This window comes from Herbidospora sp. NBRC 101105, assembly GCF_030269205.1.
GTDB classification, from domain to species: Bacteria; Actinomycetota; Actinomycetes; order Streptosporangiales; family Streptosporangiaceae; genus Herbidospora; species Herbidospora solisilvae.
The window spans coordinates 485,403-541,298 of the sequence record NZ_BSSX01000002.1 but is presented as its reverse complement, the minus strand read 5'-3'; the positions used below and the strand labels follow the sequence as shown (position 1 = coordinate 541,298).

Here is a 55,896-nt window from a genome sequence, read left to right as displayed (position 1 = left end):
TGGATCTCCCGCTCGATGTCCATGATCTCGCCGATCTTCTCGGCCTTGGTGAGCAGCGTGCGGAACTGCGCCACCGCGGCCTCGGCCGACTTCACCCGGGCCGCGACGTCGGCGACCTCGCCGGTGACGTCCTGGGTGCCCTGGTGCAGCTGCTCGGTCTCGCCGAGTTCTCTGCCCAGGCGGCTCAGCGTCCCCGGGTACTGGCCCGGCGGGATCTTGAACGTGATCGTCGACTCCTGGCGGGAGGCGAAGGAGTTGGAACGCTCCTCCGCGACGTAGCCGCCGGCCTCGGTGACCATGCGCTTGGCCGATTCGGTGGCGGCGGCCACGTCCTTGGCCCGGACCGTCATCTCGGCCTTGTAGATGATCGCCCGGTCGACGGGGGCGACCGTCACGTTGGAGCCGGTGTCGGCCGCCTTGGCCTCCTCGCCGGCCGCGTCTTCGGCTTGGGGCTCGGCGGCGGGAGCGGCCGCCTCCCTGCTGAGTGAGGGCGCGTCGGCCGCGCCGCCCACCGCGGGGGCGCTCGTCGACTCGACGCCGCCGCCCGCACACGCCGTCAGGAGGAACGCCGCCACCACAAGCGGCAGTACCGCGCGTGAGCGCAAAGTGTTCATGACCCATTGACGTTCTCCGAGCGTGAACGGTTTTGGGCGGCGCGTCACGACTCAGTCACGGCCTTAGGGTGATGGTCATGGAGCGTTTTCACGTCGTCGTCGTGGGCGGCGGCATCGCCGGGCTCGCCGCCGCATGGCACCTGAGGAACGACCGCATCAGGGTGACCGTGCTCGACGGCGCGGGCCGCGTCGGGGGCAAGCTGGTCGCCACCGAGGTGGCCGGGGTGCCGGTCGACGCGGGCGCCGAGGCGCTGCTGGCCCGCCGTCCCGAGGGCGTCGAGCTCGCCCGCCTGGCCGGGCTGGGCGGCGACCTGGTCGACCCCGGCACGACCAGCGCCTCCGTCCTGTCCAGGGGCGAGCTGCGGCCGATGCCGAAGGGCCAGGTCATGGGCGTGCCGTCCGATCTGGTGGCGCTGGCCCGCTCGGGCGTGTTGTCGGCCGCCGGGCTGGCGCGGGTGCCGCTCGACCAGGTGCTGCCCGCGACCCTCGTGACGACCGACGTGTCGGTCGGCTCCTACGTCCGGGCCCGGATGGGCGACGAGGTGGTCGACCGGCTGGTCGAGCCGCTGCTCGGCGGCGTCTACGCCGGGTTCGCCGACCGGCTCTCGCTGGAGGCGACCATGCCGGCGGTGGCCGCGGCGGCCCGGTCCGAGGCGTCGCTGCTGCGGGCCGTGCGGGAGATCGCCGGCGCCGCGCCCGCCAACGCCGGTCCCGTGTTCACGTCGCTGAAGAACGGGATGGGCAGCCTGCCGCCCGCGCTGGCCGCCGCGTCCGGCGCCGAGGTCCGCACCGGGGTGATGGTGCGCGAGCTGGCCCGTACGCCCACCGGCTGGCGGCTGACCACCGGCCCCACCCGCGACGAGCACACCCTCGACGCCGACGCGGTCGTGGTGGCCGTGCCGGCGACCCCGGCCGCCCGCCTCCTCGAACGTGAGGTGCCCAAGGCCGCCGCCGAACTGGCCCGCATCGAGTACGCCAGCATGGCGATCGTCACCCTCGCCTACCCGATCGAGGCCTTCCCGCAGCTGCCGAGCGGCAGCGGCTACCTGACCCCGCCCGTCGAGGGCCGCGCGGTCAAGGCGGTCACCTTCTCCAGCGTGAAGTGGCCCCACCTGGCCGGTCACGGCTACGTCTTCGCCCGTTGCTCGCTCGGCCGCCTGGGCGAGGAGCGCCTGCTCCAGCGCGACGACACCGAGCTGGTCGCCCTGGCCATGAACGAGATGACCGAGATCATGGGGGTACGCGGCCTCCCGGCCGACACCCGGGTCACCCGCTGGGGCGGCGCCCTGCCGCAGTACGACGTCGGCCACAACGACCGGGTCGCCCGCGTCCGCGCGGCCGTGGCCGCGGTCCCCGGCCTGGCCGTCTGCGGGGCGGCCTACGACGGCGTCGGCATCCCCGCCACGGCCGCGACCGCCCGCGCGGCGGCCGCCCGGATTCTCGACCACCTGGATCCCCGGGCAGAATGGCGGCATGACGGACGGCACCCCGCGGCTCAAGGCGCGTGACCTCAACAATGTGATCCGCTACACCATGTGGTCGGTCTTCCGGCTGCGCGAGGGCCTCCCGGCCGAACGCGACGCCGTGGCCGAAGAGGTGGCCGAGCTGCTCGACCAGCTCGGGCAGAAAGACGTGGTGACCCGCGGCGCCTACGACGTGGCCGGGTTCCGCGCCGACGCCGACTACATGTTCTGGTGGCACGCCCCGACCCCCGAAGACCTCCAGGAGGTCTACGCCCGGTTCCGCCGCACCGCCCTCGGGCGGGCCAGCGAGCCGGTCTGGTCGGCGATGGCGCTGCACCGCCCGGCCGAGTTCAACAAGTCCCACATCCCGGCGTTCCTGGCCGAGGAGGAGCCGCGCGGCTTCGTGTGCGTCTACCCGTTCGTGCGGTCGCTGGAGTGGTATCTGCTCGACGACTCCGAGCGCCGGGCGATGCTGGCCGAGCACGGCCAGATGGCCCGCGACTACCCCGACGTGCGCGCCAACACGGTCGCCTGCTTCGCGCTGAACGACTACGAGTGGATGCTCGCCTTCGAGGCCGACGAGCTGCACCGCATCGTCGACCTGATGCGTCACCTGCGGGGCGCGAAGGCCCGTGAGCACACCCGGGTGGAGATCCCCTTCTACACGGGATCACGCAAACCCGTCACCGAACTGGTCAACGCCCTGCCTTAACCAGGCAGTTGTTGGCATACTCGTGGGCAAATGATGAAAATGGCACGATCCACCGGGAAACGTCGTAGGTCGCGATCGCGCACGGCCGAAGTGGTCGTCGGCGTCTCGTGCCTGGGGCTCGGAGTGACGGCCGTCGTGGTGCCGCTCCTGGCGGCGCGAGGGGAACAGGCCCCCGTACGCACCGCCTCGATCGAGGAGCCCACGGCGGCGGCGCTCGCCCCGGCGGCGCAGGCCCCGCCGCCTGCGGAGAAAACGGAGAAGAAGGCGAAGCGCAAGGAGTCGAAGTACTCCGACAAGGAGGCGCTGGCCTACTTCGACGAACGCTGGGACGACGCGACCCACCGCCACATCACCGACATCCGCACCACCGGCACCTACCTGCGCATCTACACCGACTTACCGGAGACGTCCGACAACTCCCCGGCCTCGCTGCGCCTGTGCGAGCGCGGGATGCGCTATCTGGCGGAGCTCGGCGTCAAGAAGCGGGTGGTGTTCGTGCAGGCCCGCACCGGGGGCAACGGCAACCCGGTGCTGGCCAACGTGCTCGGCCCGAAGGACGACGACTGCCGGGTCACTTATCCGAAGCCGAAGTCCTGAGCGTGAGCGCGACGGAGTTGATGCAGTAGCGGTCGTCGGTGGGCGTCGGGTAGCCCTCGCCGTGGAAGACGTGGCCCAGGTGGGAGTCGCAGGAGGCGCAGCGCACCTCGACCCGCACCATGCCGAGGCTGCGGTCCTCGATCAGGGTCACGTGGTCGCCCGCGCTGGGCTCGTAGAACGAGGGCCAGCCGCAGTGCGACTCGAACTTGGCGTCCGAGGTGAACAACTCCGCGCCGCAGGCGCGGCAGGAGTAGACGCCCTCGGTCTTGGTGTCGACGTACTCCCCGGTGAAGGGCCGCTCGGTGCCGGCCTGGCGCAGCACCCGATACTCCTCGGGGCTGAGCTGGGCGCGCCACTCGGCGTCCGTCTTCATGACCTTGTTCATCAGCCACCAGCCTTCTCTGGACGGGATTCCACCTGATCCAACCCACAGGAGAGGTGGAAGCTTCCCGATGGGTAGGGTTCGAACATGCCTTCGCCGTTCATCGAAATCGAGGCCGGGGGACGGACCGTCAAGGTCACCAACCCCGACAAGGTCTACTTCCCGGGCATCGGCGCCACCAAGCGCGACCTCGTCGAGTACTACCTGAGCGTCGGCGACGGCATCATGCGCGCGGTCCGCGACCGGCCGACGTACATCAAGCGGCATCCCGACGGGGTGCAGACCGACGCGATCTACCAGAAGCGCATGCCCAAGCACCCCGACTGGCTGGAGACCGCCGAGGTCCACTTCCCCAGCGGGCGCACCGCCGACGCGTTCCGCCCGACCGAGGTGGCCGGCATCGCCTGGTGCGCCAATCTGGGCACGATCGACTTCCACCCGTGGGCGGCCCGCGTCCCCGACCTCCACCACCCCGACGAGCTGCGCATCGACATCGACCCGCAGCCCGGCACCGGCTTCGACGAGGCCAGGAAGGTCGCCTTCACGGCCCGCGAGGTGCTGGCCGACCTGGGGCTGACCGGCTTCCCGAAGACGTCGGGCAACCGGGGCGTGCACATCTCGGTGCGGATCCAGCCACGCTGGACGTTCACCGAGGTCAGATATGCCGGAATCGGGTTCGCCCGCGAGGTCGAGAAGCGCGTCCCCGCCCTCGCCACCACGGCGTGGTGGAAGGAGGAGCGCGGCGAGCGCGTCTTCATCGACTTCAACCAGAACGCCCTCGACCGGACCGTCGTGGCGGCATACTCGGTGCGGGCCCGGCCCGACGGGCAGGTCTCGGCCCCGGTGACGTGGGAGGAACTGGAGTCGTGCGACCCCGCCGACTTCACGCTCCGCACCTTGCCCGCGCGGTTCGCCGAGATCGGCGACCCCCACGAGGCGATCGACGAGGTGGCCTGCGACCTGACGGGCCTCCTGGAGCTCTACGAGAAGGACGGCCGGGGCGACCTGCCCTATCCGCCCAACTACCCGAAGATGCCGGGCGAGCCCAAACGGGTGCAGCCGTCGAAGGACCGCGACCGATGATCCGCTCTTGTGACCTTCCCGGCTCCTTTTGGGCTGGGCTCCCACCTGTGTTAAATCGGATGAACGGGTAGGGAAAATCCCGGGAAGCGAGAATGGGACCTGCATGCGCGACGTCTGGCCAGGAGAGCCTTATCCGCTCGGCGCCACCTGGGATGGTGTGGGCACCAATTTCTCGGTGTTCAGCGAAGTGGCCGAGCGGGTCGAGCTGTGCCTCTTCGACGACGCGGGCGAGGAGTCCCGTGTCGACCTCTCCGAGATGGACGGCTTCGTCTGGCACGGCTACCTGCCCGGAGTCACCCCAGGCCAGCGCTACGGCTACCGGGTCCACGGCCCCTACAGCCCGCGCCAGGGCCACCGGAGCAACGCCGCCAAACTCCTCCTCGACCCCTACGCCAAGGCGATCGAGGGCGAGGTCAAATGGAACGAGGCGCTTTTCTCTTACGACTTCGCCGACCCCCGCCGGCTGAATCTCGGCGATTCGGCGCCCTACATGCCGAAGAACGTCGTCGTGTCGCCCTTCTTCGACTGGGGCAACGACCGGCCGCCGCGTATTCCCTACCACCAGACGGTCATCTACGAGGCCCACGTGAAGGGGCTGACCCGGCTCCACCCTGACGTGCCCGAAGACCAGCGGGGCACCTACGCGGGGCTGGCCCATCCGGCCGTCGTCGACCACCTGAAGTCGATCGGGGTCACCGCGGTCGAGCTGCTGCCGATCCACCAGTACGTGCCGGAGCACTTCCTGGTCGCCCGGGGGCTGACCAACTACTGGGGCTACAACACGATGGCCTACCTGGCCCCCCACAACACCTACTCCTCCTCCGGGCAGCGCGGGGAGCAGGTGCTGGAGTTCAAGGCGATGGTCAAGTCGCTCCACGAGGCGGGCATCGAGGTGATCCTCGACGTGGTCTACAACCACACCGCCGAGGGCGACCACATGGGCCCGACGCTGGGCTTCCGCGGCATCGACAACAGCTCCTACTACCGGCTGCAGGACGCCGACCGCCGCTACCACCTCGACTACACCGGCTGCGGCAACTCGCTCAACGTCCGAAGCCCCCACGCGCTCCAGCTGATCATGGACTCGCTGCGTTACTGGGTGCTGGAGATGCACGTCGACGGCTTCCGCTTCGACCTGGCCGCCGCGCTGGCCCGCGAGCTCCACGACGTCGACCGGCTCTCGGCCTTCTTCGACCTGATCCAGCAGGACCCGGTGATCTCCCAGGTCAAGCTGATCGCCGAGCCGTGGGACGTCGGCCCCGGCGGCTACCAGGTCGGCAACTTCCCGCCCCTGTGGACCGAGTGGAACGGCAAGTACCGCGACACGGTCCGCGACTTCTGGCGCGGCTCCTCCGCCACGCTGCCCGACTTCGCCTCCCGGCTGACCGGCTCCTCCGACCTGTACGCCACCTCCGGCCGCCGCCCCATCGCCAGCATCAACTTCGTGACCGCCCACGACGGCTTCACCCTCACCGACCTGGTCTCCTACGACCGCAAGCACAACGACGACAACCTCGAGGGCAACCGCGACGGCTCCGACGACAACCGCTCCTGGAACTGCGGGGTCGAGGGGCCGACCGACGACCCCGACATCACCGCGTTGCGCCACCGCCAGCGCCGCAACTTCCTGGCCACCCTGTTCCTGTCGCAGGGCGTGCCGATGCTGACCGCCGGCGACGAGTTCGGCCGCACCCAGGGCGGCAACAACAACGCCTACTGCCAGGACAACGAGGTCTCCTGGATCGACTGGTCGCTGGCCGAGACCGAGTCGGAGCTGCTGGGGTTCGTGCGGGAGATCGCCGCCTTCCGGCGCGACCACCCGGTGTTCCGGCGCCGCCGCTTCTTCTCGGGGCGGGAGCAGTCCGACGGGGTGCGCGACATCGTCTGGCTCACCCCGGCGGGCAAGGAGATGGACGACTCCGACTGGCACGCCGGCTACTCCAAGGCCGTGGCGGTGTTCGTCAACGGCGACGCGATCAGCGAGCCCGGCCCGCGCGGCGAGCGCATCACCGACGACTCGTTCCTGCTGCTGATCAACGCCCACCACGAGAGCCTGACGTTCACCCTCCCGGGGCGCGACTTCGCGGTGAGCTGGAAGTCCCTGTTCGACACCGCCGTGCCCTCGGGCGGCACCGCGCAGCCCCCCGCCGACGTCCGGCACACGGGGGCCGACATCGAGGTCGCGGCGCGGTCGTTCCGGGTGCTGCGGGCGGTCCGCCGCTAGCGGGTCAGCTCGGCCGCGGTCAGCAGGGCCAGCACGAAGGTGCAGACCCCCGCCAGGCCGTGCAGCCCCACCGCGACGGCCGGGAAGTGGGTCTCGGCGCCGCGGGCGTGCCGTCCGCCCCCGAGCCAGCGGGTGAACATCACGAACCCCAGGAACGCCACCAGGCAGAGCGCGCCGAACGATCCCCAGGCGTACGCGCCGGCGCCCGTGACCATGAAGGCGGCCCACAAGCCCAGCCCGGTCACCGCCAGGAGCGGATGGCTGAAGATCAGCGCCTTGGGGAAGCGGGTCACCTTGGTGGCCTGCTGGCGCAGCCCCCCGCCGCGTAACCACAGGTAGAGCAGGTAGACCCCGACGGATGCGGCGATCAACCACACGATCAACACGACAAGCGGCACGAAAACCCCCTCCGACCACATCTGGTTCGATCCAACACCGAACCTGACAATCGGCGACCGCTTGACATCAAACCGTTACCCCCCGGGAGGCTCTCCTCGGTTGTCGGACCGCTGTGACAGGGTGGGGTCGTGCGCCAGATACATCCCGAGCCGGCCGACGACCCCGACCTCCCGTCGGTCTACGCCTATCCTCAGGCCGAGTGGCTGCGCCTCAACATGGTGGCCAGCGCCGACGGCGGGGCCTGGCTGAAGGGCCTGTCCAAGGGGTTGTCCTCGCCGGGCGACCGGCGGATCTTCATGGTCCTGCGCGGGCTCGCCGACGTCGTGGTGGCGGGCGGCGCGACCGTCCGGATCGAGGGCTACGGCCCCTCCAAGCCCCGCGACACCTGGCGTCCGCTGCGCGAGGGCCGATCGGCCGCCCCACCCGTGGCCGTGATCACCCGCAAGATCGACCTCGACCTCGGCGGCGCCCTGTTCACCGAGTGCGCCCCCGAGTCCCGCACCATCGTGATCACCACCGAGTCGGCCCCCGCCGACCGCAGGGCCGAGGCGGCCCGCCGCGCCGACGTGATCGTGGCCGGTGAGCAGCGGGTCGACCTGGCCGAGGCGGTCGCCCAGCTGCGCGCCCGAGGGCTCGGCCGCATCCTCTGCGAGGGCGGCCCGCGCCTCAACGCCCACCTCGCGGCGGCCTCCCTGGTCGACGAGCTCTGCCTGACCGTCTCCCCCCTGATGATCGGCGGCGACGCCGCCCGCGTGCTCAACGGCACCGCCTCCCACACCCGGTTCACGCTGGCCGGGGTGCTGGAAGAGGAGGGCTCGCTGTTCTGCCGCTATGTCCGCGACCCACACCAGGAGGAGGCTCGATGACCACGCGCGAGCCCAAAGAAGCCAAGGCGGCCGAGCCCGATCCCGCCGCGCTCGACCTGCCCGTCCGGCCGCCCGTCTCGCCCATGCTGGCCAAGGCGGTCAAGAAGATGCCGGAGCAGGACGGCACCCTGTTCTACGAGCCCAAATGGGACGGCTTCCGGTGCATCGTGTTCCGCGACGGCGACAAGGTGTTCCTCGGCAGCCGCAACGAGCGCCCGTTCACCCGCTACTTCCCCGAGGTCATCGAGGCGGTCAGGCGCGAGCTGCCCGAGCGGTGCGTGCTCGACGGCGAGATCGTGGTCATGCGCGGCCCCGCCCTCGACTTCGACCAGCTCCAGCAGCGCATCCACCCCGCCGCCTCCCGGGTGAAGCTGCTGTCGGAGACCACGCCCGCCTCGTTCATCGCCTTCGACCTGCTCGCCCTGGGCGACGAGAGCCTGATCGACCGGCCGTTCGCCGAACGGCGGCGGCTGCTCGTCGAGGCGACCGCCAAGGCGGGCGACTCGATCCGGCTCACCCCGATCACGACCAACCACGAGCAGGCGCTCGAATGGTTCGAGATGTTCGAGGGCGCCGGGCTCGACGGCATCATCGTCAAACCCGGCGGGCTGCCCTATGAGCAGGACAAACGTGTCATGTTCAAGGTCAAGCACGAACGCACCTGCGACGTGGTGGTGGCCGGCTACCGCGAGCACAAGTCCGGGCCGATCGTCGGCTCCCTCCTGCTGGGCCTCTACGGCGACGACGGCAAGCTCCACCACGTGGGGGTCTCGGCGTCGTTCCCGATGAAGCGGCGCGAGGAACTGGTGGCCGAACTGGCCCCCTACCGGGTGACCGACCCCGCCGACCACCCGTGGGGCGAGTGGGCGTCGTGGGCTTCGGCCGGGGTCGGCGGCGGCCCCGAGGGGCAGCGGCTGCCCGGGGCGATCTCCCGGTGGAACGCGAAGAAGGACCTGTCGTTCATCCCGCTGCGGCCCGAGCTGGTGATCGAGGTGGCCTACGACCACATGGAGGGCGTGCGCTTCCGGCACACCGCGCAGTTCCGCCGCTGGCGGCCCGACCGCACCCCCGAGTCGTGCACGTATGAGCAGCTCGACGTGCCGGTGGCCTACAACCTCGACGACATCCTGGCCCGATGAGGCTGATCGCCGCGTGGAGTTCGCCGTGCACCCGGTGGAAGGCCAGATCTTGCGCTTCCGGTTCTGGTGATCCGGCGTCGCGGCGAGGAGCTGGAGCGGGTGCTCGGCGCCGGATGCGGCGCGGTGGGGAGACGGCGGGCAGGGCCGGGGTGGGCGGAGCCGTAACGGAGCAGAAAAAAGGCCTCCGCCTGGTGGGGGAGGCCTTCGTTCTCGAACGGTCTAGCTGAGGAGCTCGGCGTTCAGGGTGATCTCGGTGCCGGTGAGGGCCTTGCTGACCGGGCAGTTGGCCTTGGCGTTCTCGGCGGCGGCCTGGAACTCCTCGGCGGTGATGCCGGGGACCTGGGCCTTGACCGACAGGACGATGCCGGTGATGCCCTGGCCGGGCTGGAAGGTCACGTCGGCCTTGGTCTCGACCGTCTGCGGCGGGGTGCCCGCCTGGGCGAGGCCGTGCGAGAGGGCCATCGAGAAGCACGAGGAGTGCGCGGCCGCGATGAGCTCTTCGGGGCTGGTCTTACCGTTGGCCGCCTCGGCGCGCGACGGCCAGCTGACGTCGAACGTGCCGACGCCGGACGTGTCCAGCGACACCGAGCCGGAGCCGTCGAGGAGCGCGCCCTTCCACTGGGTCGTCGCGGTACGAGTGGTCGCCATAGCGATATCCCTTCGATAACGGTGATGCCACCGACGAACATAACGCCTCAGGCGCGCGCGGCTGCCAGGTGGGCACGGTGTTCGCGCCGGACCAGGTCTTCGACCTGCGCCCGGACCGCCAGGAACTCGGGGGTGCGCTTCACCTCCAGGCCGTCGCCGAGCGGCTCGACCCGCAGGTCACGGGCCACCCGGCCGGGGTCGCTGGCCAGCACCAGCACCCGCCGCCCCAGGAACACCGCCTCCTCGACGTCGTGGGTGACCATGACGACCGTGGTGCCGAGATCCTGCCAGACCTGGCGGATGAACAGCTGCATGTCCTCCTTCGTCTGGACGTCCAGGGCCCCGAACGGCTCGTCGAGGAGCAGGACCTTGGGGGAGCGGGCCAGCGCCCGCGCGATCGAGACCCGCTGCTGCTGGCCGCCGGACAGGCTGCCGGGCAGTTTCGCGGCGTGCTCGGTGAGGCCGACCTCCTCCAGCAGCCAGGCGACGCGCTCCTGCCTGGCCTGGCGGGAGAAACCCCGCGTCTCCAGGGCGAACGCGACGTTCCGCGCCACCGTGCGCCACGGGTAGAGGCTGGGCGTCTGGAAGGCCATGCCCCGGTCGGGGCCCGGCCCCTCGACGGTCCGGCCGTCGAGGACGATCCGGCCCTTCGTGGCTCTGGTCAGGCCCGCGACCAGCGACAACAGGGTCGACTTGCCCGAGCCGCTGGCTCCGACGATCGTGACGAACTCGCCGGGCGGGATCTCCAGGTCGATGTCCTCCAGGACGGGGGTGCCGGGCGTGTAGGCCATCGACACGCCCTCGAAGCGCAGGCTCACACCGACCACCTGCCGACCCGGGCCCGGACGACTCTGAGCGTGACGTCGATGGTCAGGCCGATGAGGCCGATGACGATGAGGATGGCGAAGATCTTGTCGGTCTGGAGGAACCGCTGGGCCCGGGTGATCCGGTAGCCCAGGCCGGAGGTCGCCGCGATCAGCTCGGCCACGACGACGAGGTTGTAGGCCACGGCGGCGTTGACGCGGAGGGCGTCCAGGATGCCGGGGAGCGAGTGCGGGAACACCACCCGCGCGGCGACGCGCGCCCGCCCGGCCCCGAGCGTCGCCGAGACGTCGAGCAGCCTTCTCGGGACCTGCCGGACGACGTCGGCCGTCATGAGCGTGTTGAAGAACACCACGCCCAGCACCAGCAGCGCGATCTTGGACGTCTCCCCGATGCCGAGCCAGATGATCAGCAACGGGATGAACGCCGAGGCCGGCAGGTAGCGCAGGATCCCGATGATCGGCTCGAACAGGGGTTGCGCCCAGCTGACCGTGCCCATCAGGAACCCCAGCGGGACGGAGATCAGGATCGCCAGCCCGAACCCGGCCCCGATCCGGCCGAGGCTGGCCAGGAGGTCGTTCTGCAGGTCGCCGCTGGCGACCATGTCCGTGAACGCGGCCCAGACCTGCGGCGGCGCGGGCAGGAACCGGTCGGGCACGATCCCCGAGCCGCTGACCGCCCACCAGATCGCGAACGGCACCGCGACCGAGGCGACCCGCAGGATCCAGGCGGTCCGGCGCGAGACCTCGGTCTTGAGCAGCTTCACACGGGGGGCGGGAGCGGCGGCCCGCTCGACCGGAGGCGACTCCACGCTCACCATGACCTACCTCCTGCGGGAACAGCTGGTTCAGCCATCGTTCACCCCGCCCGACGGCTCGACCTGCCACGATCCGTCGGTCACGGCCACGACCACCCGGCGGGCCGCGTTGGCGACCGGGCCCGCGGGCAGGGCGTCGGCGAACTCGTGGACGACGGCCGGAGCCTCGGCCGGGGTGGTCAACCGGCTGCGGTCCCGGCCCGCGAGGGCGGTCGTGCCGTGGTTCCGGTCGGCCTCGGGGGCTTCACCGCGGGTGCGGGCGGTCGTCCCGGACGAGGTCACGCGGACGCGGTGGCGGTTGGCGAGGGTCATGGCTGGACGGCCTCCACGAATTTGGATATGAACAGGCCCTCGAGCGGCGGGGCCGCGTCGACGAGTTCGGTCGAGACCAGGAAGTCGGAGATGCGCTTGGCCTGCTGGTCGAGCGCGCCGGTGAAGGCGGTCCGGTTCTGGTCGAGGGTGAAGATCGTGGTGCCCTTGTCGTACGTCTCGTACTCCGCCGGCGTCACCCCGCCCCGCTTGGCCATGATCTCCACGGCCTTCGCGCGGTTGGCCCCGATCCACTCGATCGTGTCGAACCACGTGTTCACCAGGCCCTGGACGGCCTTCTCGTCGCGCGACAGCAGGTCGCGGGTGACCACCAGGTGGTCGGGGATCGCGCCGGGGAAGTCGGCCGAGGTCGCGATGGCCGTGCTGCCCTCGCGCTCCAGCGCCGTCGAGGTGAAGGGCGCGAACGCGCCGACCGCGTCGACCTGGCCCGCGACGAAGGCCGCGGCGGCGGCGTCGGTCAGCATCGGGGTGAACTGCACGTCGGCCTCCGACAGGCCGGCCTTCTCCAGGGCGAGCAGCAGCAGGTAGTGGTCGACCGTGCCCTGCTCGGCGGCCACCGTCCTGCCCTTGAGGTCGGCCAGGGTCTTTATCCCGGGAGCGGCGATGATCTGGTCGTTGCCGGTCGAGTTGTCGTTGACCAGGACGATGCTCTGCTGCGCGCCGCCCGCCACCGAGGCCAGCGTGTCGTTGAGGGTCTGGCTGTTGGCGTCGATCGTGCCGGTGGCCAGAGCGTTCAGGGAGTCGGTGTAGCTGTCGAAGTACTTCAGCTCGACCGTCACCCCGTTCTTCTCGAACAGGCCCTGCTCCTGGGCCACCTGCCAGGGGAACCAGCCGGGCCAGGCGCTGAAACCGAGGGTGATGGGCGCGGCCGTCGGGGCGGCCGGTTCTCCGGCCGGGGCGGCGGCGCAGGCCGTACAGAGCAGTAAGACCAAGAGCACGCGACGGAACATCACGCCGCTCCCTTCTTCTTGGGGAGGTGACCCGCGCGGACCAGGCACCCGAGGGTGTCGCAGATCACGCGGGTGGCGATGAGGGAGGTGATCTCGGCGTTGTCGTAGGGCGGCGCGCACTCGACCACCTCGATGCCGGCCAGCGGCCGGGCGTCGGCGATGAGCTGGATGAACTTCAGCACCTCACGCGGCAGGAAACCGCCCGGCTCGGGCCAGCCGGTGCCGGGCACGAACGCGGCGTCCAGGCAGTCGACGTCGAACGACAACCACACGGCCTCGGCCCCGTCCCAGGCCACCTCCAGGGCCCGCTCGGCCGCCGCCTCGATGCCCATCTCCACGCAGTCGGTGACGGTCATGATCGTGGTGCCGCGCTCGCGGCCGACCTTCACACCCGGCCTCGGCGCCTGCCAGCCGCCGATCCCGATCTGGACGAGGTTCTTCGGCGGCACGTTCGGCAGATCGGTGGCGTGGAACCAGGGTGTGGTGTGCATGCGCTCGTCGAGGTCGGTCTCCTGGGTGTCGACGTGGCGGTCGAAGTGGATGATCCCGACGTTCCCCGTGTGGTGCTCGGCCACCGCCCGGACGGTCGGGTAGCCGATCGAGTGGTCCCCGCCCAGCACGACCGGGAACGCCCCCGACGCGTAGACGTGGGAGACGCCCTTGCTGATCTGGTCGAAGGTCTTCTCGATGTTGGCCGGGATGGTGAAGATGTCGCCCAGGTCGCAGATCGTGATCGACTCGCGCAGGTCGACGCCCAGCTCGAAGCTGTAGGGGCCGTAGAGGGCGCTGATCTTGCGGATGCCCTGGGGGCCGAACCGGGTCCCCGACCGGTAGGTGGTGCCGCCGTCGAAGGGCGCGCCGATCACCGCCACGTCGTAGTCGCCGCAGGTGCGCACGTCCTCGACGTAGGGGGCCTTGAGGAAGGTGTTGATCCCGGCGAAGTGCGGCAGCTCGCCGCGGGAGAAGGTGGGGATGGTCCGGTCGACGATCGAGTCGGCGCCCGGCAACCCGAGTTCCAGGCCGCGCGCGATCTCGCGCTGGTGCATGGTCGTGGGCAGCGCGGCCTCGCGTTCCACGGCCGACCGGGCCTCGGGGCCGTAGTTGTTGTGGAGGTGTCCCACGGGCACTCCTTTTCGGGGAAAAGCCTCAGGTGGAGAGGCAGCCGTCGTGACTGTCTCCCGGGCTTTTCCCCCGCCGTGGAACGGCCTTTCGGCCGTCTGCACCTCTCGGACCAGGCCTCACGACGAGCGGAACCCTAGGTGCGCCTCACCCTCCGGTGAGTCCCCTTCATGAGAGCGCCGGGCCGTTTCCTCCGTGTTTCCGGCCGGTAGCGGTCCGGTGACTCAGATCCGGGCCAGGATGCCGTCGAGGTCCGGGCCGGGCCCCAGGGCGCCGTAGGCGCGGCCCGAGCCGCCGCCGAGCCGGGAGGCGCAGAACGCGTCGGACACGCTCGCCGGGGCGAACCTGATCAGCAGCGAGGCCTGCAGCACCAGCGCCATCTCCTCGGCGAGCCGCCGCGCGTCGGCCTCGGTGGCGTGGGCGAGCGTCTTGCGCACCCGGCTCACCGACTCGGAGATCCTCGGGTCGGTGGCGAGCTCGACCTCGGTGAAGTAGGCCTCCGCCGCCTCGGGCTCGCGGGTGAGGGCCCGCATCAGGTCGAGGGCGGCGACGTTGCCCGACCCCTCCCAGATGCCGTTCAGCGGCGACTCGCGGAACAGCCGCGGCAGGCCCGACTCCTCGACGTAGCCGTTGCCGCCCAGGCATTCGAGCGCCTCGGCGGCGTGCCCGGCGGCGCGCTTGCAGACCCAGTACTTCCCGGCCGCCAGCGCCACCCGCCGGAACAGCCCCTCCTGCGCCTGGCCGGTGACGGCCCGGTCGGTGGCGCCGGCGAGGCGCATCATCAGCACCGTCGCCGCCTCGGACTCCAGGGCCAGGTCGGCCAGCACGTTCCGCATCAGCGGCTGGTCGAAGAGCGCTCTGCCGAAGGCCCTGCGGTGCCGGGTGTGGTGGACGGCCTGGGTCAGCCCCAGCCGCATGCCCGCCGCCGACCCGATCACGCAGTCGAGCCGGGTCATGTTGACCATCTCGATGATCGTCCGGACGCCGCGCCCCTCCTCGCCGACCAGCCAGGCGACCGCGTTGTCGTACTCGACCTCGGCCGAGGCGTTCGACCGGTTGCCGAGCTTGTCCTTCAGCCGCATGAGCCGGACGGCGTTGCGGGTCCCGTCGGGGAGCACCCGGGGGAGCAGGAAGCAGGAGAGCCCGCCCGGCGCCTGGGCCAGCACCAGGAACACGTCGCACATCGGCGCGGAGTTGAACCACTTGTGGCCGTTCAGGGCATAGGTCCCGTCGCCGAGCGGCTCGGCGGTCGTCGCGTTGGCCCGGACGTCGCTCCCGCCCTGCTTCTCGGTCATGGCCATCCCGGCGAGCACCCCGCGCTTGTCGGCCAGGGGACGCAGGCCGGGGTCATAGGTGCGGGAGGCGAGCGCCGGCTCCCACTCGGCCGCGAGCGCGGGGGCGTGCCGCAGCGCCGCCACCGAGGCGTAGGTCATAGAGATCGGGCACCCGTGCCCCGCCTCGACCTGCGACCACACGTAGAACTTGGCCGCCCGCGCGACGTGGGCGCCCGGCCGGGCCTGCGTCCAGGGCGCGGCGTGCAGGCCGTGCTCCACGGCGACGGTCATCAGCTCGTGCCACGCCGGGTGGAACTCGACCTCGTCGATCCGGTGGCCGTAGCGGTCGTGCGTCCGCAGGACCGGCTCGTGCTCGTTGGCCAGCCGCCCCCACTCCTGCGCCTTCGCGGTGCCCGCCAGCGTGCCGAGCTGCCGCAACTCGCCCTCGGCCCAGTCGGCGCCCTCCCGCGTCAGCGCCGCCGCCAGCGCAGGGTCGGCCGCCACGTCGTGACCGGACAGCGGCGGCACCTGGTTCATCACTTCATGGCTCATGTCATCCATCTGACCATCCCGGGCGAATAATGCGATGCTCGGGTCGACGAGTGGGGAGCCGCCGTGGACGACCACCTGTTCCACCGCCGGGTCGTGAGCGGCGACGAGTCGGCGCTGGGGGAGCTGTACGACCGCTTCTCCGCCCTCCTCTACGGTCTGGCGCTCAAGGTGACCCGCGACCGGGTCGCCGCCGAGGACATCACCCAGGAGGTCTTCGCCACCTTCTGGGAGCGTCCGCTGGGCTTCGACCCGTCCCGGGGCAGCCTGCGCACCTTCCTGGCGACCGTCGCCCACCGCCGCTCGGTCGACCACGTCAGGTCGGAGGAGCGCCGCCGCGTCGGCGCCCTCGCCCCCCGCCTGTTCGAACGCCCCCACGACCTCGAAGAGGGCGTCGTCGCCGCCGACGAGGTCGAACGGGTCAGGGAGGCCGTCGTGGGATTGCCCGAGTCGCTGCGCCAGGTGATCGAGCTGGCCTACTACGGGGGCCGCACCTACCGCGAGGTGGCGGTGGAGATCGGCGTACCGGAGGGCACCGCCAAGTCCCGCATCCGGCTGGCCCTGCGCCGCCTGGCCGAGACGCTGAACGAGGAGGCGCCGTGAGCCTCGACCGCCTCTACCTCGACCTGCTCGACGAGGCCCCCGTCGCCCCGCCCCCAGGCGGGCGGGCCCGCCTGCTCGCCACGGCCGCCGCCCGCCGCCGTCCAGCCGTCGACTGCGTCTCCTGGGCCCGCCCCTACGCCGGCCGGGTCGCCGCCATGGACGCCGTCCTCGCCTCGGCGACCGCGTGGGACGTGGAGATCGTCGAAGGCTGGCACCTGCAAGAGCTGCTGGGCCATCTGACGGCCAAGGACGGCCTGGTCGCGGCGGCGGTCGGCGCCCCCGTCCACGGCCCCCCGATCACCGACGACGAGCCCATGGCCCGCACCGCCGCCCTGCACGCCCACGAACGCTCCCGCTCCCTGCTGGAGACCCGCCGGTCGTGGCGCGACCAGGCCGACGCGCTCTGCCACGCCCTGGCGGGCGCGGACCCCGCCCGGGTGATCACCGCCGGCGACCTCCGCCTGCCCGTCGGCGACCAGGTCCTCGGCCGCGCGCTGGAGACGTGGATCCACACCCACGACGCCGCCGTGTCCGAGGGCCTGAACCTGCCGAGGCCGACGGCGGCGGAACTCCACCCGATGGCCGACCTGTGCGCCCGGCTGCTGCCGGTGACGGCCCTGCTGAGCGGCCTCGACGCGGGCGACCGGTCCGTCCGCCTGACGCTGACCGGCGACGGGGGAGGGGACTGGCACATCCCCCTGCTCCCCACGAGGCGCGCCGCCGGGTACGAGGGCCAGGAGGTCGCCCTGTCCGTCCGCGCCGACGCGGCCGAGTACTGCTTCGTGCTCGGCGGCCGGGGAGCCGGCCACGAGTGGGAGGCCGAAGGCGACCTGGCCCTGGCGGCCGACCTGAGGGCGGCGGCCCCGGTGTTGTCCGGGCCCTGAGCTATAGGTCCAGGCCGAGCGTGCCCGCCGCCTGCAGCGCCAGGTCGCGCGCGTAGGGGTCGGCGCTCTCCGACAACACCCTGTGCACCCCCCGCATCGCCCGGTCGTCGCCCCGGATCGCCAGCCCGCGGGTCGCCTCGGCCGCCGTGACCAGGTCGGGGTCGGTCAGCCGGTCGAGCAGGGCGGCGCGGAGGTCGTCGTTGTCCGCGTCGAGGGCCGCCAGGCCGAACGTCGCGTAGTCGCGCACGTCGGCCGAGGGGTCGCGCGACAGCGTGATCAGCGTGGCCAGGCCGTCCTTGTCCTCGCCGGGCAGCACCGCCGACAAGGCGACCGGGTCGCGCATCGTGTGCACCCGTCCCGGCCGCTCGATCAGGGCCAGCACGTCGGGCAGCGCCCGGGGGTCGCCCTGCTGCCCGAGGGCACGCAGGATCGAGTCGATCACCCGGGGGTCCTCCTCCCGTTCGGCCAGGTCGCGCAGGACGGGCAGGGTCCGGTCGAGGTAGGGGCGGGCGCCCGCGGTGAAGCCGAACTGGGACAGGACGTCCACGCCGAAGTCGCGCTCCATCGGGTCGTCGTGTTCGACCAGGGCGACCGCCGAGGCGAAGGTCTCGTCGTCGGCGCGGCGCTGGATGGCGTGCACGGCCGCCCACCAGGTCTCCCCGTCCTCGTCCACGTCGCGGTAGGGCACCGCGCGCCGCATCAGCTCCTCGACCGGGGGGCGCTCGCCGAGGGCGTCCTCCAGGAGGGTCGCGATGGCGGCGTGGCCGCGCTGCGAGACCTCCCGGCCCTCGGGGGAGGGTGTGCACACCAGGGTCGTGCCGTCGGCCGCGAGCGACACCTCGGCCGGGGGGTCGCAGCCCTCGGCCAGTTCGGCCAGGTCCCGGGCCGCGAGGGTGCGGGCGACCTCCAGGGCCTCGTACAGGGGGGTGGCGCCGTGTTCCAGCAGGCTCCAGACCACTCCGTAGGCCCCGAACCGGGCGGCGGCGACCAGGGGGGAGCACAGGTCGGGGTCGGCGCCGAAGTCGAGCAGCAGGTCGGCGGTCTCCAAGTGGCCGAGGGTGGCGGCCCACATCAGCGGGGTCCACTCGTCGCACTCGATCAGGTCGGGATCGGCGCCGCCCTCCAGCAGGGCGCGGAGCGCCTCCTCGTGGTTCCAGCAGGCCGCCGCGCACAGCGGGAGGCCCTCCTCCTCGCCGTGGGAGGCCTGGTTCGGGTCGGCGCCGTGTTCGAGCAGCAGCGTCACCATGGCGGCGTTGCCCTTCTGGGCCGCGCGGTAGAGCGGCAGGGTGCCCCGGCCGCGGTTCAGGTCGGGCCCGTGCCGCAGGGCCGCGCGGGCGCGCTCCAGGTCGTCGTGCGCCACGGCGAGCATCAGCTCACTGATCGTCACCTCTCCAGGGTACTTTATGGTGATATGTCCAGAATGTGGGCTGGCGGGATGGGGCTGTCCCCCGGTCGAAACGGTGGCTTTCCGGCTCAATCGGGCGAACGGATCTCCCTACGGTGATCGCCATGGACAAACTTGACGGAATCGCCGGTTGGGTCGTCGGTCTGATGGAGACCCTGGGCGCGCCCGGCGCGGGCCTGGCCACCGCGATCGAGAACCTGGCGCCGCCGATCCCCAGCGAGCTCATCCTGCCGCTGGCCGGGTTCACCGCCAGCCAGGGCGACATGAGCCTGGTCGCCGCCATCGCCTGGACCACGGCCGGATCGGTGGCGGGGGCTCTGGTCCTGTACGGCCTGGGCGCCCTCCTCGGCCGGAACCGCACCGTCGCCCTGCTGGGCAGAGTCCCGTTCGTCACGGCCGACGACGTCGAGAGGACCGAGGCCTGGTTCGCCCGCCACGGGCGCAAGACCGTCTTCTTCGGCCGGATGGTCCCGGTCTTCCGCAGCCTCATCTCCATCCCGGCCGGGGTCGAGCGCATGCCGATCGGGACGTTCACCCTGCTCACCGCACTCGGCAGCCTCATCTGGAACTCCCTATTCGTGCTGGCGGGCTATGCCCTCGGGGAGAACTGGGAGATCGTCCAGCGCTACTCCGGCTGGTTCACGAACGGGGTGATCGTGCTCTGCGCCGTCGCCGTGGTGGTCTTCGTGGCCAGGAGGATGAGGGCCAGGGTGAGGTAGGAATCGTCCCCAGGGAGGATCGAGCGGGAGCTCCCGGAGCGTTAGATTCGTAGCCATGACCGAACCAGCCGGCATGCGCGCGTCCGACAGCGAGCGCGAGGCCGTCGTCGAGCGCCTGCGGGTCGCCTCCACCGAAGGCCGGCTGACGCTCGCCGAACTGACCGACCGCACCGAGGCCGCCTACCTGGCCCAGACGCAGGGCGAGCTGGCCCAGCTGACGGCCGACCTCCCCGGCGGCGCCGCCGCCCCCTCCTACGCCCCCGCCAAGCCGCCGGGCAAGGCCCGGCAGTGGTTCGTCGCCGTGATGGGCGACACCAAGCGCAAGGGCAAGTGGCGCGTCGACACCGAGATCGGCGCGGTGGCCGTCATGGGCGACGTGACCATCGACCTGCGCGAGGCCGAGGTGCGCTCCAACGAGATCGACATCGTGGCGACCTGCGTGATGGGCGACATCAAGATCATCGTCCCCGACGGCGTCGACGTGCAGCTCAGCGGTGTGACGATCATGGGCGACAAGAAGGTCAAGGTGGTCGAGGCGCCGGTCGGCCAGCACGCCCCGATCGTCCGCGTGCGCGGCTACGTCGTCATGGGCGACATCAAGATCCTCGGCGACTCCCACGCCGCGCCCATCCGGCGCAACGCCCTGGCCTGGACCGAATGGTGGCTCCACCGCCGCGGCCTCGGCCACGGCTCCGTGCACCGGGCCGTCAACCAGGCGGTCAACGACTCGATCCGGGAGACGAACCGGATGGTCAACGAGTCGATCCGCGAGGCCGTCCACGAGTCCAAGAGGGCCTGGAAGCACAGAGACCGCTGAGATCCGGTGCAACGGATCGGCGCTGCCGTCGCGTCATCGTCGGTGACATGATTTCTCCGACGGTGAGGACCCCGACATGCGCGACCGGGCCGACTTCGAGCGGTACGTCGAGCAGCGGTCGGCCCGGTTGCTGCGCACGGCCTACCTGCTGTGCCGCGACTGGGCCACGGCCGAGGACCTGACGCAGACCGCCCTGGCCAAGGCCTGGCTCGCCTGGCGACGGGTCGGCGACAACCCCGACGCGTACGTCTACCGCATCCTCGTCAACACCCACAACTCCTGGTGGCGCCGCATGTGGCGGCGCGAGGTCGCCACGGGTGAGCTGCCCGACGTGGCGGCCCCCGACGGCCACGGGTCGTGCGACGACCGCGACCTGCTGCGGGCCGCGCTGGCGGGCCTGCCGCCGGGCATGCGGGCGGTGCTGGTGCTGCGGTACTTCGAGGACCTCTCCGACGCCGAGATCGCCGCGATCCTCGGCTGCTCGGAGGTCACCGTCCGGAGCCAGGCCAGTCGCGCCCTGGCGAAACTGCGCGTCGACTCCGCCATGGACTGGAGCAGGCGATGATCCGTGAGCTTTTCGAGGACGACACCTTCAATGCCCCCACCCACCGGATCTCCCTGAAGGAGATCGACCGGCGGGCCGGCCGGATCAGGCGGCGCCGCACCGCCCTGGCCACCGCCGCCGCGACCGCCGTGGTGGCCGCCGGGTTCGTGCTGTTGCCGATGGAGAGCCCCGGTGGCTCGGACGTCACCATGGCCCAGCAGGCCCCGGCCCCGCAGACCGTCTACATGCTGGCCGAACGGTCGGTGGCCACGCCGGGCCACCTGCAGGGCCTGTTCTATCCGGGCAGCGAGGGCCCGGTGCAGATCTACGTGAACTGCCCCGGCTTCACCGCCCACGCCGGAGTGTGGATGAACGACAAGCTGGTCGCCCAGGGCCCGTGCGGACCCGTCACCGCGCTGACCTACGACGACCACGCCGACCCCGACCGGCCCATCGGTGACGACGGCATGGTCCACGTTCAGGTCCGCGCCTTCCCCTACGAGGAGGGGGGCCTGCTCACTGAGGCGGAGCTGCTGGCGCGGGCGGAGGAGGCGAAGGACTACCGGATGGGCGTCCTGGTGCACGTCTACCGCTACCCCGGCCTCTTCAACCCGCCCGCCGACTGCGCGGAGCCCCTCGTGCTTCAGCGCCCCGACGGGACGCAGGAGACGCTCAAGCCGGTCCGCTGCGACATCGACTGAGCCGCCGCCGCGGCCGCGTCGTAGCGGTCGAGCACGATCCGGACCAGTTCCGGCGCCGGTCCGAGGCTGTCGGCCACCAGGTCGGCGCCGGCCGCCAGGGCCTCGCGGGCCACCTTGTCGGCGAAGAAGCCGGGCGCCAGCAGGTAGGGCGCGACCACCACCCGGGGCGCCCCGGCCGCGCGGAGCATCGCCACCGCCTCCGCCGGACGGGGGCCCGAGGCGCTGGCGAACGCCGTCGTGACCGCCCACCACGGCCGGGCGCGCGCCCAGTCGCGGGCGATCCTGCGGACCGTCGTGTTGGCGGTCGGGTCGCTCGACCCGGCCGACACCAGCACCACGGCCGTGCCCGGGTCGCCGACGGCGGTCCCGGCCTCGGCCAGGCGGCGTTCCAGGGCGGCCGTCAGCAGCGGGTCGGGGCCCAGCGTCGGGCTGACCTCGACCCGGGCGCCGATCCCGGCCAGCGCGCCCGGGATGTCGACCTTGCTGTGGTAGGCCGCCGTCAGCAGCAGCGGCACCACGACCGCCTCGGCGAGCGGGGCCAGGGCCTCGGTCAGCGCGGGTCTCACGTGGTCGAGATAGCTGACCCGGACGTCCAGGCCGGGACGCGCCAGGCGTACCCGATGGAGCAGGGCCTCGGCCACGGCGGCGGCGCGCGGGTCGCGGGACCCGTGCGCCACGGCCACCAGAGGCGTCAAAGGTGGATACCGCACTCGATCTTGCCCAGTCCGGCCCAGCGGCCCGACCGCGCGTCTTCGCCGTCGGCGACCCTGCGGGTGCAGGGGGCGCAGCCGATCGAGGGGTAGTTGTCGTAGTGAAGCGGGTTGATCAGCACGCCGTTGTCGGCGATGTAGTTGTCGACGTCCTCCTGGGTCCACCGCGCGATCGGGTTGACCTTGACCATCTGGCGCTTGGCGTCCCACTCGACGACCTTCGTGCCGGTCCGGGTCGGCGACTCGTCGCGGCGGATGCCGGAGATCCACGCCAGGTAGGGCTCCAGCGCCCGGTTCAGCGGCTCGACCTTGCGCAGGAAGCAGCACAGGTCGGGGTTGCGGCCGTGCAGGCGCGGCCCGAGGTCGCGGTCCTGCTCGGCGACGGTCCGCGACGGGGTGATGTTGATCAGGTTGACGTCGTAGACGGCCTCGACCGCGTCGCGGGTGCCGATCGTCTCGGCGAAGTGGTAGCCGGTGTCGATGAACAGCACGTCGACGCCCGGCTTGACCCGGCTCACCAGGTCGATCAGCAGCGCGTCGGACATCGAGGAGGTGAGACACATACGGTCGCCGAAGGTCGCCGCCGCCCAGCGGATGATCTCTCGGGCGGGGGCGTCCTCAAGGAACTCGGCCGCCGACTCGACGATGCTCTGGAGGTCGAGCACGCCGCGTCGGCGCTCTAGCTCAACCTCGATGTCCACCAGGGTCATCACGCTCTCCTCACGGGGGGTCACGATCGAACGCCTATCCCCAGGAACTTCACCCGGAAGGCCCGGGCGCAGCTCCGGCAGTACCATCCGTACGGCTCCTCTTCGGAGACGTACGGCTCAAGATCTTCTTCACCGCAGTACGGGCAGTAGTACGGAGCGGCGCGTTCTGTCATGGCCGTGCTCCGCACGGCTGCGAAAGCCGCTGGGATCCGGTGTCTTCCCTCGTCGCTCCGGGTCGCTTCGCTCCCCTGCGCTCCTCAGTCCAGACACCGGCGCGGCTTTCGCGTTGTGGCTCAGGTCCGTAAAGCATCACTTCAGGTCCGCCTCGTCGGCTCGTTGCACCCAGGCGGCGAAGGACTCGTCGTCGCTGCGCTGCTTGGCGTAGTTGGAGGCGACGCGCTCGACGTAGTCGGGCAGGTCTTCGGCGGTGGTCTTCAGGCCGCGGACCTTGCGGCCGAAGCCGGGGGTCGCGCCCAGGGAGCCGCCCAGGTGGATCTGGAAGCCCTCGACCTGCTCGCCCTTCTCGTTGACGACGAGCTGGCCCTTGAGGCCGATGTCGGCCACCTGGATGCGGGCGCACGAGTTCGGGCAGCCGTTCACGTTGATCGTGAGGGGGTGCTCGAAGTCGGGGAGGCGGTTCTCCAGCTCGTGGATCAGCGTCGTCGCGGTCGCCTTGGTCTCGACGATCGCGAGCTTGCAGTACTCGATGCCGGTGCAGGCCATCGTCTGCCGCCGGAACGTCGAGGGGCGCACCTTCAGGCCGATCGCGTCGAGGCCGTCGATCAGCGACTCGACCCGGTCCTCCGGCACGTCGAGGATGACCATCTTCTGCTCGACCGTCATCGCGATCCGGTTGGACCCGTGGGCCTCGGCCAGGTCGGCGATCTTGGCGAGGGTGTCGCCGTCGACCCGGCCGACCTTCGGCGCGAAGCCGACGTAGAACTTCCCGTCGCGCTGGCGGCGCACGCCCACGTGGTCGCGGCGGGTGCCGTCGGCCAGCGCGGGGGCGGGGCCGTCGGGCAGCGCGTAGCCCAGGTATTCGTCCTGGAGGACCTGCCGGAACTTCTCCGCGCCCCAGTCGTTCACCAGGAACTTGATGCGGGCCCGGTGGCGCAGCCGCCGGTAGCCGTAGTCGCGGAAGATGCCGATGACGCCGCCGTAGACGTCGCCGACCTGGTCGGGCCGGACGAACGCGCCGAGCCGCTTGCCGATCATCGGGTTGGTCGACAGGCCGCCGCCCACCCAGACGTCGAACCCGGCCTCGCCGGCCTCGTTGACCACACCTACGAACGCCACGTCGTTGATCTCGTGGACGGTGCAGTGGGCGGCGCAGCCGCTGATGGCCGACTTGAACTTGCGGGGCAGGTTCGAGAACGCCTTGTCGCCGATGAACCGGTCGTACACCTCGCGGATCTGCTCGCGGCCGTCGATGACCTCGTCGGCGTCGACGCCCGCCAGGGGGCAGCCCAGGATCACGCGCGGGGTGTCGCCGCAGGCCTCGGTCGTGGACAGGCCGACCGCCTCAAGGCGCTCCCAGATCTCCGGGACCGACTCGATCTCGACCCAGTGGAGCTGGACGTTCTGCCGGTCGGTGATGTCGGCGGTGCCCCGGCCGAAGTCGTTGGAGATGCCCGCGATCACCCGGAGCTGCTCCAGGTCGAGCTGGCCGCCGTCGATGCGGATGCGGAGCATGAAGTAGCGGTCGTCGAGCTCCTCGGGCTCCAGGATCGCGGTCTTGCCGCCGTCGATCCCGGGCTTGCGCTGGGTGTAGAGGCCGTACCAGCGCATGCGTCCGCGCAGGTCGGCGGGGTCGATCGAGTCGAAGCCGCGCTTGGAGTAGATGTCGATGATCCGCTGACGGACGTTGAGCCCGTCGTCGTTCTTCTTGTTCTCCTCGTTCTTGTTCAGGGGCTCGCGATAGCCGAGAGCCCACTGACCTTCGCCGCGAGGGCGCTTGTGGTGGCGGTTCGCCGGGCGGGCCGGGGTGCTCATGCGGGACCTTTCCAGTGGTGGTCGCGCGCTTCCAGGCTTTCCCCTCCCGCCTCGGCGCTGAGTGCGGGGGCATGAAAAAAGACGCCTGTCACGCGCCCTTAACAGAAAGAAGGGGCGGCGATCAACGGGCGTCGATACAGATGGCGCTGCGGACGCGCTGAAGGTCGACGTGACGGCGCACGACGAGCATCGGGTCCACTGGCATGTCCGTAACAATACCTTGCGGGTACTTGATGTCCAAGTTTGCGTCCACAGTGTGGACCCCTTCGCGAGACACGTAATGTTAACGCCGATGACCTCAGCGAACGCGCCCCGGCGCCGGTCCCGCCGCCACTGGTTCGGGCATCACTCCCGCGCCGGCATGGCGCGCGCCCGCGTGGGGATGGAGCGACTGGCCGGAAGCGGCTTCTGGGCGCTGGTCAAGGCCACGACGATGGCCGGGGTCAACTACCGGGTCACCGGCCTGGCCGGGGAGGCGGCGTTCTTCGCCCTGCTGTCGCTGCCGCCGTTCGTGCTCGGGCTCCTGGGTGTCCTCGGTCACCTCTCCAGCCTGCTGGGCCCCTCGACCATCACCGAGATCAAGGCCTCGGTGATCGAGCACGCCGACCTGCTGTTCACCCCCGACGCCGTCCAGCGTGTGGTCGAGCCGCTGATCGACAACGTCTTCAACGGCGGCGAGGTCTCGCTGATCTCGGTCGGCTTCCTGCTCTCGTTGTGGTCGGGGTCCCGGGCCCTGTTCGTGTACGTCGACCTGATCTCGATCGCCTACGGCATGGGCGAGACCCGCGGCATCATCCGCACCCGGATCTTCAGCTTCGGCCTCTACCTCGCGGCCCTGCTGATCGGCCTGGTCGTCATGCCGATCCTGGTGGTCGGACCGACCCTGCTGGCCACCGCCCTGCCCGACTACGAACCGCTCATCTCGATCTTCTACTGGCCCGTGGTGGTGGCCGGCTCGGTGCTCATGCTCACGCTGCTCTACCACGTGAGCGTGCCGATGCGGACGAGATGGTGGCGCGAGGTGCCCGGCGCGCTGCTGGCCCTGGTGATCTGGATCATCTGCGCGGCCGTGCTGCGCGAGGTGCTGGCCGCCTGGTTCGACCCGCTGTCGATCTACGGCTCGCTGGCCGCGCCGATCGCGGTGCTGCTCTGGCTCTACATCACCGCCCTCGCGGTGCTCATCGGGGCCACCCTCAACGCCGAAGTCGACCGCCTGTGGCCGCTGGCGGGTAACACCCGGCAGCACTGACAGCCGATAAGGTGGGGTTCTCGCTACTGGCGCTATGAGGTGGGTCACCACCGGGGAGCGGAAACCGCGTCGGCCGTGCGCCTGGGTCGACGCAGTCGTCGAGTTCCGAGGAAGGCGCTCAATGTCTGAGAAAACGCTCAACGCCGTCGACCCAGAGATCGCCGAACTGATCACGGCCGAAGAACGCCGCCAGACCGACACCATCAAGCTCATCGCCTCGGAGAACTACGTCTCCAAGGCGGTCCTCCAGGCCACCGGCACCGTCCTCACCAACAAGTACTCCGAGGGCTACCCCGGCAAGCGCTACTACGAGGGCCAGCAGGTCATCGACCAGATCGAGACCCTGGCGATCGAGCGGGCCAAGTCGCTGTTCGGCGTCAACCACGCCAACGTCCAGCCCTACTCGGGCTCGCCCGCCAACCTGGCGGTCTACCTGGCGTTCGTGCAGCCCGGCGACACCGTCATGGGCATGGGCCTGCCGTTCGGCGGCCACCTCACCCACGGCTGGTCGGTCAGCGCGACCGGCAAGTGGTTCAACCCGGTCCGCTACGGCGTGCGCCGCGACACCGGCATGGTCGACATGGACGAGGTCCGTGAGATCGCCCTCAAGGAGCGCCCCAAGCTGATCTTCTGCGGCGGCACCGCCATCCCCCGCACGATCGACTTCCCGGCCTTCGCCGAGATCGCCAAGGAGGTCGGCGCGGTCCTGGCCGCCGACATCGCCCACATCGCGGGCCTCGTGGCCGGCGGCGCCCACCCCTCGCCGGTCGGCCACGCCGACGTGATCTCCACCACGACCCACAAGACCCTGCGCGGCCCGCGCGGCGCGATGCTCATGGCGACCTCCGACGAGCACGCCACCGCGCTCAACAAGGCCGTCTTCCCGGGTCTGCAGGGCGGCCCCCACAACCACACCACCGCCGCCATCGCCGTGGCGCTGCGCGAGGCCGCGACCGACGACTTCAAGGACTACGCGCGCCAGGTCGTCGTCAACAGCCGGGCCCTCGCCGAGGAACTGCTCGGCCGGGGCTTCGACCTCGTCTCGGGCGGCACCGACAACCACCTGATCCTGATGGACCTCACGCCCAAGGGCGTCGGCGGCAAGCCGGCCGCCCAGGCGCTCGACAAGGCCGGCCTGGAGACCAACTACAACTCCGTGCCGTTCGACACCCGCAAGCCGTTCGACCCGTCGGGCATCCGCATCGGCACCGCCGGCGTCACCAGCCGGGGCATGGGCGTCGCCGAGATGCGCCAGATCGGCGCCTGGATCGACCAGGTCGTCAGCGCCCTGGCCAAGGGCGAAGACGAGGCCAAGCACACGATCGTGCGCGTCCACGCCGAGGTCCGCGAACTGACCACCCACTTCCCGGCCCCCGGCCTGAGCTAGTCCCACCGAAACGAAAGCCCCGGCCCACCCAGATGTGGGACCGGGGCTTTCGCATGCCGGCCCCGCATCCGGGGCGAGGCACTGGCGCGAGCTTTGGGCGGCCCGGAACGGAAGCGGGGCGTTGGAGCGGCGAAGGCCGGAAGAGCGGACGGGGAGAAGGGCGGCCACAAGGCTGCGGCGGGCAGAGGGCGGGCAAGTCGAGGCGTGGCGCGTGGCGTGGCGGGGGGCATGGCGGGGGGCGCGGCGCGGGGCGTGGCGCGGGGCGTGGCGTGGCGCGTGGCGTGGCGCGGGGCGTGGCGTGGCGCGTGGCGTGGCGCTGGGCGTGGCGTGGCGCTGGGCGTGGCGCGGGACGGGCAAGTTGGTGGCGGGGCGGGCGACGTAAATGCGTTGCGGGGTTCTTCGCGGCTGTCCTATGGTTCTGCGTGGCCGGAACGAGCCGGTCCTTTTCCTTCAGGGAGGTGGCGACACATGCGGGTCTTTCTGCTGACCCTGCCGTCCATCCACCTCCGGGCCGCCCGCTGACCGACGCGGGGCCTGTTTCATCCTGAAGGGTTCCACCCCAGTGTTCTTCAACCCGCTGGTTTTCGATCTTTCTCTCCTCGGCTGGGACGACACGCGCCCGCTCCCCGCGGACACCATCCCGGGCCGGGTCTCCCGCGTGCACCGCGGGGCCGCCGAGGTCATCACCGAACAGGGCCAGATCCAGGCCCACTACGGCGCCCGGGTGCGCCGTGAGTCCGTCGCCGACCCGACCAGGCTCCCGTGCGTGGGCGACTGGGTGGCGCTGCGGCTGCTCGCCGAGGGCCGGTACGAGCTCGACGAGGTGCTGCCCAGGGCGACCGCGTTCGTCCGGGGCGGGGTGTCCCGCGACTCGCGCGGGGGCCTGTCGGGCGACGGGCAGGGCCAGGTGCTGGCCGCCAACGTCGACATCGTGTTCGTGGCCGAACCGGCCATGCACGCGACCGACTTCGCCGACCTCGGCCGCATCGAGCGGCTGACCGCGCTGGCCTGGGAGAGCGGCGGCACGCCCGTCGTCGTCGTCACCAAGGCCGACCTCTTCGAGCAGGGCCTCGACGACCTCCTGAACGACGTCAGGGCCGCCGCGCCGGGCGTCGACGTGCACGCCGTCTCGTCGTTCACCGGCGACGGGGTGGACGTCGTCCGCTCCTACCTGATGGGCTCCCGGACCGCCGTGATCCTGGGCGCCTCCGGCGCGGGCAAGTCGAGCCTCGTCAACGCTCTGGCGGGCGGCGAGGTCATGGAGACCCAGCAGGTCCGGGCCGGCGACGGCCGGGGCCGACACACCACCGTCCACCGGGAGCTGATCCCGCTGCCCGGCGGCGGCATCGTGATCGACACCCCGGGCATCCGGCGGGTCGGCCTGTACGACATGTCCGACGGCGTCGACCGGGTCTTCTCCGAAATCGAGGACCTGGCCGAACAGTGCCGTTTCGGCGACTGCTCCCACGAGTCGGAGCCGGGCTGCGCGGTGCTGGCGGCGCTGGAGAGCGGCGAACTGCCGGAACGGCGGCTGGAGAGCTGGCGCAAGCTCCAGCGGGAGGCGGCCTGGATGGCGCGGCGCAGCGACGCCCGGCTCCAGGCCGAGGAGACCCGGAAGTGGAAAATCATCCACAAGGGCATGAGGGGCCGTAACCGTCCCTGACCGGGTGGGTAGGACCGGAAAGGTGCACAGCTTTCCGGACCGGGCGACCGCCGGCGCGCTCCTCGCGGAGGCGCTGGCGGGCACGCCCGCCGACATCGTGCTCGCCCTGCCGCGCGGCGGGGTGGCCGTCGGCGCCGTGGTCGCCCAGGCGCTCGGCGTGCCGCTCGACGTCCTGGTGACCCGCAAGCTCGGCCACCCCCTCCAGCCCGAGCTGGGCCTGGGCGCCATCGCCGAGGGCGGCGAACCGGTCTTCGACCACACGATGTTGCGCCGGACCGGCTACGACGAGCACGACCTGGCCGGCGTCGTGGCGGCCGAACGCGCCGAACTGGCCCGCCGGGTCGGCGTCTACCGTGAGGGCCGTCCACCCCCCGACCTGCGCGGCCGCGACGTGATCGTGGTCGACGACGGCCTGGCCACCGGCGGCACGGCCCGTGCGGCCCTGCGGGCGGTGCGGGCGAAGCGCCCGCGCCACGTCACCCTGGCCGTGCCGGTCGGCGCCGCCGCCGCGGTCAGATCGCTCGAAAGCGAGGCCGACGAGGTCGTCGCGGTCATGGCGCCCGAGGCGTTCGGTTCCGTCGGAGGCTGGTACGAACGGTTCGAGCAGCTCACCGACGACGAAACCCGGGCGTGCCTCCGCTCCGTGTGACCAAAGGTCACTTACGGTGACGGTGTGGACGTCGTGGACCTGGCTCGGTGGCAGTTCGCCGTCACCACCCTCTCCCACTTCCCGGTCGCCGTCCTGGAGAAGGCCTGGGTCCGGACCCTGCCGCTGCTGATCCTGCCGGCGCTGGTCGTGCGCGGGGTGGCCTTCGTATACCGGGGCAAACGCCACGGCAGGCGGTGGCGGCGCAACGGGGACCGCTGCCTTTCCTGGGGTTCGCTGGTGCCCGCTTTCCTGTGGGGCGTGGTTTTCGGCGCCATCGTGCGCGGAATCGCCCTGGTTGAGAATCGCGAATTCGCCGGCACGTTCTGGGATCTGCTGAACCCGTTCGCACTACTCGGCGGATTGACGACGCTGGCCCTTTTCGTCACGCACGGCGCGGTATTCCCGGCGCTGAAAACGCGGGGGAGGATCCGCCGGAAGGCGAAGGGCGCGGCGGAGAAAAGCGGGGTGGTCGCGGCGGTTCTGGTCGTCGCCTTCCTGACCTGGGCACAGGCCGCGGAAGGGCCGATCGCCGGCGTTCTGCTCGCGGCGGTCGCGATCGGCGCGTGGGGCGCGGGGATGGTGGCCGACTTCTTCGGCCGGGAGGGCTGGGCGTTCCTCGGGTCGGCCGCCGCGATCGGGGCGGCCGTGATCAGCCTGTTCGCGGCGCTCCATCCCGAGGTGCCGCCGTCGACGGCCGGTTCGGAGAACGGTCTGAACATAGAAAACGCCGCGTCCACGTCGAAGATCGTGCAGATCATGACATGGGCCGCGGTCGTGTTCCTGCCGCTGGTGCTGGTGTACCAGTCGTGGACCTACTGGGTGTTCCGCCGCCGCATCGGTGTGCGGAACATCCCAGCGGGTCACAACTAGGGAGATCTGGCGAATGCCTAAGGCAGGTTCACCGCACGAGCCGCGGACGGCTTGGGGCCGTCCGTGTCTCGCTTCGCCGGGGAGGGTGGTGCTAGGCGACGGCGCTGATGCCGGCGCTCGCGGCGCGCCGCATCCGACGGCGACGCTCGGAGGCGCGCTCGTCCTCGTTCAGGCCACCCCAGGTGCCGTACTTCTCAGGGCGGGAAAGCGCGTAGTCAAGACACTCCGCGCGGACCGGGCAACCGGCGCAGATCGCCTTCGCCTTCCGCTCGCGGATGTCGCGCTCAGGCTGGCGCTCCCCGTCAGGGCCGAAGAACAGCACAAGGTCCTCTCCCCGGCACGCGGCATCATCCTGCCAACCCCAACTGGGGCGGGGGCGGGCGAGCTGCCGACGTACCTGAGACATGAGAAACCACCTTTGGTGAGAAGAGGTATTTCAGTGTTTGTGCCGCATTGGACGCTTATGGTGTCCTCTTTTGCAACGCGAGGAGCGTCCGTGGTGTTCCCGGCTTCTTGCGAAGCCTCAGGTCAAAGCCGGGGTGAGCTGCGTGAGCTCGGCCAACCTGTAGGTCGTGATCTCTTCGGCGCAGGCGAGACCGCACGGTGCCGCGAACACCGAAGGCTCGACCACTACCCGAAAACGGGACGTTCCACCACGCGCGTTGGTTTGCACAACGCACACGGTGGAGTCACCTTCCGACCGGGAGGATTCCACGGCCACTCCGCCGACCGAGAGCTCGCCCGTGTGTGACCGGACAAAATGCTCGGCGGCTTGCGATGGCTCAGGGAGACCCGCGCGCCCCCGGAAACGGTCAAGAACGATCTTGCCGTCACGGTAGGCGTGTGCCGCCGCGATCGCGGCAGCCTCAGACATGCTGCCGTAGTAAAGCCCGTGTGGCAAGCACACGAGGTTGGCGGCGTATCGATCGCCGCCGACATGTGTGGTTTCCCACACATTCCCGGGGTGGTTCCGGGATAGTGATCTCGCGATCGGGAGACCAAAGCGGGCGCAGCACGCGTTGCGCTTGGCGTGCGTGCAGACCAGAAATACCGGCTCACTGACAAGTATGCAGGACTCCGGAAGCGCTCCGTCCACAAGTGCGCCCAGGTCAAGATCGTCGGGGTGGTCGAGCCAGGCCTCTGCCAGCCAGGGGTCGTTCCCGGTGGACGATCCGACGAAAACGTGCAGCGCACGCGGCCCCGGAGTGGTCTCACGGTCGGGACGGCGGATCAGCTGCGAACGGATGCCGAGGGCGGTGGCGCGATCGATGAGGGCCAGCACGCTCTCGGGCAGGCGGCATTCGGGCAGGTACGCGGCCCATGGGCCGTTGTGCTCGATGAGCAGCCAGCGGCGGGCGCCGACCGTGGCGCTGGCGAGCACCGGCGCGTCGCCGGTGTGCAGGCCCGCGGCGTGGTCGCAACCCTTGCTCATGTGCCCGATCCGTCCTCGTGATCAGCTCCGGTTAGGTAATCCTAACCTTAGACGATGGTGTCAAACGCTCAGGGCTGAAGTGACAGAACGTGCCTCGCGACCGTGAGCGCCGCCTCGCGGTCTTCCGGCACCAGCCCGATCCTGGTACGGCGGTCGAGCAGGTCGTCCGCGTCGAGCGCGCCCTCGTGGCGGACCGCCCAGACCAGCTCGGCCCAGGTGGTCGGCTGGCCCGGGAGCACCTTCGCGCCGAGCGCCCGGTTCGAGGCGATGAGGGCGGCGATGTCCTCGGCCTCCGAGCCGTAGCGCTCGATCAGCCGCCACGGCGCCCTGACCCCGCGCGTCGTGGCGCCGACCAGCGGCAGCCGCGCGGTCGTGCTGCGCCGGGCCTGCGGGCAGGCGGCGTCGACCGCGTCCTCGGCCATGCGGCGGTAGGTGGTGAGCTTGCCGCCGACGACGGTCACGACCCCGTCCTTCCCCCTCAGCACCGCGTGGCGGCGCGACAGGTCGGCGGTGCGGCCGGTCCCGGTGTCGAGGAGCGGGCGCAGCCCGGCGTAGGCGCCGGCGACCTGGTCACGGGTGACCGGCACGTCCAGCACGCCGTTGAGCGTGGCCAGCAGGAACTCCACGTCGCCCTCCGGCACGTCGGGCACGTCGGGCACCGGCCCCTCGACCGGCTCGTCGGTCAGCCCCACCAGGACGTGGCCGTCGCTCTGCGGCAGCACCAGCAGGAACCGGCTCAACTCACCCGGCATCGGCACGTGCAGCCCCGCCTGCAGCGGCCCCAGCACCCCCTCCCGGAGCACCAGGTGGGTGCCGCGCGAGGGCCGCAGCGTGATCTCCGGAGCGAGCCCGCCCGCCCACACCCCCGTGGCGTTCACGACCGCTTCGGCCCTGATCGTGAACGTGTCACCCGACAACTCGTCGCGCACCTCGGCGCCGTCGCCGGCCAGGCCGAGCGCCCGGCAGCGGGTCAGCACCCGCGCGCCGTGCCCGGCGGCCGTCCGGGCCAGCGCCACCACGAGGCGCGCGTCGTCGACCACCCGGCCGTCGTAGGACCGCAGCGCGCCCCGCAGCCCGTCGGCGGCCAGCGCCGGGACCAGGTCGAGCGCCTCGGCCGCGCCCAGCCGCGCCGGGCCCGGGATCAGCTTCCGCGGCGTGCCCGCGGCGGCCCGCAGCACGTCGCCGAGCCGGTAGCCGGTCATCAGCTTGCGGGCCGTGGCCGCCGGCACGGCCGGGGTCAGCGGCAGCAGGTAGGGCTGCGCCTTGACCAGGTGGGGCGCGGTGTGCCGGATCAGCACGTGGCGTTCGGCGGCGCTCTCCCTGGCCAGCCCGATCTGGCCGGACGCGAGGTAGCGCAGCCCCCCGTGGATGAGCTTGGAACTCCAGCGAGAGGTCCCGAAGGCCAGGTCGTGAGCGTCGATCGCGACCACCGACAACCCGCGGGCGGCGGCGTCGAGCGCCACGCCCGCTCCGGTGGCGCCCAGGCCCACGACGAGGAGGTCGGCGACCTCGTCGCGGGCGTCGTCGAGATCGCGGGCGCGGCGGGCCGCGTTGAGGGAAGACTCCATGCGGTTCCTTGATCGGGACGGGCATTACCCTTGGGTAACCTATCGAGAGGCCGGCATCCTGTGGAGACTCCGCGTACCCCCGTGCAGCCCATGCTCTGGTCGGGCTGGGGTGACCCCGGCAGGGCGACCAAGCTCGCTCCTGACGTGCTGGAGCTGCTCGCGGAGGCGCTGGGCGTCACGCCGCCCACCGGCGAACCGGCGGGGTTCGGCGACGTCCGGCTCCCCGAAGCCGATCTGTCACCCTTCGTGCTTGCCTCGCTGCGGTCCATCGTAGGCGCGCAGAGCGTGCGTACCGATGCCGATGCCCGCATTCGCCACACGAGGGGCAAATCCACGCCCGACCTGCTGAGGATGCGGATGGGGGACGGGTCCGACGCCCCCGACGCCGTCGTGCTGCCGGGCTCCCACCACGAGGTCTCCGAGGTGCTGCGGGTCTGCTCCGCCGAGAGGGTCGCGGTGGTGCCGTTCGGCGGCGGGACGTCCGTCGTCGGCGGCGTCACCCCGCTCCGCGAGGGCTTCGCCGGGGTGGTCGCGCTCGACGTGCGGCGGCTCGACCGGCTGGTGTCGGTCGACGAGGAGTCGATGCTGGCCGAGCTCCAGCCGGGGCTGCGCGGGCCGCAGGCCGAGGAGCTGCTCAACGCGCGCGGGCTGACCCTGGGGCACTTCCCGCAGTCGTGGGAGTACGCCACCCTCGGCGGGTTCGCCGCCGCCCGCTCGTCGGGGCAGGCCTCGGCCGGTTACGGGCGGTTCGACGACATGGTCGAGGGGCTGACCGTGGCCACGCCGGTGGGCGACTGGGAACTCGGCCGGGCGCCGCGCTCGGCCGCCGGGCCCGACCTGCGGCACGTCGTCCTGGGCTCCGAGGGCGCGTTCGGGGTGATCACCTCGATGCGGCTGCGGGTGCGCCGGCTGCCCGCGCGGCGGAACTGGGACGCCTGGCGGTTCCCGTCGTTCGCGGCGGGCCGCGACGCGATGCGCGTGCTGGCCCAGGAGCGCCGGCTCCCGGCGGTGCTCCGCCTGTCCGACGAGACCGAGACCATGATCGGCGGAGGTTCGGGCTGCCTGATGGTCGTCGGCTGGGAAGGGGGCGAGCCGCCGACGTTCCCCGGCGCCGGCCACCTGGGTTCCGAGCCCGCCGAACGCTGGGCCGAGGGCCGGTTCGGCGGCCCCTACCTGCGCGACGCGCTCATCGCCGCCGGGGCGACCGTGGAGACCTTGGAGACCGCCGCCCACTGGTCGGGCCTGCCCCGGCTCTACGAGGCCGTGAGGCTCGCCCTGGAGGCCGCGCTCGGCCGGGTGATCGTGATGTGCCACGTCTCCCACCTCTACGAGACCGGCGCGTCGCTCTACTTCACCGTCGTCACCGCCGCCGGGGACGACCCGCTGGCCCGCTGGGAGGCCGCCAAGGCCAAGGCCAGCGAGGCGATCGGGCTGGCCGGGGGCACCATCTCGCACCACCACGGCGTCGGCCGCGACCACCGCGCCGCCTACGCCGCCGAGATCGGTCCCGTGGGCGTCGGCGTCATGCGGGCGATCAAGAAAAGTCTCGATCCGATGGGGATTCTCAACCCCGGTGTCCTCGTCCCCTGAAACCGAGCAAGATTGACCGTATGGCGGACATCGGCGTCGAGGCTGCGGCCGCGCGCGGGAAGCTGGTCTCCTCCCGGGTCTCCGAACACGGCGCCGGGTGGCACTGTCAGGAGATCGGGACCTTCCAGGCGCTGCGCCCCAACAAGACCACCTTCACGTGGTTACATCCGAAGACCCTGTGGCGGTCGCGCAACGAGATCCTCGCCGGGTTGTTCGGCGACCCGTCCGCGGAGGTCCGCCGCCGCTGGGTGGCCTCCATGCGGGAGAACGGCGCCGACCCCGACTTCCGGATGACCCGCCCGACGGGCCCCGAGTACTCGTTCCTCGTCATCGGCGACACCGGCGAGGGCGACGCGTCCCAGTACGCCGTGATCCCCGGCCTGCTGAAAGTGGGCGGCAAGACCGACTTCGCGATCATCGCCAGCGACGTGATCTACCCCACGGGCGCCGCGAGCGACTACTGCGACAAGTTCTTCCGCCCGTTCAAGGACTACGACGCCCCCATCTACGCCATCCCCGGCAACCACGACTGGTACGACGGCCTCGGCGGCTTCATGCGGGTGTTCTGCGGCGCCAAGCCGCTCAAGGTCGAGAAGGAGGGCTTCCGGCTCTCCCCGGCCGGGCTGCGCGGCCTGCTCTGGAAGAAACCCGAGGCGATCGACGAGACCGCGCTCGCCGAGGCCTGGAAGCTGCGCGGCGGACCGGCGCAGCAGGCCCGCCAGCCGGCCCCCTACTGGGTACTCGACCTGGGCGAACTCGTCGTGGTCGGCATCGACACCGGCATCACCGGCTCGCTCGACCGCGAACAGGGCGAGTGGCTGCGCCACGTGTCGTCGGCCGACGCCCGGCCCAAGGTGCTCATCACCGGCAAGCCGATCTACGTGCGCAACGACTACAAACCCTGCCCGATCGAGGGCGGCGGCACGGTCGACGAGATCGTGCGCGACCCCGCCTGCAACTACGTCGCGGCGATCGGCGGCGACGTGCACAACTACCAGCGTTTCCCGGTCGACGTCGACGGGCGGGTGATCCAGTACCTCGTGTCGGGCGGCGGCGGCGCGTTCATGCACGCCACCCACACCATCCCGCGCGTCGACAAGGTCCACGAGGACGACTTCCGCTGCTACCCGCTGCGCGGCGACTCGCTCTCGTTCTACAGCCTGCTCTACTCGCGCAAGCTGCGGATGAAGTGGCTCTACCTGACGCCCGAGGAGGCCGTGGCGCTGATGTCGCGGCGGATCGGCAACGAGCCGGTCCGCGACACCCCACCCGTGCGGATCACCACCCGGATGAAGTGGGCGGCCCGCTTCCTCGGCGGCTGGCCGATGCCGTTCCACCTGCCGGTGGGCCGCTTCTTCCACCGCTGGATCTCCGAGCTGACCGACTGGGACACCCCGCCGTTCTTCAAGAGCTTCCTGCACGTCTCGGTCTCCCCGGGCGAACTGCGCATCCGCTGCTTCGCCGCGACCGGGTGCCTGGCCCAGGAGCTCGAACCGCCCGTCGAGGACGAGGTGGTCATCCCGCTGGCCTGAGCGCGGTGACGGCGCGGGTCCGCACGGCCGCCGAGGTCCCGCTCCTGCCGGTTTTCTTTACGGCTCCCGCCTGCCCTCCGGCGCCACGACGGAACTGTCGGTGCGGCCTGGCAGGCTGGAACCGTGCAGGTTGCGGTTTCCGGGGCGAAGGACGGCAGCGGTGAGCTGCGGCCCGGCGGCCCGGTGGCCGACCTCGCCGCGGCGGTGGGCCAGGCCGAGGCGCGTGAGGCGCCCCGCTGGGTGTGGGCCGACACGCGGCGGATCTACCCCGGGTTGCTGGCCCGGGGCGTGCGGGTGGCGCGCTGCCACGACGTCGCGCTGACCGAGAACCTGCTGCTGGCCGCCGAGGGCCGCTACGGCGAGCCACGGTCGGCCGAGGCCGCTCACGCTCGTCTCCACGGCCTGCCGGTGCCCGACGACCGCCACGAGACCTCCGAGGCCGCCCAGGGGTCGCTGTTCGACCCCGAGCCCGCGCCGGCCGAGCCGGGGGCCGCCCTCGTCGAAGAGGTGGCCGCCGCGCAGGCCGCCCGGATCGCGGCGCTGCCCGAGCCGGGCCGGTTCCGGCTGCTGGTCGCGGCCGAGTCGGCCGGCGGGCTGATCGCGGCCGAGATGGGCCACGACGGCATGCCGTGGCGCGAGTCGGTGCACCAGGCGCTGCTGACCGACCTGCTCGGGCCCCGTCCCGCCCACGGCATGCGGCCCGCCAAGCTGCAGGCGCTGGCCGACCAGGTGTCGGCGGCGTTCGGCCGGCCGCTCAACCCCGACTCGCCGCAGCAGATCGTCAAGGCGTTCAAGGCGGCCGGGGTGCCGGTGCCGTCGACCCGCTCCCACGTGCTGAAGGAGGTCGACCATCCGGGGGTGGCGCCGTTGCTGGCGTACAAGGAACTGGCCCGGCTGTTCAGCTTCCACGGCTGGGTGTGGGCCGACCAGTGGGTGCGTGACGACCGCTTCCGGGCCGAATACGTCGTGGGCGGCGTCGTCAGCGGCCGGTGGGCGACCAGCGGGGGAGGGGCGCTGCAGATCCCGAAGGTGATGCGGAAGGCGGTGGTGGCCGACGAGGGGTGGACGCTCGTCGTCGCCGACGCCGCCCAGCTCGAACCGCGGGTGCTGGCCGCGATGGCCGGGGACCGGGGGCTGGCCCGCGCCGCCGGGGAGATCGACCTCTACGCCGCGCTGGCCCAGGCGTTCGGCGGCCAGCGCGACGCCGCCAAGATCGCCATGCTGTCGGCCATGTACGGCGGCACCAGCGGCGACGCCCCCAAACTGCTGGCCGTGATGCGCAACCGCTTCCCCCAGGCCTACGCGTTCGTCGAAGACGCCGCCCGCGCGGGGGAGGAGGGCCGGGTGGTGCGCTCGTGGCTGGGCCGCACCAGCCCGCCGCCGTCCGACCGCTGGCGGGCCGTCGTCTCCGGGCCCGACGGGGGCAGGGCGGCCCGCGACCGGGGGCGGTTCACCCGCAACTTCGTCGTCCAGGCCACCGCCGCCGAATGGGCGCTCACCCTGATGGCAGTGCTGCGCGGCCGTCTCAGGGAGCCCGCGAGGCTGGTGTTCTTCCAGCACGACGAGGTCATGATCCACTGCCCGCAAGACCAGGCCGGAGAGGTGGCCGCCGCCGTCGGGGCGAGCGCGGAGGAGGCCACCCGGCTGCTGTTCGGCGCCACCCCGGTCAGGTTCCCCATGGAGGCGATACCGGTGACCTGCTACGCCGACGCCAAGTGAGACCGGCGCCAGACGACAACTCCGGTGAGCCCGGTCAGGGCCGCGGTGATCAGGCCCAGGACCGGGTAGGAGAGCACGCCCACGATCGCGCCGGCCAGCAGGGCGCCGACGGCGCCGCAGACGTTCATGGTGAGGTCCGACAGGCCCTGGACGGCCGGCCGCCGCTCCAGGTCGACCGCCTCGGTCACCATCGCCGACCCCGCCACGAGCGAGCACGACCAGCCCAGGCCCAGCAGGATCAGGCCCGCCGTGATCACCGGCACGTCGTGACCGCCGAACGCGGCCAGCAGACCGGCGGCGACCAGCACGCCCATGCCCGCCGTGGCGACCACGGCCCGGCCCAGGCGGTCGGCCGCCCAGCCGACCAGCGGGGAGAACATGAACATCCCGGCGATGTGCAGGCTCAGCACCATCCCGATGACCGAGATGCCGGCGTGCCCGTGGTCGAGGTGGACGGGCGTCATCGACATCACCGACACCATCGCGGTGTGCCCGGCCGCGATCGTCAGCAGCCCGGTCCGGGCCGCCGGGGTGGCCTTCATCGTCTCGACGGCCTCCCGCAGCGGCTGCCGCCGCCGGGCCACCGCCACCTCACGGCCCTGCCGGGCGAGCAGCAGGGGGTCGGGGCGCAGGCCGCCGTTGACGATGAGCAGGGAGAGCGCGAACGCGACGGCCGACAGCGCGAACGGCCCGGCGGCAGGGGCGAGGCCCAGGTCGACGCCGAGCGCGTCGGCGGGATGGGCCAGGTTGGGGCCCGCGACGCTGCCGATCGTGGCCGCCCAGACGACGAGTGACAGGTGGCGGGCGGTCCGGCCGGGCGGGGCGAGGTCGGTGGCGGCGTACCGGGCGGAGAGGTTGCCGGCGCTGCCGGTGCCGACCATGACGAGCGCGAGCAGCAGCAGCGGCCACGACCCGAGCTGGATCGAGGCGACGGCGGCCACGCAGCCGAGGAAGGCGACGCCGTGGGCGAGCGTCAGGCCCGCCCTGCGGCCGCCGCCGTCGGCGGCCCTGGCGGCGGGGAGCGCCATCAGGGCCGCGCCCGTGACGGTGGCCGTGCCGGCCAGGCCGCTGATCGCCTCGGAGCCGGAGAGTTCGTACACCATCAGGGAGCTCAGCGCGGAGCCGACCGCGATCCCCACACCCGAGACGATCTGGACGGCGGACAGGACACCGAGTGTCCGGCGTTGCACCTTCTGATGGGATGCGAGGGGGATCGCTGTCATGAGCGAAGTCTGGCATGGCTCATGACAGCGGCTGAAGCGGATTTATGCCGGGCTGAAGGAGTTCCACAAGGTCGCGCGGACGTTGGCGGCGCTCTCGGTCCAGTCGTAGTCGGGCGCCGTGAAGGTGATCGCGTAGGAGCGGCCGTCGACCGTGACGTAGCGGACCGCCGTGTGGACGGTCACGTTCGCCGCGTCGCGGTGGGTGTACTCCCACTCGGCGGCCGGCCAGCGGTAGTCGACCTGGGCCAGCGCGAGCTGGGTGTACTCCTCGAACGAGGCCTTGGCCTCGGTCGCCTTCAGCGCGTCGAGGCCGCCGGCGGGGATCTCCTCGATCAGGCCGCTCTGGCCGCTGTCCTTCGGGCCGGTCAGCACGACCGCGCCGTCCTGGGCGGTGACCTTCCAGGTGTCGGGGACCGCGACGGTGACGTTGCCGACGGTGTGGTTGCGGAAGCCCTCGGGCAGCTCGCCCTCGGGCGAGGCGGGCACGGCGGGCACGCCGGCGTCGGCCGTCGGGCCGGTCGCCACCGGCTGGTTCTGCGGGTCGGCGGGCGGGTTGTCACCCGGTACCATGATCAACAGCACCAGCACCACGACCGCGATCACGGCGATGCCCGCGACCACGGCGAGCAGGCTGCTGCGCCCGCCCCGGTCGTCGTCGGGGTCCTTGCGGCGGCGCGAGGCGCGCGGCCCGGCGGGCTTGCGCTCGACGGCCGGTGTGTCGGCGGGCCTTCCGGCGCGCGGTTCCTTGCCCAGGTCGCCGAACTCGGGCAGGTCCTTCTGCTCGGGCGCCGGCCAGCCGCCCGAGGTCTGCCCCGGCGCGGGGACCGGACGGCTCGGGCCGCCGGGCTTCGACGGGGTGATCGGCGCGAAGAACGACACGCCGCCGGTCGAGGTGATGTCGCCGGTGGGGCTGCTCAGCGGGTCGGGCTTGGGGGCGCCCATGCTGTAGCCGCCCGACGGGTGGTTGGGGTCGTAGGGCACCCGGACCGGGCCCGACGGGGTCTCGATGATGCGCGAGGGCATCGGCCCGGCGGGCGGGTCGAGCGGCGGCAGCATCTGGACCGGGGTCTGGTCGGCGGGGGTCGGCGCTGGTGAGGGCGCCTGGTTGTGGGGCGCCGTCTGGGCCGGGGTCTGCGGCGGGGCGGTCGGGCGCACGCCGAGGCCGTGCTGGCGCAGCACGTGTTCCAGCATGTCGGACACCTGCGCGGCGGGCAGCCGGTCGGCCGGGTTCTTGCGCAGCAGCCCTTCGATGACGGGCATCAGCGCGCCCGCGCGGCCGGGCCGGTTGGGCTCCTGGGTCAGCACCGCGCCCAGCACGGCGACCGCGTCGGGCCCCTCGTAGGGAGGCCGGCCCTCCACGGCCGCGTAGAGCGTGGCGCCGAACGACCACAGGTCGGCCGCGAACGTGATCGGGCGGCCCTGGAGCCGCTCCGGCGGGATGTAGGCCGGGGAGCCCATCAGCAGGCCCGGGTGGGTGATCGAGACGTCGCCCTCGATGGCGGCGATGCCGAAGTCGGTGAGCACCACGCGGTCGGCCGTCAGCAGCACGTTGCCCGGCTTGACGTCGCGGTGGAGGATGCCGGCGGCGTGCGCGTGGCGCAGCGCGTCGAGCACCCTTATCCCGATCTCGGCGGCCTGGACGACCGGCAGCGGCCCGCTCTGACGCACCGCCTGCTCCAGCGACCAGGCCCGGACCAGCTCCATCACGATCCACGGGCGGCCGTCCTCCTCGACGACGTCGTGGACGGTCACGATGCCCGGGTGGCTCAGCCGCGCGGCCGAACGGGCCTCGCGCAGCATGCGGGTGTGGGCGGTCTGGCGGCCCTGCTGGTCGAGGCCGTAGGGGAGGATCAGCTCCTTGACCGCGACGTCGCGGTCGAGCAGCACGTCGTGCGCGTGCCACACCATTCCCATGCCGCCCCGGCCGACCGGCGACAGCAGCCGGTAGCGGCGGCCGACGAGCCTGCCCTGCCCCTCGGGGGTCCCGCCCTGACCATCGGGGACCATACCGAGCAGGCGATCGGTCGTCATAGGCGGGGTCCCCAATTCTCCTCGTCCGGGCCGCGCGAGATACCCGCGCGATTTTCTGAGGTTGGCCACCGATATTAGGGTCAAACCAGGGTCAAAGGGAATTAAACCCGGGCCAAAGCGGCCAGCGCGGCCGTGAAAGCCTCCATCGGAGGACTCACCAGACCCGCTCCCACCTGCCCCGTTCCGGCGACGCGCCCGGCGATACCCGTATTGACTACCGGCAGCACCGAGGTCCGGGTGACCAGTGTGACATCGATTCCGGCGGGCGTGCCGCGGAACCCGAGACCCGGGATCTGGTAAACGGGGTGCTCGGCGAGCGTGATCTCGTACATGGCCGTGGTGGCGGCCACCGCGTCCGCGACGTCGCCGCCCACGAACCGGACGATCGCGGGGGCGGCGGCCATGGAGAAGCCGCCCAGGCCGACCGTCTCGGTGATGGTCGAGTCGCCGATGTCGGGGTTGGCGTCGGCGGGGCCGTAGGCGCCCAGATAGAGGCCGTCGGGCACGCCCGCCGGGCCGGTGAACCAGCGGTCGCCCAGGCCGGAGACCTGGATGCCGAAGTCCGTGCCGTTGCGGGCCATCGCGACGACCATCGAGGAGCCCTCGACGTTCCGCGCCGCGTCGGCCGAGACCTTGGCGGCCGCCATGCCGGCGTTGAGGAAGAAGTGGTCGTTGCCGTTGACGAACCGGAGGACCTCCGCCGCCTGGTTCGGGACGGCGTCCACGATGGCCGGGGCGAGCTCCCTGACCATGAGGGAGGTCGCGGCGCGGTTGCGGTTGTGCAGCTCGTCGCCCATCTGGAGGGCCTGCGCGACCAGGTTGCGCAGATCGAGCGGCCCGACGACCTTCATGACCTCGGCCAGCGCCGGGCCGAGCACGTCGCCCATCCAGCGCAGCCGCTCGATCACCTCGGGCCCGTAGGCGCCGTAACGGAGCACCTTGCCCAGGCCCTCGTTGAGCGAGCAGAAGGCGGTGCCGCCGTTCTCGGCGTCGTGCACCTCCAGCATCCACATGGACGGGGACACGACGCCCGCCATGGGCCCGACGGTCCGGTGGTGGTGACAGGAGTCGAGCGTGACCTCGCCGCCCGCGAGCTTGCGCTCGGCCTCCTCGGCGTCGGCCGCGAGCCCCTCGAACAACATCCCGCCGATGAGCGCGCCCCGCATGGGCCCGGAGGCCCGTTCCCACTCGATGGGCGGCCCGGCGTGGAAGAAGGTGCCCTTCGGGAGATCCAGTACGTCTCCGGCCCGCTTCACCCCGACGAGATGCGGCCGCGCGCCCAGCATCCGGGCGACGGCCTTCTCGTTGGCGGCCTTGCGACGGGGATCGGCCATGACGGCGGCCAGATCGGCGGCCACCCCTTGGACGGGGGGACGCCAGTCGACGGGCGTATGCGCGACGGCCTGCTGGTCGAGGGCCTCGGCCAAGATCGACGCGCCGACCGAGATGACAGAGGGCTCCGCCGAGAGCATGGCCAGAGGACGACCCACCCACCCGCCCTGAGAGGCTGACGCCTCTCCGGACGTCTCGGCTCCGCCGCCGGGGCCTGCCGCGCCGGATGCGGCTGGGCGGGGTTCGACTTGGTCGGATGCGGCGTGTTCGCCTGCGTTTGCGTCGGCTGCGTCGGCTGCGTCGGCTGCGTGGAGTTCGCCGGTTCCGGTTTCCCTGGTGGACGTCTCTAGCGGGATGGCGGGGCCGGGTTCCGTGGGCCTCGCGCCGGCCAAGGTCGCGGCTCTGCGTGCCGCCTGGGCGTTCGAGGTGTAGACCTCCGCGCCCGACTCGAACAACCGGGCGGCCTGGGCCTGGAGGTTCTGGGGGTCGCCCTCCGTGCCGACCAGCGCGACCACCACGGCCACGCCGCGCGACTTGGCGGCGGCGATGGCCGCGGACAACGAACCGGCCGGGTCGGGGTCGGAGCCGTGGCCGAGCACGACGTCGAGGAGCACGACGCCCTCGGTGACCGCGTCGAGGGCCTCCAAACGCAGGGCGGGATCGATCATGGGATGGGCGCGGCCCACCGTGTACTCGTCGTCGCCGAAGTCGGTGAACTCGCCAGTTCCGGCGATCAGGCGGGCCTCGGTGCAGAGGGTGCCGCCCGAATAGAGGCCGCGCAGCGGGCCGCCGCCGGGCTCGGTGTTCCCGGGCCAGCTTGGCCAGACCGGGACCGCCGCGCCGACCGCGCGCAGGACCGACTCGGCGGCGGTCGTCAGGTCGGGCTGGCCCTCGCCGAGCAGGGCGGTGATCACCGGTTTGGGGCTCCGGGCGATCGCCTCGCCCAGGCGGGCCGCCACGTCGGGGTCCGGGGGCTTGGAGACGACGACGATCAGCTCGGTCGCCGGGTCGGCGTTCAGGGCGTCCAGGGCCTGAAGCGTGGATCGGCCGCCGACCTCGGCGCCCAGGTCGCGCCCGCCGACGCCGAGCACGTGGCTGACGCCCACCCCCGCCAGGTCGAGCAGGGCGGTGAGCTGCTGCGCGCCCGTCCCGGAGGCGGCGACCACGCCGACCTTCCCGGGGCGCACCACGTTGGCGAAGCCCAGACCGGCGCCGCCGACGATCGCGGTGCCGCAGTCGGGGCCCATGACCAGGACGCCCCGTTCCCGGGCGAGGTCCTTCAGGGCGACCTCCCGCGCCACCGGCACGTTGTCACTGAAGATCATCACGGAGTGGCCGCCGTCGACCGCCTCCATCGCCTCGGTGAAGGCGTGCTCGCCCGGCACGCTGACCAGCACCACCGCCGACGGGTCGGCCAGGCGCGTCGCGGCGCGGATCGTGCGGGGGAGGGCCTCCTCCCGGCTGCGCGTCTCGGTCCGGGCCGACAACTGTCTCTCCAGGTCGGCCGCGGCGTCGTGGAGGTCGGCGTCCGTCGCCGCCCGGATCGCCACCAGCAGGTCGCCGGACGTCGCGGGCGGGACCTCGAAGCCCGCGTCCACGGCGAGTTCGACGTTCAGGGCCGTCGCCATCGCCACGATCGCCAGCTCGACACCCGGGCGGCCGGTCAGCGCCTGGCTGACCCTCATCAGGCTGACCGAGTCGTGATAGATCCCGGGACGGATCTCCACCAGGTTCACTCAGCGTCCCTCTCACCAAGTCCGAGGACGGCCGACACTCCCGTCCTGATGCCCCACGCCAGGTCGGCGCCCGAGGTGTGACCCAGACGGAGCAGGCGGTGCGCCGCCGGTTCCAGCGGCTGGCGGCCGGTGAGGCCGCGCAGCACCGCGAGGGTCTCCAGGCCCGCCTCGCCGCGCGCCGCGCAGTGCAGCAGCGTCGCGGAGATCGGTGTGGTCCGGGTGCGGGCGTCGAAGGTCACCGCGGCGGCGAGCCAGTCGGCCAGCCACACGGCCCGGCCGACCCCGGCCGCCGTGCCGACGGAGCGCAGGGTGACCAGGAGCCCGGCCAGCATGTCGTCGCCGCTCGGGGTGAGGCCCGGCCCCAGGCCCATGAGCTGCTCGGCCGCGGTGATCGCGTCGACGAGCGAGCCCCGGTGGCAACCGGCCGACAGCAACGCGGACGCGCCGCCGCTCTCCAGGCCGGGCTGCCTCGGGGAGGAGACGCAGATGTCGTGGAGGACGGGGAGGGCGGTGGCGAGGGCCGTACCGGAGACGGCACCCAGTGGCGGAGCGGGGTCCCACCAGCGGCGGACCCGGACGGCCCGGCCGCCGGCCTCGACGACCCCGTCGCCGACCCAGGCGTCGTCACCGGGCGAGAAGCCGTCGAGCGGGCCGGTCAGCACAACGGCGTTGGGCAGGCGGGTGGCCTCGCCCGTGACGAGCGCGAGCACCCGCGGCTCGGTCTCGGTCCGCACCTCTAGGTAGACCGCCAAGGGGAAGGCGGCCAGCACCCGGGCGGGGCGGCGCGGGGCCTCCAGAAGCGGCCGGAGACTGGTGGCGGCGGCCCCGGAAAGGTACGTGACCTCGGGCTGCGCCGTCTGCACCGGGCGGCGGCTTCGAGGGCGTGTACCTACAGCCACGAGTCCTCCCTCATCCGAACCCCCATTAGAAGGGACGCTAGAACGGGACCCCCGGGGTCCGTACGGGGAAATCTGCCAACAGTCGGCCAAATGCTTGGCTCTTCCTGACAGTCGCCCGGTCAGGCACAATTTGCGGAGAACGTTCAAATCCCCCCGGAGCGCACCATGACGACGGATCCCGCTGCACCCGCCATGCGGCTCGCCAGCACCGGAACGATCATCCACGGGGTGGCCGTCGGCGAGGTCCTGGGAGTCTCGACCCTCGCCGGGGCGCGGCTCATCGCCGGCAAATCCGGGCTCGACCGCATCGTCCAGCGCCTCAACGTCATGGAAGTGCCCGACATCCTGGCGTGGGTGAAACCCAACGAGCTGCTGCTCACGACCGGTTACCCGCTCAGGAACACTCCCCAGTCGCTGGGCCGCCTTGTGGCGGATCTTGACGAACGCGGGTTGTCGGCCCTCGCCATCAAGCTGGGCCGATACCTCGACGAACTGCCCGCCGAGATGATCGAGCAGGCCGACCGGCTGGGCTTCCCGCTGATCATCCTGCCGAACGACGTTGGGTTCGACGACATCCTCAACCAGGTGCTGACCGACATCCTCAACCGGCAGGCCGCCATCCTGGCCCGCGCCGAGGACGCCCACCGGGGGCTCGTCCAGATCGTGCTGGCGGGCGGGGGCATGCGCGAGGTGACCGCCGAGGTCGCCGGGCTGCTGGAGGTCGCGGTCGCCGCCATGGACGTCTCGGGCGCCACCCTGGCCGCCGCCGGAGGCGCGGAGCAGGTGGCGATGCTGCGCGACGCGTACATGATCAGCGGGCCGGGCCGCGACCAGCCCGAGCCGATGGTGCGGGCCGACGGCCACTACGCCGTCGTGCCGATCGTCGCCGGGGGCCACCACCACGGCCGGATCGTCGCCTTCAGCCAGGCCGGGACGCTGCGCGAGAGCGACATCCGCATCCTGGAGCGGGCCGCCACCGTCGCCGCCCTCGTCATCACCAAGCAGGAGGCCGTCAACGCGGTCGAGAGCAAGTACCGCGCCGACTTCCTGCGCGACGTGCTCACCGGCCGGGGCGGCGGGCGCATCGCCGAACGCGCCAAGGCCTTCGGCTGGGACCTGGAACGCCCCGTCAGCGTCATGGTCGCCGAACTCGACCCCGAGAGCGACGAGCGCACCGCCCAGGACCGGCTGCTGGCCGTCTGGCAGGCCGCCGTCCGCCGCCACGACCCCCGCGGCGCGGTCGCCGGGTTCTCCCACGAGGTGGTCGTCATCGTCGGCGCCGGGGCCGACACCGCCCGGCTCGCCGCCGCCGCCCAGTCGGCCTTCGCCGAGTGCACCTTCTCCACCGGCATGAGCCGCATCGCCTCCGGCGCCGAAGGGCTCGCCGACGCCTACGCCCAGGCCCTCAAGGCCGCCCGGGTGGGCCGCCAGCTGCACGGCAACGGCGCGGTCGCCCACTTCGACCAGCTCGGCGTCTACCGCCTGCTGTCCCTCGTCAACGACACCGCCGAACTGCACGCCTTCGTCCGCGAGACCCTCGGCGCGCTGGCCGGCGACGACGACGCCGAGAACGCCGACCTGCGGCGCACCCTCCACGTGCTCCTGGAGACCAACCTCAACGTGGCCGAGACCGCCCGCCGCCTGCACTTCCACTACAACACCCTGCGCTACCGCATAGGGAAACTCGAACGCCTGCTGGGCAACTTCACCGAGGACGCCCACCTGCGCCTCAACCTGACCCTCGCTCTTCACGTGCTCAACATGCGGGGTATCTAGCGCCCGTCTATTGGGAAACTCGAACGCCTGCTGGGCAACTTCACCGAGGACGCCCACCTGCGCCTCAACCTCACGCTGGCGCTCCATGTCCTCAACATGCGCGGCATCTGAGGCCGGTTGTTTGGCACATGCTGCCCGTGTGCTAGAGAGATCACAGGCCTAATGTGCCCGCAACAGCCCTGGTAGAAGGGCTGATGAACGATTTGCCGCGCTGGGAAGCCTGCGGGGTGGCCACCAGGTGTCGGCCCATTGCGAAGGGGCTCACATGGCTTTCGGGTGGAAGGTACACGGAGAAAAGGGCACGCTCGCACCGGGCGAGGTGGTCAAACCCGACGAGCGGTTGTCGTGGCCGCGCATGATCGGGTTCGGCGCCCAGCACGTCATCGCGATGTTCGGCGCCACGTTCGTCTTCCCCGTCGTGATGGGGCTCGACCCCAACGTCGCGGTGATGATGAGCGGCGTCGCGACGATCATCTTCCTGCTCATCGTGAACGGGAAGATCCCCAGCTACCTCGGCACGTCGGCGTCGTTCGTCGGCGGCGCGGCGGCCATCGCCGCCGACGGCGGCGGCCCGGCCACGATCACGGGCGCCATCCTGGTGGCGGGCGTCGTGCTCGCGCTGTGCGGCGTGGTCATCCACTTCCTCGGCATCGGGATCATCAACCGCGTCTTCCCGCCGGTCGTGACCGGCGCGGTGGTCATGCTCATCGGCTTCGGCCTCGCCTACGTCGTCGCCGACATCTACTGGCCGCAGGACCAGTGGATCGCCCTCATCACGATGCTCGTCACCTTCGTGACCATCGCCCTGTTCCGCGGCTTCATCGGCCGGCTGGGCATCCTCATCGGCCTCGTCGCCGGCTTCGTCCTCTCGTGGCTGGCCGACCTGGTCTTCGGCCAGATCACCGCCCCCGACGGCGCCGGGCAGGTCACCTCCCACTTCCGGGTCAACTTCGGCGGTGTGGAACAGGCCGCCTGGTTCGGCCTGCCGAACTTCCACGCCCCCGACTTCAAGCTCTCGGCCATCATCGTGGTGCTCCCGGCGGTCATCGCTCTCATCGCCGAGAACATCGGTCACGTCAAGGCCGTCGGCGAGATGACCGGCACCGACGTCGACCCGGTCATGGGCAAGGCGATCATCGGCGACGGCGTCGCCACCGTGGTCACCTCGGCCGTCGGCGGCTCGCCCACCACCACCTACGCCGAGAACATCGGCGTCATGGCCGCCACGCGCGTCTACTCCACGCTGGCCTACTACATCGCCGCCGTCATCGCGATCCTCCTGGGCCTGGTGCCCAAGTTCGGCGCGCTCGTCTACGCGATCCCGGGTGGCGTGCTCGGTGGCGTGACCGTGATCCTGTACGGCATGATCGGCCTCCTCGGCGCCAAGATCTGGATCGAGAACCGGGTCGACTTCGCCGATCCGGTCAACATGGTCCCGATCGGCGCGGGCATCATCCTGGCCATCGGCCCGGTCAACATGCAGATCGTCGAGGGCTTCGACCTCGGCGGCATCGCCCTGGGCACCGTGGTCGTACTGGGCGGGTACCACCTGCTCCGAGCCCTTTCCAGGAGTAGAACGGTTTAAGTGAAGCCTCCTTCGTTCGTCTACCACGCTCCCGCCACGGTGGCTGAGGCCGTCGAGGCGCTCGCCGCGGCGGGAGCCGACGGGAAGGTGCTGGCCGGGGGCCAGAGCCTCATCCCGCTCATGAACATGCGGCTGGCCGCGCCCGGGCAGCTCGTCGACATCAACCACGTGGCCGGGCTCGGGGAGATCACCGCCGAGGCCGGGGGAGTGCGGGTGGGCGCGCTGGCGCGGCACGCCGAGGTCGAGGCCAGTGAGGCCGCCTTCGCGGCGCAGCCGCTGGTGCGCCGGGCGCTGCGGCTGGTGGCCCATCCGGCGGTCCGCAACCGTGGGACCACGGTGGGCAGCATCGTGCACGCCGACCCCGCCGCCGAGATGCCGGCCGTGCTGGCGCTGCTCGGCGGGTCGGTCCGGGCGCGCGGGCCCGAGGGGGAACGTGACATCCCGGCCGCGGAGTTCTTCACCGGGCCGATGGAGTCGTCGTTGCGGACCGGGGAACTGGCCGTGTCGGCCTTCTTCCCGTCCACCGCAGGGGGGACGGCGATCGTCGAGGTGGCCCGGCGGCACGGCGACTACGCCATGGCCGGGGTCGCCGCGCTGGTCGGGCCCGATCACGCCCGGGTCGCCTGCCTGAGCGTCGGGGCGGTGCCCGTGGTCGTGGACGTCACCGAGGCGCAGGGTGACTGGGCGCGGGCGGCGGAACTCGTACGAGAACGGATCGAACCGGAGGCCGACATCCACGCCACCGCCGACTACCGGCGGCACCTGACCGGGGTGCTGGCCGAGCGCGCGCTGAAGGAGGCCGCCGATGCATGACGTCACGCTGGTCGTCAACGGGGTGCCGCGGCACGCGCGGGTGCCCGCGCGGCGGCTGCTCAGCGACTTCCTCCGGCACGACCTCGGGCTGACCGGCACCCACGTCGGGTGTGAGCACGGGGTGTGCGGGGCCTGCACCGTGCTGCTCGACGGCCGTCCGGTGCGGGCGTGCCTGACCTTCGCGGTGTCGGTGTCGGGACACGAGGTCACCACGGTCGAGGGGCTGGCCGAGGACGGCGGGTTGTCGCCGGTGCAGCGGGCCTTCGCCGAGTGCCACGGGCTCCAGTGCGGGTTCTGCACGCCCGGGTTCCTGACGACGGTGACCGCGTTCCTGCGGGAGAACCCCGCGCCGGCCGACGACGAGGTGGTCGAGGCGGTGGCGGGCAACCTGTGCCGGTGCACCGGTTACCAGAACATCGTGAAGTCGGTGCACCGCGCCGCCGAGCTGATGGCCGAGGAGGGCCCGTGACCACCCGACTGTTCGGCGAGCCGGTCCGCCGCAGGGAGGACGCCCGGCTGGTCGCCGGGAACGGCCGCTACCTCGACGACCTGGGCGCGGACGCGCTGGCCGTGGCGTTCGTGCGGTCGCCCCACGCGCACGCCCGCATCACCGGCGTCGACGTCGACGACGCGGTCGACGTCGAGGGCCTGGTCGCGATCTACACGTGGGAGGACCTGCCCGAGGGGGTGCGGGAGCCGCTGCCGCTGCTGATCCCCCATCCGGCGCTGACCCACGGGCGCACCGCCTACTGCCTGGCCAAGGACGTCGTGCGGCACGTCGGCGAGCCGATCGTCATGGTCGTCGCGGCCGATCGGTACGTCGCCGAGGACGTCTGCGAGCGCATCCACGTCTCCTACGAGTTCCTCAAGCCCGTCGTCGGGCTGGAGAACGCCGTCGAGGGGCCCAACCTCGTCCACGACGACGTGCCGGGCAACGTCGGCGCGCACATGGTGCAGGAGGTCGCCCACCGCGACGGCCGCGCCGCCCGTGACGTCATCGCCGCCGCGCCCCACACGCTGGAGTTCCGGCTCGACATCGAGCGGTCGGCGTGCATGCCGATGGAGGGCAAGGGGGTGTACGCCCGCTGGGACGCCGACGACCGTTCGCTGCGGGTCTACAGCTCCACCCAGACGTCCACCAGCGTGCGGATGGCCATCGCGGCCAAGCTCGGGCTGCCGCTGCCGAAGGTCGAGGTGATCGCGCCCGACGTCGGCGGCGGGTTCGGCGTGAAGATCGTGCACCCGTGGCCGGAGGAGATCCTCGTGCCATGGGCGGCCCGGCTGCTGAACCGCGAGGTCAAGTGGACCGAGGACCGGCGGGAGCACTTCGTCTCCTCGGCGCACGAGCGCGCGCAGGTGCAGCACGTGAAGGTGGGGTTCGACGACGAGGGCCGCGTCCTCGGGCTCGACGTCGAGATCCTGCACGACCACGGCGCGTACACGCCCTACGGCATCATCGTGCCGATCATCACCTCGACGCAGCTGCTGGGGCCGTACAAGATCGGCTCCTACCGAGTCGAGTTCTTCTCCGTCTACACCAACACCGTGCAGGTCACCCCCTATCGGGGGGCCGGGCGCCCGCAGGGCGTGTTCTGCATGGAGCGCACGATGGACAAGATCGCCCAGTACCTCGGCAAGGACCGCACCGATGTCCGGGCGGCGAACTTCATCCAGCCCGACGAGTTCCCCTACGACCAGCAGATGATCTTCCAGGACGGCCGCCCGCTGATCTACGACAGCGGCGACTATCCCGCGTCGCTGCGGAAGCTGAAGGACCTGATCGGCTGGGACGACTTCCCCGCGATGCAGGCCGAGGCCGCCGCCGAAGGCAGGCGGATCGGCATCGGGGTCGGCTGTTACGTCGAGGGCACCGGCGTCGGCCCCTACGAGGGCGGCCACGTCCAGGTGACCTCCGACGGGCGGGTGCACGTCTCCACCGGCCTCACCTCACAGGGGCAGGGGCACGAGACGGTGTTCGCGCAGATCGCCGCGACCGAGCTCGGCGTGCCGATCGAGAAGGTGTCGGTGGTCACGGGCGACACCCGGCGGTTCGGCTACGCCGTCGGCACGTTCGCCTCGCGGGCCGCCGTGATGAGCGGCAACGCCATCGCCCTGGCGTGCCGGAAGGTCAAGGAGAAGGCGCTGCGGATCGCCGCCGACGCGCTGGAGGCCGACCCGGCCGATCTGGAGATCACCGAGGGCATGGTGCACGTCGTGGGCGCGCCCAGCGCCTCGATCCCGCTCGCCACCGTCGCGGTGCTCTCCAACCCGCTGCGGTACGCCTTCGACGAGGAGGCCAAGCGCGCCACCCAGTTCGCCACCAGCGGCAGCATGGACCGGCCCCCGGTCGCCGAGGGCCAGGAACCGGGCCTGGAGGGCAAGGACTACTACTCGCCGGTGCGCTCGACGTTCGCGTCGGGCATGCACGCCGCCATCGTCGAGACCGACCCCGACACGGCCGAGATCAGGATCCTCCGGTACGCCGTCGTCCACGACTGCGGCAAGATGATCAACCCGATGCTGGTCGAGGGGCAGATCCACGGCGGCGTCGCCCAGGGCGTCGGCGGGGCGCTCTACGAGAAGATGGCCTACGACGAGTACGGCCAGCTCCTCAACGCCTCGTTCATGGACTTCCTGATGCCCTACGTCACCGAGATCCCCCGCATCGAGACCGACCACCTGGAGACCCCGTCCCCGCTCAACCCCCTGGGCATCAAGGGGGCCGGCGAGGCCGGGGTCATCCCGGTCTCCGCCGTCATCGCCGGCGCGGTGGAGGACGCCGAGAAGATCGTCATCGACCGGATGCCGATCTCCCCGTCCGACCTCTACGCGCTGCGCGACTCCAGCAGGACCTCCGGCGCGGTCAGCCTCCTGCGGAACACCCAGTAGGTCCACGCCTGGTAGGCGATGACCCCCGGGAGCGCGATGAGGCCGATCCACGTCAGGACCGTGAGGGTGTAGGGGGCCGAGGCGGCCGACTCGACCGTGAGCCCCGGCAGGGGCTCGGGGTACAGCGTGAGGAACGTCGCGGCGGTGGTCAGGGCGATCGTGACCGCCGTGCAGGCGAACGCCAGGCCCTCCCGCCCGGCCCAGACGAGCGCCACCCCGGCCGCGTACGCCGCCATCGCGGCGTACGCCGGCCAGGCGTCCAGCCGCCACAGGGCGAAGGCGACCACCGGCACGAGCACCACGCCCGCGACCCAGGCGGTCTCCCGGGCGCGGGCCCGGACCGGGCCCCTGGTCTTCAGCGCGACGAACACGGCGCCGTGCACCAGCGCGAGGCCGAGCGACAGCAGCCCGCCCATGACGGTGGCGAACGCCGAGCCGAACAGCACGTTGCCGAAGATCGCCCCCCACAGGAAGGCGGGCAGCACGCTGCCGGTGACGATCGCGGCGTCGACCAGCGGGGTCTCCTTGGCGCGCACCTTGCCGCGCCATTCGAGCCCGACGCCGCGCACGATCAGTCCCAGGACGACCATGACGGCCGCCAGGTAGAACTGGCTGAGGAACCCGGCGTACCAGGCGGGGAAGGCGGCGAACATGGCGCCGATCGCGGTGATCAGCCACACCTCGTTGCCGTCCCAGACCGGGCCGATGGTGCGCAGCACCTGGCGGCGCTCGGCCTCGCCGCGGGCCAGGACCGGCATCAGCGCGCCGACCCCGAAGTCGAAGCCCTCCAGGACGAAGTAGCCGGTCCAGAGGAAGGCGATCACGATGAACCAGAACGTGGTCATGTCAGGGCACCTCAGTACATCAGGGTCGGGACGCGGCGTTCGGTGTCGTCGGTCACGACGGCCGGCATCGGCTCGTCGGGGCCCGCCTTGACGTGCCGGATCAGCAGCACGGCCTCGGCGACCGCGAGGACGCCGTACACGAGGGTGAACAGGCCCAGCGAGATCGCGACCTCGGTCAGGCTCACCCCGGGCGAGACGCTCGCAGCGGTGAGCAGCTCACCCTGGACGGTCCAGGGCTGGCGGCCGATCTCGCTCAGCAGCCACCCGGAGATGATCGCGGCGATCGGCAGCGGCAGCGCCAGCACGCACAGCCGCGCGAACCAGGTCGGCACGGGCCGGGCCCGCCGCCCCCGGCCCCGGGTCAGGAACAGCCCCAGGAAGGCCAGCCCGACCGTGGCCAGGCCGAACACGATCATCACCCGGAAGGACAGGTAGACGATCGGCAGGTTCGGCACGTAGTCGCCGGGCCCGAACTGGGCCACCAGGCGCTGCTGGATGTCGTCGATGCCCTGGATGGTGGCGTTGGGGTCGTGCGCGGCCAGCAGGCTCAGCATGTTGGGGACCTCGATGCCCGGCACCGGCGAGAACGGCGCCCCGGCGGTGTCGTGCCGCAGCCCCTCGGCGGCGGCCAGCTTCATCGGCTGCTGCGTGTGCAGCAGTTGTCCCGACATGTCCCCGGTCAGCGCGACGATCGCCCCCGCGACGGCCGTCATCACCAGCGCGCCGCGCAGCGCCGCCCGCCACATGTCCACCTCGCGGCGCATCGGCGTGGTGACGTCGCCGAAGTCCTTCCTGCGGGGGACCAGGCCGGTGGCGTTGCGCTCCCGCAGGATCCGGTATCCGGCCACCGCGAGCACGAACCCGCCCGCCACCACGAACGACCCGGCCACCACGTGGGGGACCTGCGCGAGCGCGGTCGAGTTGGTCAGCACCGCCCACAGGTCGGTCATCCGGGCCTTGCCGTCGACCACCTCGTAGCCGACCGGGTGCTTCATCCACGCGTTCGCGGCCAGGATGAAGTAGGCCGACAGGTTCGAACCGATGACGGCCGCCCAGATGGTGGCCAGGTGGAGCTTCTTGGGCAGCTTGTCCCAACCGAAGATCCACAGTCCCAGGAACGTCGACTCCAGGAAGAACGCCAGCAGCGCCTCCAGGGCCAGCGGCGCCCCGAAGACGTCGCCGACGAAGATGGAGTACTCGCTCCAGTTCATGCCGAACTGGAACTCCTGCACGATGCCGGTGACCACACCCATCGCGAAGTTGATCAGAAACAGCTTGCCGAAGAACTTCGTCAGCGTCAGGTAGTGCTCTTTGCCCGTGCGGTACCAGGCGGTCTGCAGGCCGGCGACGAACACGCCCAGCCCGATGGTCAGCGGTACGAAAAGAAAGTGGTAGACGGTGGTCACCCCGAACTGCCACCGTGCCAGGTCCAAAGCGTCCATGGTCGGTCCCCCTCCGGATGCTCTACGGGGCGTAGTGCTACCTCAAGTAGTACTACGGCTTGTAGAGCAAAATCTCCGGTGTCTGCTGCGATCTTCGTCACATGCGTGGCATGACCGGGATCCGGAGCTCTCCCAACCCCCGGATCCCGGTGCGCACAACCCCCGTTGCGATATCCACGATGCCGCCCCGGGTGTCCCGGCCGACAGGGACGAGCGCCCTGTCCGCACGGGATTTCCTATGCCACCGAATGTCCCGCACCCGGGTCCGCGCGGGCGTCCGCCGGGAGGCTGATTGGGGGGTACACCGCGCGGATGAGATGTCCCAGGCATCGCGGCGGCGCGGCGGTCATGGGTGACTCGGCGGCCCGCATCCTCGACGCCGCGCCGGCGCGCGACCAGGACACCGCGGCCGACCTCGTGGAGGCGCCGGCCTACCGCGCCGAACTCGCGGTCCGGACCGGCGACCCGGACCGGCGACCCGGACCGGCGACCCGGACCGGCGACCCGGACCGGCGACCCGGACCGGCGACCCGGACCGGCGACCCGGACCGGCGACCCGGACCGGCGACCCGGACCGGCGACCCGGACCGGCC

52 protein-coding genes and 2 riboswitches (1 of these 54 cut by a window edge) are annotated in these 55,896 nt (G+C 71.7%); of the genes, 27 read left to right on the top strand and 25 right to left on the bottom strand.

Going from position 1 to position 55,896, the window contains the following annotated elements:
- On the bottom strand, window positions 1-614 hold the 5' portion of the coding sequence (locus QSK34_RS11335) for a DUF4349 domain-containing protein (RefSeq protein WP_285582971.1). It extends 364 nt beyond the left edge of the window; only the first 614 of its 978 coding nucleotides appear in the window; the start codon lies at window positions 612-614; the stop codon falls past the left edge of the window.
- A 71-nt stretch (window positions 615-685) separates the two neighbouring features.
- On the opposite strand from QSK34_RS11335, the gene hemG reads away from it, so the two are divergent.
- Genes hemG through QSK34_RS11320 form a run of 3 tightly spaced genes read left to right on the top strand, consistent with a single transcriptional unit; the run spans window position 686 to window position 3,386 of the window.
- Complete coding sequence (hemG, locus tag QSK34_RS11330; RefSeq protein WP_285582969.1) at window positions 686-2,122, top strand: protoporphyrinogen oxidase; 1,437 nt, start codon at window positions 686-688, stop codon at window positions 2,120-2,122.
- Window positions 2,088-2,789, top strand: coding sequence for a hydrogen peroxide-dependent heme synthase (hemQ, locus tag QSK34_RS11325; protein ID WP_285582967.1), 702 nt, complete (start codon window positions 2,088-2,090; stop codon window positions 2,787-2,789). Before hemG ends, hemQ begins: the two co-directional genes overlap by 35 nt.
- Window positions 2,790-2,828: 39 nt before the next feature.
- Complete coding sequence (locus QSK34_RS11320) at window positions 2,829-3,386, top strand: hypothetical protein (protein ID WP_285582965.1); 558 nt, start codon at window positions 2,829-2,831, stop codon at window positions 3,384-3,386.
- Here the strand turns inward: QSK34_RS11320 and msrB are convergent.
- Window positions 3,361-3,771, bottom strand: a complete 411-nt coding sequence (msrB, locus tag QSK34_RS11315) for a peptide-methionine (R)-S-oxide reductase MsrB (RefSeq protein ID WP_030454330.1) — start codon at window positions 3,769-3,771, stop codon at window positions 3,361-3,363. The two genes, QSK34_RS11320 and msrB, sit on opposite strands and share 26 nt — an antisense overlap.
- Window positions 3,772-3,855: 84 nt before the next feature.
- Here msrB and ligD point away from each other — a divergent pair, with 84 nt between their 5' ends.
- The gene (gene ligD, locus QSK34_RS11310) at window positions 3,856-4,851 is read left to right on the top strand and encodes a non-homologous end-joining DNA ligase (protein WP_285582960.1); all 996 of its coding nucleotides are present in this window, start codon (window positions 3,856-3,858) and stop codon (window positions 4,849-4,851) included.
- Window positions 4,852-4,954: 103 nt separating this feature from the next.
- Entirely contained in the window at window positions 4,955-7,075 is a 2,121-nt protein-coding gene (gene glgX, locus QSK34_RS11305) for a glycogen debranching protein GlgX (RefSeq protein WP_285582957.1), read from the top strand.
- Here the strand turns inward: glgX and QSK34_RS11300 are convergent.
- Window positions 7,072-7,473: a hypothetical protein gene (locus QSK34_RS11300; protein WP_034385123.1), complete on the bottom strand. Its 402-nt coding sequence runs from the start codon at window positions 7,471-7,473 to the stop codon at window positions 7,072-7,074. The genes glgX and QSK34_RS11300 overlap by 4 nt on opposite strands.
- 129 nt (window positions 7,474-7,602) lie before the next feature.
- On the opposite strand from QSK34_RS11300, the gene QSK34_RS11295 reads away from it, so the two are divergent.
- Together QSK34_RS11295 and QSK34_RS11290 are read left to right on the top strand one after the other, a co-directional pair.
- Window positions 7,603-8,340 carry a pyrimidine reductase family protein gene (locus QSK34_RS11295; RefSeq protein ID WP_285582949.1) on the top strand — a complete coding sequence of 246 codons (738 nt, stop codon included), beginning with the start codon at window positions 7,603-7,605 and terminating at the stop codon, window positions 8,338-8,340.
- Window positions 8,337-9,479, top strand: coding sequence for an ATP-dependent DNA ligase (locus QSK34_RS11290; protein ID WP_285582945.1), 1,143 nt, complete (start codon window positions 8,337-8,339; stop codon window positions 9,477-9,479). The genes QSK34_RS11295 and QSK34_RS11290 overlap by 4 nt, the downstream gene beginning before the upstream one ends.
- Before the next feature lie 219 nt (window positions 9,480-9,698).
- On the opposite strand, the gene QSK34_RS11285 is transcribed toward QSK34_RS11290, so the two are convergent.
- From QSK34_RS11285 to QSK34_RS11255, 7 genes are all read right to left on the bottom strand, one after another.
- Entirely contained in the window at window positions 9,699-10,127 is a 429-nt protein-coding gene (locus tag QSK34_RS11285) for an OsmC family protein (RefSeq protein WP_030454323.1), read from the bottom strand.
- A 47-nt stretch (window positions 10,128-10,174) separates the two neighbouring features.
- Window positions 10,175-10,945 carry an ABC transporter ATP-binding protein gene (locus QSK34_RS11280; protein WP_202609760.1) on the bottom strand — a complete coding sequence of 257 codons (771 nt, stop codon included), beginning with the start codon at window positions 10,943-10,945 and terminating at the stop codon, window positions 10,175-10,177.
- The gene (locus tag QSK34_RS11275; protein ID WP_285582931.1) at window positions 10,942-11,769 is read right to left on the bottom strand and encodes an ABC transporter permease; all 828 of its coding nucleotides are present in this window, start codon (window positions 11,767-11,769) and stop codon (window positions 10,942-10,944) included. The genes QSK34_RS11280 and QSK34_RS11275 overlap by 4 nt, the downstream gene beginning before the upstream one ends.
- Before the next feature lie 27 nt (window positions 11,770-11,796).
- Entirely contained in the window at window positions 11,797-12,078 is a 282-nt protein-coding gene (locus tag QSK34_RS11270) for a hypothetical protein (protein ID WP_285582929.1), read from the bottom strand.
- Window positions 12,075-13,034 carry an ABC transporter substrate-binding protein gene (locus tag QSK34_RS11265; RefSeq protein ID WP_285582927.1) on the bottom strand — a complete coding sequence of 320 codons (960 nt, stop codon included), beginning with the start codon at window positions 13,032-13,034 and terminating at the stop codon, window positions 12,075-12,077. Before QSK34_RS11265 ends, QSK34_RS11270 begins: the two co-directional genes overlap by 4 nt.
- 11 nt (window positions 13,035-13,045) lie before the next feature.
- The gene (locus QSK34_RS11260) at window positions 13,046-14,167 is read right to left on the bottom strand and encodes an agmatinase family protein (protein WP_051760438.1); all 1,122 of its coding nucleotides are present in this window, start codon (window positions 14,165-14,167) and stop codon (window positions 13,046-13,048) included.
- Window positions 14,168-14,219: 52 nt separating this feature from the next.
- Window positions 14,220-14,316, bottom strand: a riboswitch (guanidine-I (ykkC/yxkD leader).
- Between the two features lie 73 nt (window positions 14,317-14,389).
- Complete coding sequence (locus QSK34_RS11255) at window positions 14,390-15,991, bottom strand: isovaleryl-CoA dehydrogenase (RefSeq protein ID WP_285582923.1); 1,602 nt, start codon at window positions 15,989-15,991, stop codon at window positions 14,390-14,392.
- A gap of 63 nt (window positions 15,992-16,054) precedes the next feature.
- Between QSK34_RS11255 and QSK34_RS11250 the strand changes: the two genes are divergently transcribed.
- Together QSK34_RS11250 and QSK34_RS11245 are read left to right on the top strand one after the other, a co-directional pair.
- Entirely contained in the window at window positions 16,055-16,591 is a 537-nt protein-coding gene (locus QSK34_RS11250; RefSeq protein WP_161479104.1) for a sigma-70 family RNA polymerase sigma factor, read from the top strand.
- Complete coding sequence (locus QSK34_RS11245) at window positions 16,588-17,475, top strand: maleylpyruvate isomerase N-terminal domain-containing protein (RefSeq protein ID WP_285582917.1); 888 nt, start codon at window positions 16,588-16,590, stop codon at window positions 17,473-17,475. The genes QSK34_RS11250 and QSK34_RS11245 overlap by 4 nt, the downstream gene beginning before the upstream one ends.
- Window position 17,476: 1 nt before the next feature.
- Here the strand turns inward: QSK34_RS11245 and QSK34_RS11240 are convergent, their stop codons facing one another.
- Complete coding sequence (locus tag QSK34_RS11240; RefSeq protein ID WP_285582914.1) at window positions 17,477-18,862, bottom strand: ankyrin repeat domain-containing protein; 1,386 nt, start codon at window positions 18,860-18,862, stop codon at window positions 17,477-17,479.
- A gap of 122 nt (window positions 18,863-18,984) precedes the next feature.
- Between QSK34_RS11240 and QSK34_RS11235 the strand changes: the two genes are divergently transcribed.
- The 4 genes from QSK34_RS11235 to QSK34_RS11220 all read left to right on the top strand — a co-directional run bounded on the left by QSK34_RS11235 (window position 18,985) and on the right by QSK34_RS11220 (window position 21,661).
- Entirely contained in the window at window positions 18,985-19,599 is a 615-nt protein-coding gene (locus tag QSK34_RS11235; protein ID WP_285582910.1) for a DedA family protein, read from the top strand.
- A gap of 55 nt (window positions 19,600-19,654) precedes the next feature.
- A complete protein-coding gene (locus QSK34_RS11230; protein ID WP_285582907.1) occupies window positions 19,655-20,416 on the top strand; it encodes a DUF1707 SHOCT-like domain-containing protein in 762 nt (253 codons plus the stop codon).
- Between the two features lie 76 nt (window positions 20,417-20,492).
- Complete coding sequence (locus tag QSK34_RS11225) at window positions 20,493-20,981, top strand: SigE family RNA polymerase sigma factor (protein ID WP_285582904.1); 489 nt, start codon at window positions 20,493-20,495, stop codon at window positions 20,979-20,981.
- Window positions 20,978-21,661, top strand: coding sequence for a hypothetical protein (locus QSK34_RS11220; protein ID WP_285582900.1), 684 nt, complete (start codon window positions 20,978-20,980; stop codon window positions 21,659-21,661). The genes QSK34_RS11225 and QSK34_RS11220 overlap by 4 nt, the downstream gene beginning before the upstream one ends.
- Here the strand turns inward: QSK34_RS11220 and QSK34_RS11215 are convergent.
- From QSK34_RS11215 to QSK34_RS37755, 5 genes are all read right to left on the bottom strand, one after another.
- Complete coding sequence (locus QSK34_RS11215; RefSeq protein ID WP_285582896.1) at window positions 21,604-22,356, bottom strand: sirohydrochlorin chelatase; 753 nt, start codon at window positions 22,354-22,356, stop codon at window positions 21,604-21,606. The two genes, QSK34_RS11220 and QSK34_RS11215, sit on opposite strands and share 58 nt — an antisense overlap.
- Window positions 22,353-23,081 (bottom strand): phosphoadenylyl-sulfate reductase, encoded by a 729-nt coding sequence (locus QSK34_RS11210; RefSeq protein WP_062429332.1) that lies wholly within the window; start codon window positions 23,079-23,081, stop codon window positions 22,353-22,355. Before QSK34_RS11210 ends, QSK34_RS11215 begins: the two co-directional genes overlap by 4 nt.
- Before the next feature lie 20 nt (window positions 23,082-23,101).
- The gene (locus QSK34_RS11205) at window positions 23,102-23,254 is read right to left on the bottom strand and encodes an Insertion element protein (protein WP_285582888.1); all 153 of its coding nucleotides are present in this window, start codon (window positions 23,252-23,254) and stop codon (window positions 23,102-23,104) included.
- A gap of 136 nt (window positions 23,255-23,390) precedes the next feature.
- Window positions 23,391-25,073 carry a nitrite/sulfite reductase gene (locus tag QSK34_RS11200; RefSeq protein ID WP_285582887.1) on the bottom strand — a complete coding sequence of 561 codons (1,683 nt, stop codon included), beginning with the start codon at window positions 25,071-25,073 and terminating at the stop codon, window positions 23,391-23,393.
- Window positions 25,074-25,194: 121 nt separating this feature from the next.
- Entirely contained in the window at window positions 25,195-25,278 is an 84-nt protein-coding gene (locus QSK34_RS37755; protein ID WP_353051387.1) for a putative leader peptide, read from the bottom strand.
- A gap of 87 nt (window positions 25,279-25,365) precedes the next feature.
- Between QSK34_RS37755 and QSK34_RS11195 the strand changes: the two genes are divergently transcribed.
- The 5 genes from QSK34_RS11195 (at window position 25,366) to QSK34_RS11175 (ending at window position 30,891) form a co-directional block, all read left to right on the top strand.
- On the top strand, window positions 25,366-26,322 hold the full coding sequence (locus tag QSK34_RS11195) for a YihY/virulence factor BrkB family protein (RefSeq protein ID WP_161479112.1): 957 nt from the start codon (window positions 25,366-25,368) through the stop codon (window positions 26,320-26,322).
- Window positions 26,323-26,334: 12 nt separating this feature from the next.
- A riboswitch (ZMP/ZTP riboswitch) is annotated at window positions 26,335-26,416 on the top strand.
- A 27-nt stretch (window positions 26,417-26,443) separates the two neighbouring features.
- Complete coding sequence (gene glyA, locus QSK34_RS11190) at window positions 26,444-27,709, top strand: serine hydroxymethyltransferase (RefSeq protein WP_161479113.1); 1,266 nt, start codon at window positions 26,444-26,446, stop codon at window positions 27,707-27,709.
- A gap of 562 nt (window positions 27,710-28,271) precedes the next feature.
- Window positions 28,272-29,372, top strand: a complete 1,101-nt coding sequence (rsgA, locus tag QSK34_RS11185; RefSeq protein WP_285582884.1) for a ribosome small subunit-dependent GTPase A — start codon at window positions 28,272-28,274, stop codon at window positions 29,370-29,372.
- Window positions 29,373-29,394: 22 nt separating this feature from the next.
- Complete coding sequence (locus QSK34_RS11180) at window positions 29,395-30,021, top strand: phosphoribosyltransferase (protein ID WP_285582882.1); 627 nt, start codon at window positions 29,395-29,397, stop codon at window positions 30,019-30,021.
- Between the two features lie 24 nt (window positions 30,022-30,045).
- The gene (locus QSK34_RS11175) at window positions 30,046-30,891 is read left to right on the top strand and encodes a cytochrome d ubiquinol oxidase subunit II (RefSeq protein ID WP_285582880.1); all 846 of its coding nucleotides are present in this window, start codon (window positions 30,046-30,048) and stop codon (window positions 30,889-30,891) included.
- A 91-nt stretch (window positions 30,892-30,982) separates the two neighbouring features.
- Here the strand turns inward: QSK34_RS11175 and QSK34_RS11170 are convergent, their stop codons facing one another.
- The 3 genes from QSK34_RS11170 to QSK34_RS11160 form a co-directional block, all read right to left on the bottom strand.
- The gene (locus tag QSK34_RS11170; RefSeq protein WP_081898622.1) at window positions 30,983-31,297 is read right to left on the bottom strand and encodes a WhiB family transcriptional regulator; all 315 of its coding nucleotides are present in this window, start codon (window positions 31,295-31,297) and stop codon (window positions 30,983-30,985) included.
- 117 nt (window positions 31,298-31,414) lie between these two features.
- Complete coding sequence (locus QSK34_RS11165; RefSeq protein WP_285582877.1) at window positions 31,415-32,323, bottom strand: ferredoxin family protein; 909 nt, start codon at window positions 32,321-32,323, stop codon at window positions 31,415-31,417.
- A gap of 68 nt (window positions 32,324-32,391) precedes the next feature.
- On the bottom strand, window positions 32,392-33,891 hold the full coding sequence (locus QSK34_RS11160; RefSeq protein WP_285582875.1) for a glycerol-3-phosphate dehydrogenase/oxidase: 1,500 nt from the start codon (window positions 33,889-33,891) through the stop codon (window positions 32,392-32,394).
- A 90-nt stretch (window positions 33,892-33,981) separates the two neighbouring features.
- On the opposite strand from QSK34_RS11160, the gene QSK34_RS11155 reads away from it, so the two are divergent.
- The 3 genes from QSK34_RS11155 (at window position 33,982) to QSK34_RS11145 (ending at window position 38,732) form a co-directional block, all read left to right on the top strand.
- Complete coding sequence (locus QSK34_RS11155) at window positions 33,982-35,481, top strand: FAD-binding oxidoreductase (RefSeq protein ID WP_285583982.1); 1,500 nt, start codon at window positions 33,982-33,984, stop codon at window positions 35,479-35,481.
- A gap of 20 nt (window positions 35,482-35,501) precedes the next feature.
- A complete protein-coding gene (locus tag QSK34_RS11150) occupies window positions 35,502-37,013 on the top strand; it encodes a metallophosphoesterase family protein (RefSeq protein WP_285582873.1) in 1,512 nt (503 codons plus the stop codon).
- 123 nt (window positions 37,014-37,136) lie between these two features.
- Window positions 37,137-38,732 (top strand): bifunctional 3'-5' exonuclease/DNA polymerase, encoded by a 1,596-nt coding sequence (locus QSK34_RS11145; protein ID WP_285582871.1) that lies wholly within the window; start codon window positions 37,137-37,139, stop codon window positions 38,730-38,732.
- On the opposite strand, the gene QSK34_RS11140 is transcribed toward QSK34_RS11145, so the two are convergent.
- From QSK34_RS11140 to QSK34_RS11125, 4 genes are all read right to left on the bottom strand, one after another.
- Window positions 38,714-39,955 (bottom strand): MFS transporter, encoded by a 1,242-nt coding sequence (locus QSK34_RS11140; protein ID WP_285582869.1) that lies wholly within the window; start codon window positions 39,953-39,955, stop codon window positions 38,714-38,716. The two genes, QSK34_RS11145 and QSK34_RS11140, sit on opposite strands and share 19 nt — an antisense overlap.
- A gap of 42 nt (window positions 39,956-39,997) precedes the next feature.
- Window positions 39,998-41,986, bottom strand: a complete 1,989-nt coding sequence (locus QSK34_RS11135; protein ID WP_285582867.1) for a serine/threonine-protein kinase — start codon at window positions 41,984-41,986, stop codon at window positions 39,998-40,000.
- A gap of 101 nt (window positions 41,987-42,087) precedes the next feature.
- Window positions 42,088-45,054: a bifunctional FdrA/YlbE family protein gene (locus QSK34_RS11130; RefSeq protein WP_285582865.1), complete on the bottom strand. Its 2,967-nt coding sequence runs from the start codon at window positions 45,052-45,054 to the stop codon at window positions 42,088-42,090.
- Window positions 45,051-45,953, bottom strand: a complete 903-nt coding sequence (locus tag QSK34_RS11125) for an oxamate carbamoyltransferase subunit AllH family protein (RefSeq protein ID WP_161479121.1) — start codon at window positions 45,951-45,953, stop codon at window positions 45,051-45,053. The genes QSK34_RS11130 and QSK34_RS11125 overlap by 4 nt, the downstream gene beginning before the upstream one ends.
- 165 nt (window positions 45,954-46,118) lie before the next feature.
- Between QSK34_RS11125 and QSK34_RS11120 the strand changes: the two genes are divergently transcribed.
- From QSK34_RS11120 to cutA, 5 genes are all read left to right on the top strand, one after another.
- Window positions 46,119-47,729, top strand: coding sequence for a PucR family transcriptional regulator (locus QSK34_RS11120; RefSeq protein ID WP_161479122.1), 1,611 nt, complete (start codon window positions 46,119-46,121; stop codon window positions 47,727-47,729).
- 265 nt (window positions 47,730-47,994) lie between these two features.
- Window positions 47,995-49,314, top strand: coding sequence for a uracil-xanthine permease family protein (locus QSK34_RS11115; protein ID WP_161479123.1), 1,320 nt, complete (start codon window positions 47,995-47,997; stop codon window positions 49,312-49,314).
- Window positions 49,315-50,127 (top strand): FAD binding domain-containing protein, encoded by an 813-nt coding sequence (locus tag QSK34_RS11110; RefSeq protein WP_285582861.1) that lies wholly within the window; start codon window positions 49,315-49,317, stop codon window positions 50,125-50,127. It begins immediately after the preceding gene.
- Window positions 50,120-50,596, top strand: a complete 477-nt coding sequence (locus QSK34_RS11105) for a (2Fe-2S)-binding protein (protein WP_285582860.1) — start codon at window positions 50,120-50,122, stop codon at window positions 50,594-50,596. Before QSK34_RS11110 ends, QSK34_RS11105 begins: the two co-directional genes overlap by 8 nt.
- Window positions 50,593-53,016: an aerobic carbon-monoxide dehydrogenase large subunit gene (gene cutA / locus QSK34_RS11100; RefSeq protein WP_285582858.1), complete on the top strand. Its 2,424-nt coding sequence runs from the start codon at window positions 50,593-50,595 to the stop codon at window positions 53,014-53,016. Before QSK34_RS11105 ends, cutA begins: the two co-directional genes overlap by 4 nt.
- On the opposite strand, the gene cydB is transcribed toward cutA, so the two are convergent.
- Window positions 52,953-53,861: a cytochrome d ubiquinol oxidase subunit II gene (gene cydB, locus QSK34_RS11095; protein WP_285582856.1), complete on the bottom strand. Its 909-nt coding sequence runs from the start codon at window positions 53,859-53,861 to the stop codon at window positions 52,953-52,955. The two genes, cutA and cydB, sit on opposite strands and share 64 nt — an antisense overlap.
- Window positions 53,862-53,872: 11 nt before the next feature.
- Entirely contained in the window at window positions 53,873-55,303 is a 1,431-nt protein-coding gene (locus QSK34_RS11090; protein WP_285582854.1) for a cytochrome ubiquinol oxidase subunit I, read from the bottom strand.
- A gap of 312 nt (window positions 55,304-55,615) precedes the next feature.
- Here QSK34_RS11090 and QSK34_RS11085 point away from each other — a divergent pair.
- The coding region (locus tag QSK34_RS11085; RefSeq protein WP_285582853.1) for a hypothetical protein at window positions 55,616-55,896 on the top strand (281 nt) is incomplete at its 3' end.

Bases quoted from the DNA above. Each gene is read 5' to 3' on its own strand.
- glyA (WP_161479113.1), top strand. From the start codon at position 26,444: ATGTCTGAGAAAACGCTCAACGCCGTCGACCCAGAGATCGCCGAACTG.
- QSK34_RS11195 (WP_161479112.1), top strand. From the start codon at position 25,366: ATGACCTCAGCGAACGCGCCCCGGCGCCGGTCCCGCCGCCACTGGTTC.
- msrB (WP_030454330.1), bottom strand. From the start codon at position 3,771: ATGAACAAGGTCATGAAGACGGACGCCGAGTGGCGCGCCCAGCTCAGC.
- QSK34_RS11090 (WP_285582854.1), bottom strand. From the start codon at position 55,303: ATGGACGCTTTGGACCTGGCACGGTGGCAGTTCGGGGTGACCACCGTC.
- glgX (WP_285582957.1), top strand. From the start codon at position 4,955: ATGCGCGACGTCTGGCCAGGAGAGCCTTATCCGCTCGGCGCCACCTGG.
- QSK34_RS11170 (WP_081898622.1), bottom strand. From the start codon at position 31,297: ATGTCTCAGGTACGTCGGCAGCTCGCCCGCCCCCGCCCCAGTTGGGGT.
- QSK34_RS11210 (WP_062429332.1), bottom strand. From the start codon at position 23,081: ATGACCCTGGTGGACATCGAGGTTGAGCTAGAGCGCCGACGCGGCGTG.
- QSK34_RS11115 (WP_161479123.1), top strand. From the start codon at position 47,995: ATGGCTTTCGGGTGGAAGGTACACGGAGAAAAGGGCACGCTCGCACCG.
- QSK34_RS11165 (WP_285582877.1), bottom strand. From the start codon at position 32,323: ATGAGCAAGGGTTGCGACCACGCCGCGGGCCTGCACACCGGCGACGCG.
- QSK34_RS11200 (WP_285582887.1), bottom strand. From the start codon at position 25,073: ATGAGCACCCCGGCCCGCCCGGCGAACCGCCACCACAAGCGCCCTCGC.
- QSK34_RS11290 (WP_285582945.1), top strand. From the start codon at position 8,337: ATGACCACGCGCGAGCCCAAAGAAGCCAAGGCGGCCGAGCCCGATCCC.
- QSK34_RS11255 (WP_285582923.1), bottom strand. From the start codon at position 15,991: ATGAGCCATGAAGTGATGAACCAGGTGCCGCCGCTGTCCGGTCACGAC.
- QSK34_RS11285 (WP_030454323.1), bottom strand. From the start codon at position 10,127: ATGGCGACCACTCGTACCGCGACGACCCAGTGGAAGGGCGCGCTCCTC.
- QSK34_RS11105 (WP_285582860.1), top strand. From the start codon at position 50,120: ATGCATGACGTCACGCTGGTCGTCAACGGGGTGCCGCGGCACGCGCGG.
- QSK34_RS11270 (WP_285582929.1), bottom strand. From the start codon at position 12,078: ATGACCCTCGCCAACCGCCACCGCGTCCGCGTGACCTCGTCCGGGACG.
- QSK34_RS11120 (WP_161479122.1), top strand. From the start codon at position 46,119: ATGACGACGGATCCCGCTGCACCCGCCATGCGGCTCGCCAGCACCGGA.
- QSK34_RS11135 (WP_285582867.1), bottom strand. From the start codon at position 41,986: ATGACGACCGATCGCCTGCTCGGTATGGTCCCCGATGGTCAGGGCGGG.
- QSK34_RS11140 (WP_285582869.1), bottom strand. From the start codon at position 39,955: ATGACAGCGATCCCCCTCGCATCCCATCAGAAGGTGCAACGCCGGACA.
- hemG (WP_285582969.1), top strand. From the start codon at position 686: ATGGTCATGGAGCGTTTTCACGTCGTCGTCGTGGGCGGCGGCATCGCC.
- ligD (WP_285582960.1), top strand. From the start codon at position 3,856: ATGCCTTCGCCGTTCATCGAAATCGAGGCCGGGGGACGGACCGTCAAG.
- QSK34_RS37755 (WP_353051387.1), bottom strand. From the start codon at position 25,278: ATGCCAGTGGACCCGATGCTCGTCGTGCGCCGTCACGTCGACCTTCAG.
- QSK34_RS11320 (WP_285582965.1), top strand. From the start codon at position 2,829: ATGGCACGATCCACCGGGAAACGTCGTAGGTCGCGATCGCGCACGGCC.
- QSK34_RS11150 (WP_285582873.1), top strand. From the start codon at position 35,502: ATGGCGGACATCGGCGTCGAGGCTGCGGCCGCGCGCGGGAAGCTGGTC.
- QSK34_RS11205 (WP_285582888.1), bottom strand. From the start codon at position 23,254: ATGACAGAACGCGCCGCTCCGTACTACTGCCCGTACTGCGGTGAAGAA.
- QSK34_RS11155 (WP_285583982.1), top strand. From the start codon at position 33,982: ATGCTCTGGTCGGGCTGGGGTGACCCCGGCAGGGCGACCAAGCTCGCT.
- QSK34_RS11235 (WP_285582910.1), top strand. From the start codon at position 18,985: ATGGACAAACTTGACGGAATCGCCGGTTGGGTCGTCGGTCTGATGGAG.
- hemQ (WP_285582967.1), top strand. From the start codon at position 2,088: ATGACGGACGGCACCCCGCGGCTCAAGGCGCGTGACCTCAACAATGTG.
- QSK34_RS11220 (WP_285582900.1), top strand. From the start codon at position 20,978: ATGATCCGTGAGCTTTTCGAGGACGACACCTTCAATGCCCCCACCCAC.
- QSK34_RS11160 (WP_285582875.1), bottom strand. From the start codon at position 33,891: ATGGAGTCTTCCCTCAACGCGGCCCGCCGCGCCCGCGATCTCGACGAC.
- QSK34_RS11275 (WP_285582931.1), bottom strand. From the start codon at position 11,769: ATGGTGAGCGTGGAGTCGCCTCCGGTCGAGCGGGCCGCCGCTCCCGCC.
- QSK34_RS11225 (WP_285582904.1), top strand. From the start codon at position 20,493: ATGCGCGACCGGGCCGACTTCGAGCGGTACGTCGAGCAGCGGTCGGCC.
- cydB (WP_285582856.1), bottom strand. From the start codon at position 53,861: ATGACCACGTTCTGGTTCATCGTGATCGCCTTCCTCTGGACCGGCTAC.
- QSK34_RS11230 (WP_285582907.1), top strand. From the start codon at position 19,655: ATGACCGAACCAGCCGGCATGCGCGCGTCCGACAGCGAGCGCGAGGCC.